At 62.2% G+C, this 56,795-nt stretch carries 53 protein-coding genes and 1 pseudogene (1 of these 54 running past the window's edge); 38 read left to right on the forward strand and 16 right to left on the reverse strand.

The window, feature by feature from the left end:
* From AB1286_RS19385 to AB1286_RS19430, 10 genes are all read left to right on the forward strand, one after another.
* Positions 1-615: the final stretch of a PfaD family polyunsaturated fatty acid/polyketide biosynthesis protein gene (locus tag AB1286_RS19385; RefSeq protein ID WP_430364785.1), read on the forward strand. The gene continues 855 nt to the left of window position 1, outside the view; the window shows 615 of its 1,470 coding nt (coding positions 856-1,470); the start codon falls outside the window, past its left edge; its stop codon occupies positions 613-615.
* A complete protein-coding gene (locus AB1286_RS19390; RefSeq protein ID WP_430364786.1) occupies positions 612-1,409 on the forward strand; it encodes an enoyl-CoA hydratase/isomerase in 798 nt (265 codons plus the stop codon). Before AB1286_RS19385 ends, AB1286_RS19390 begins: the two co-directional genes overlap by 4 nt.
* Position 1,410: 1 nt before the next feature.
* Positions 1,411-2,160: a polyketide synthase gene (locus tag AB1286_RS19395; protein WP_430364787.1), complete on the forward strand. Its 750-nt coding sequence runs from the start codon at positions 1,411-1,413 to the stop codon at positions 2,158-2,160.
* A gap of 72 nt (positions 2,161-2,232) precedes the next feature.
* A complete protein-coding gene (locus AB1286_RS19400; protein WP_430365126.1) occupies positions 2,233-2,487 on the forward strand; it encodes an acyl carrier protein in 255 nt (84 codons plus the stop codon).
* A 95-nt stretch (positions 2,488-2,582) separates the two neighbouring features.
* The gene (locus AB1286_RS19405; protein ID WP_430364788.1) at positions 2,583-3,404 is read left to right on the forward strand and encodes an SAM-dependent methyltransferase; all 822 of its coding nucleotides are present in this window, start codon (positions 2,583-2,585) and stop codon (positions 3,402-3,404) included.
* A 167-nt stretch (positions 3,405-3,571) separates the two neighbouring features.
* Positions 3,572-5,017, forward strand: a complete 1,446-nt coding sequence (locus AB1286_RS19410; protein WP_430364789.1) for an ATP-binding protein — start codon at positions 3,572-3,574, stop codon at positions 5,015-5,017.
* 35 nt (positions 5,018-5,052) lie between these two features.
* On the forward strand, positions 5,053-6,039 hold the full coding sequence (locus AB1286_RS19415) for a response regulator (protein WP_430364790.1): 987 nt from the start codon (positions 5,053-5,055) through the stop codon (positions 6,037-6,039).
* Between the two features lie 358 nt (positions 6,040-6,397).
* On the forward strand, positions 6,398-7,504 hold the full coding sequence (locus AB1286_RS19420; protein WP_430364791.1) for a sugar ABC transporter substrate-binding protein: 1,107 nt from the start codon (positions 6,398-6,400) through the stop codon (positions 7,502-7,504).
* Positions 7,501-8,499 (forward strand): ABC transporter permease, encoded by a 999-nt coding sequence (locus AB1286_RS19425; RefSeq protein ID WP_430364792.1) that lies wholly within the window; start codon positions 7,501-7,503, stop codon positions 8,497-8,499. The genes AB1286_RS19420 and AB1286_RS19425 overlap by 4 nt, the downstream gene beginning before the upstream one ends.
* Positions 8,499-9,287, forward strand: a complete 789-nt coding sequence (locus tag AB1286_RS19430) for an ATP-binding cassette domain-containing protein (protein ID WP_430364793.1) — start codon at positions 8,499-8,501, stop codon at positions 9,285-9,287. Before AB1286_RS19425 ends, AB1286_RS19430 begins: the two co-directional genes overlap by 1 nt.
* 51 nt (positions 9,288-9,338) lie before the next feature.
* Here the strand turns inward: AB1286_RS19430 and AB1286_RS19435 are convergent, their stop codons facing one another.
* Positions 9,339-10,625, reverse strand: coding sequence for an ABC transporter substrate-binding protein (locus AB1286_RS19435; RefSeq protein WP_430364794.1), 1,287 nt, complete (start codon positions 10,623-10,625; stop codon positions 9,339-9,341).
* A 163-nt stretch (positions 10,626-10,788) separates the two neighbouring features.
* On the opposite strand from AB1286_RS19435, the gene AB1286_RS19440 reads away from it, so the two are divergent.
* A complete protein-coding gene (locus AB1286_RS19440) occupies positions 10,789-11,859 on the forward strand; it encodes a LacI family DNA-binding transcriptional regulator (protein ID WP_430364795.1) in 1,071 nt (356 codons plus the stop codon).
* A 2-nt stretch (positions 11,860-11,861) separates the two neighbouring features.
* On the opposite strand, the gene AB1286_RS19445 is transcribed toward AB1286_RS19440, so the two are convergent.
* The gene (locus AB1286_RS19445) at positions 11,862-12,827 is read right to left on the reverse strand and encodes a LysR family transcriptional regulator (protein WP_430364796.1); all 966 of its coding nucleotides are present in this window, start codon (positions 12,825-12,827) and stop codon (positions 11,862-11,864) included.
* Between the two features lie 182 nt (positions 12,828-13,009).
* Between AB1286_RS19445 and AB1286_RS19450 the strand changes: the two genes are divergently transcribed.
* A complete protein-coding gene (locus AB1286_RS19450) occupies positions 13,010-13,669 on the forward strand; it encodes an NADPH-dependent F420 reductase (RefSeq protein ID WP_430364797.1) in 660 nt (219 codons plus the stop codon).
* 222 nt (positions 13,670-13,891) lie between these two features.
* The gene (locus AB1286_RS19455) at positions 13,892-14,617 is read left to right on the forward strand and encodes a ProQ/FinO family protein (protein ID WP_430364798.1); all 726 of its coding nucleotides are present in this window, start codon (positions 13,892-13,894) and stop codon (positions 14,615-14,617) included.
* Positions 14,618-14,730: 113 nt separating this feature from the next.
* Here AB1286_RS19455 and AB1286_RS19460 read toward each other — a convergent pair whose 3' ends face one another.
* From AB1286_RS19460 to AB1286_RS19475, 4 genes are all read right to left on the reverse strand, one after another.
* Positions 14,731-15,180: a YidB family protein gene (locus tag AB1286_RS19460; RefSeq protein WP_430364799.1), complete on the reverse strand. Its 450-nt coding sequence runs from the start codon at positions 15,178-15,180 to the stop codon at positions 14,731-14,733.
* An 85-nt stretch (positions 15,181-15,265) separates the two neighbouring features.
* On the reverse strand, positions 15,266-15,775 hold the full coding sequence (locus tag AB1286_RS19465; RefSeq protein ID WP_430364800.1) for a ComEA family DNA-binding protein: 510 nt from the start codon (positions 15,773-15,775) through the stop codon (positions 15,266-15,268).
* 283 nt (positions 15,776-16,058) lie between these two features.
* Positions 16,059-16,493: a helix-turn-helix domain-containing protein gene (locus AB1286_RS19470; RefSeq protein ID WP_430364801.1), complete on the reverse strand. Its 435-nt coding sequence runs from the start codon at positions 16,491-16,493 to the stop codon at positions 16,059-16,061.
* Positions 16,494-16,506: 13 nt separating this feature from the next.
* Positions 16,507-16,821, reverse strand: a complete 315-nt coding sequence (locus AB1286_RS19475; RefSeq protein ID WP_430364802.1) for a DUF4258 domain-containing protein — start codon at positions 16,819-16,821, stop codon at positions 16,507-16,509.
* 254 nt (positions 16,822-17,075) lie between these two features.
* On the opposite strand from AB1286_RS19475, the gene AB1286_RS19480 reads away from it, so the two are divergent.
* Positions 17,076-18,185: an aldose epimerase family protein gene (locus AB1286_RS19480; protein ID WP_430365127.1), complete on the forward strand. Its 1,110-nt coding sequence runs from the start codon at positions 17,076-17,078 to the stop codon at positions 18,183-18,185.
* A 17-nt stretch (positions 18,186-18,202) separates the two neighbouring features.
* On the opposite strand, the gene AB1286_RS19485 is transcribed toward AB1286_RS19480, so the two are convergent.
* Positions 18,203-18,448 (reverse strand): DUF3820 family protein, encoded by a 246-nt coding sequence (locus tag AB1286_RS19485; RefSeq protein WP_430364803.1) that lies wholly within the window; start codon positions 18,446-18,448, stop codon positions 18,203-18,205.
* 318 nt (positions 18,449-18,766) lie between these two features.
* Here AB1286_RS19485 and AB1286_RS19490 point away from each other — a divergent pair, with 318 nt between their 5' ends.
* A complete protein-coding gene (locus tag AB1286_RS19490) occupies positions 18,767-20,095 on the forward strand; it encodes a hypothetical protein (RefSeq protein ID WP_430364804.1) in 1,329 nt (442 codons plus the stop codon).
* 6 nt (positions 20,096-20,101) lie between these two features.
* Here AB1286_RS19490 and AB1286_RS19495 read toward each other — a convergent pair whose 3' ends face one another.
* The 3 genes from AB1286_RS19495 to AB1286_RS19505 are packed head-to-tail and all read right to left on the reverse strand — an operon-like array spanning position 20,102 to position 24,418.
* Positions 20,102-22,000, reverse strand: a complete 1,899-nt coding sequence (locus AB1286_RS19495; protein ID WP_430364805.1) for a putative bifunctional diguanylate cyclase/phosphodiesterase — start codon at positions 21,998-22,000, stop codon at positions 20,102-20,104.
* Complete coding sequence (locus AB1286_RS19500; protein ID WP_430364806.1) at positions 21,997-22,515, reverse strand: YfiR family protein; 519 nt, start codon at positions 22,513-22,515, stop codon at positions 21,997-21,999. The genes AB1286_RS19495 and AB1286_RS19500 overlap by 4 nt, the downstream gene beginning before the upstream one ends.
* 19 nt (positions 22,516-22,534) lie before the next feature.
* Positions 22,535-24,418 carry a TonB-dependent receptor plug domain-containing protein gene (locus tag AB1286_RS19505; RefSeq protein ID WP_430365128.1) on the reverse strand — a complete coding sequence of 628 codons (1,884 nt, stop codon included), beginning with the start codon at positions 24,416-24,418 and terminating at the stop codon, positions 22,535-22,537.
* A 433-nt stretch (positions 24,419-24,851) separates the two neighbouring features.
* Between AB1286_RS19505 and AB1286_RS19510 the strand changes: the two genes are divergently transcribed.
* Complete coding sequence (locus AB1286_RS19510) at positions 24,852-26,243, forward strand: alkaline phosphatase family protein (protein WP_430364807.1); 1,392 nt, start codon at positions 24,852-24,854, stop codon at positions 26,241-26,243.
* 44 nt (positions 26,244-26,287) lie between these two features.
* Here AB1286_RS19510 and AB1286_RS19515 read toward each other — a convergent pair whose 3' ends face one another.
* The gene (locus tag AB1286_RS19515; protein WP_430364808.1) at positions 26,288-27,607 is read right to left on the reverse strand and encodes an APC family permease; all 1,320 of its coding nucleotides are present in this window, start codon (positions 27,605-27,607) and stop codon (positions 26,288-26,290) included.
* A 314-nt stretch (positions 27,608-27,921) separates the two neighbouring features.
* Between AB1286_RS19515 and AB1286_RS19520 the strand changes: the two genes are divergently transcribed.
* The 11 genes from AB1286_RS19520 to AB1286_RS19570 all read left to right on the forward strand — a co-directional run bounded on the left by AB1286_RS19520 (position 27,922) and on the right by AB1286_RS19570 (position 37,911).
* Complete coding sequence (locus AB1286_RS19520; RefSeq protein WP_430364809.1) at positions 27,922-28,935, forward strand: ABC transporter substrate-binding protein; 1,014 nt, start codon at positions 27,922-27,924, stop codon at positions 28,933-28,935.
* 122 nt (positions 28,936-29,057) lie between these two features.
* Complete coding sequence (locus AB1286_RS19525; RefSeq protein ID WP_430364810.1) at positions 29,058-29,855, forward strand: ABC transporter ATP-binding protein; 798 nt, start codon at positions 29,058-29,060, stop codon at positions 29,853-29,855.
* 34 nt (positions 29,856-29,889) lie between these two features.
* Positions 29,890-30,753: an ABC transporter permease gene (locus AB1286_RS19530; RefSeq protein WP_430364811.1), complete on the forward strand. Its 864-nt coding sequence runs from the start codon at positions 29,890-29,892 to the stop codon at positions 30,751-30,753.
* 94 nt (positions 30,754-30,847) lie between these two features.
* Entirely contained in the window at positions 30,848-32,218 is a 1,371-nt protein-coding gene (locus AB1286_RS19535) for a sensor histidine kinase N-terminal domain-containing protein (RefSeq protein ID WP_430364812.1), read from the forward strand.
* Between the two features lie 4 nt (positions 32,219-32,222).
* A complete protein-coding gene (locus AB1286_RS19540; RefSeq protein ID WP_430364813.1) occupies positions 32,223-32,897 on the forward strand; it encodes a response regulator in 675 nt (224 codons plus the stop codon).
* Positions 32,898-33,093: 196 nt separating this feature from the next.
* A complete protein-coding gene (locus AB1286_RS19545; RefSeq protein ID WP_430364814.1) occupies positions 33,094-34,242 on the forward strand; it encodes a porin in 1,149 nt (382 codons plus the stop codon).
* A 97-nt stretch (positions 34,243-34,339) separates the two neighbouring features.
* On the forward strand, positions 34,340-35,965 hold the full coding sequence (locus AB1286_RS19550) for a methyl-accepting chemotaxis protein (protein ID WP_430364815.1): 1,626 nt from the start codon (positions 34,340-34,342) through the stop codon (positions 35,963-35,965).
* Entirely contained in the window at positions 35,962-36,273 is a 312-nt protein-coding gene (locus tag AB1286_RS19555; RefSeq protein WP_430364816.1) for a DUF3579 domain-containing protein, read from the forward strand. Before AB1286_RS19550 ends, AB1286_RS19555 begins: the two co-directional genes overlap by 4 nt.
* 138 nt (positions 36,274-36,411) lie before the next feature.
* Positions 36,412-36,993, forward strand: coding sequence for a glutathione S-transferase family protein (locus AB1286_RS19560; RefSeq protein WP_430364817.1), 582 nt, complete (start codon positions 36,412-36,414; stop codon positions 36,991-36,993).
* Positions 36,994-37,128: 135 nt separating this feature from the next.
* Entirely contained in the window at positions 37,129-37,329 is a 201-nt protein-coding gene (locus tag AB1286_RS19565; protein ID WP_430364818.1) for a hypothetical protein, read from the forward strand.
* 42 nt (positions 37,330-37,371) lie between these two features.
* Positions 37,372-37,911 (forward strand): metallophosphoesterase family protein, encoded by a 540-nt coding sequence (locus tag AB1286_RS19570; protein WP_430364819.1) that lies wholly within the window; start codon positions 37,372-37,374, stop codon positions 37,909-37,911.
* Positions 37,912-38,006: 95 nt separating this feature from the next.
* On the opposite strand, the gene AB1286_RS19575 is transcribed toward AB1286_RS19570, so the two are convergent.
* Together AB1286_RS19575 and argA are read right to left on the reverse strand one after the other, a co-directional pair.
* A complete protein-coding gene (locus tag AB1286_RS19575) occupies positions 38,007-38,282 on the reverse strand; it encodes an oxidative damage protection protein (protein ID WP_430364820.1) in 276 nt (91 codons plus the stop codon).
* 48 nt (positions 38,283-38,330) lie between these two features.
* The gene (gene argA, locus AB1286_RS19580) at positions 38,331-39,713 is read right to left on the reverse strand and encodes an amino-acid N-acetyltransferase (protein WP_430364821.1); all 1,383 of its coding nucleotides are present in this window, start codon (positions 39,711-39,713) and stop codon (positions 38,331-38,333) included.
* Between the two features lie 22 nt (positions 39,714-39,735).
* On the opposite strand from argA, the gene hrpA reads away from it, so the two are divergent.
* From hrpA to AB1286_RS19620, 8 genes are all read left to right on the forward strand, one after another.
* Positions 39,736-43,800, forward strand: a complete 4,065-nt coding sequence (hrpA, locus tag AB1286_RS19585; RefSeq protein ID WP_430364822.1) for an ATP-dependent RNA helicase HrpA — start codon at positions 39,736-39,738, stop codon at positions 43,798-43,800.
* A 132-nt stretch (positions 43,801-43,932) separates the two neighbouring features.
* Positions 43,933-44,964, forward strand: a complete 1,032-nt coding sequence (locus tag AB1286_RS19590; protein ID WP_430364823.1) for a beta-propeller fold lactonase family protein — start codon at positions 43,933-43,935, stop codon at positions 44,962-44,964.
* A 14-nt stretch (positions 44,965-44,978) separates the two neighbouring features.
* Positions 44,979-45,971, forward strand: coding sequence for a sterol desaturase family protein (locus AB1286_RS19595; protein WP_430364824.1), 993 nt, complete (start codon positions 44,979-44,981; stop codon positions 45,969-45,971).
* 12 nt (positions 45,972-45,983) lie between these two features.
* On the forward strand, positions 45,984-46,796 hold the full coding sequence (locus tag AB1286_RS19600; protein ID WP_430364825.1) for an EI24 domain-containing protein: 813 nt from the start codon (positions 45,984-45,986) through the stop codon (positions 46,794-46,796).
* 9 nt (positions 46,797-46,805) lie between these two features.
* A complete protein-coding gene (locus tag AB1286_RS19605) occupies positions 46,806-47,630 on the forward strand; it encodes a competence/damage-inducible protein A (RefSeq protein ID WP_430364826.1) in 825 nt (274 codons plus the stop codon).
* A gap of 359 nt (positions 47,631-47,989) precedes the next feature.
* Complete coding sequence (locus AB1286_RS19610; protein WP_430364827.1) at positions 47,990-48,481, forward strand: hypothetical protein; 492 nt, start codon at positions 47,990-47,992, stop codon at positions 48,479-48,481.
* 10 nt (positions 48,482-48,491) lie between these two features.
* Positions 48,492-49,166: a hypothetical protein gene (locus tag AB1286_RS19615; RefSeq protein WP_430364828.1), complete on the forward strand. Its 675-nt coding sequence runs from the start codon at positions 48,492-48,494 to the stop codon at positions 49,164-49,166.
* A 256-nt stretch (positions 49,167-49,422) separates the two neighbouring features.
* Positions 49,423-49,902, forward strand: coding sequence for a hypothetical protein (locus tag AB1286_RS19620; RefSeq protein WP_430364829.1), 480 nt, complete (start codon positions 49,423-49,425; stop codon positions 49,900-49,902).
* Positions 49,903-49,985: 83 nt separating this feature from the next.
* On the opposite strand, the gene AB1286_RS19625 is transcribed toward AB1286_RS19620, so the two are convergent.
* Positions 49,986-50,453, reverse strand: coding sequence for a rhodanese-like domain-containing protein (locus tag AB1286_RS19625; RefSeq protein WP_430364830.1), 468 nt, complete (start codon positions 50,451-50,453; stop codon positions 49,986-49,988).
* Between the two features lie 403 nt (positions 50,454-50,856).
* On the opposite strand from AB1286_RS19625, the gene glnA reads away from it, so the two are divergent.
* From glnA to ntrC, 3 genes are all read left to right on the forward strand, one after another.
* Entirely contained in the window at positions 50,857-52,272 is a 1,416-nt protein-coding gene (gene glnA, locus AB1286_RS19630) for a type I glutamate--ammonia ligase (RefSeq protein ID WP_430364831.1), read from the forward strand.
* Between the two features lie 111 nt (positions 52,273-52,383).
* Positions 52,384-53,526: a nitrogen regulation protein NR(II) gene (gene glnL, locus AB1286_RS19635; RefSeq protein WP_430364832.1), complete on the forward strand. Its 1,143-nt coding sequence runs from the start codon at positions 52,384-52,386 to the stop codon at positions 53,524-53,526.
* 13 nt (positions 53,527-53,539) lie between these two features.
* Complete coding sequence (ntrC, locus tag AB1286_RS19640) at positions 53,540-55,060, forward strand: nitrogen regulation protein NR(I) (RefSeq protein WP_430364833.1); 1,521 nt, start codon at positions 53,540-53,542, stop codon at positions 55,058-55,060.
* Positions 55,061-55,177: 117 nt separating this feature from the next.
* On the opposite strand, the gene xth is transcribed toward ntrC, so the two are convergent.
* Together xth and AB1286_RS19650 are read right to left on the reverse strand one after the other, a co-directional pair.
* The gene (xth, locus tag AB1286_RS19645; RefSeq protein WP_430364834.1) at positions 55,178-55,954 is read right to left on the reverse strand and encodes an exodeoxyribonuclease III; all 777 of its coding nucleotides are present in this window, start codon (positions 55,952-55,954) and stop codon (positions 55,178-55,180) included.
* Between the two features lie 219 nt (positions 55,955-56,173).
* Positions 56,174-56,508, reverse strand: a pseudogene (locus tag AB1286_RS19650) (DUF932 domain-containing protein); the annotation flags it as partial.
* Positions 56,509-56,795 lie beyond the last annotated feature (287 nt).

Genomic DNA, 56,795 nt, shown 5'->3' on the forward strand with positions numbered 1-56,795 from the left:
CAGGCCGGCATTCACGACATGGCTTACGCGCCGGCCGGCGATATGTTCGAGCTCGGCGCTCGCGTGCAAGTGTTGAAGAAGGGCGTGTTGTTTCCGATGCGCGCGAACAAGTTGCATGCGCTCTACACGCACTACGAGAGTTTGGAGGACCTGCCCGCCGCGGTGCGCTCGCAACTCGAGCAGACGTATTTCAAACGTAGCCTCGATTCGATCTGGGACGAGGCGGTGCGCTATCTAGAAGCGGGCGGGAGAACGAAGGCGATTGCATCGGCGCGGGCCAGCCCGAAGCTGCGGATGGCGCGTGTGTTTCGCTGGTATTTCGCCTATTCGAGCCGGCTTGCCTTAAGCGGTTCGACGCAAGACCAAGCCAATTTCCAGGTGCATACGGGGCCGGCGCTCGGCGCATTCAATCAATGGGTGAAGGGCACGCCGCTCGAGGATTGGAGGCAACGTCACGTCGATACGATCGCGCTCGCGCTGATGAATGCGACCGCTCGTTACTTGCGCGCCGGATACGAGCGTCTGTTTGGCGAGTCGACGGAGGGCGGCCCCGCATTCGAGCAGGCGATGCCCGTGGAATGGATGACTGACCGGATTGAGCGGAGGGTGGGTTGAACGATGTCGCTTATCAAACGTTGAGGGTGCGTCGGCACGATACGGTCTGCTTCGTGCAGCTGTATCGCCCCGAGGCGAACAATGCGATCGACGACACGATGGTCGTCGAACTGAACGAGGTGCTAAACGCCCTCGACGAATCGGTGACGGTGCTGGTGCTCGAGGGTCTGCCCGATGTGTTCTGCTTTGGGGCGGACTTCGCGGCGCTGCGCGATGCGAGTATTGCCGGCGCGCGTGCACCAGCGCGTGGGCCTAACGTCGCGCTCGATCCCGAGATGTTGTACGACCTCTGGACACGGCTCGCGACGGGTCCGTTCATCGTCGTCTCGCATGTGCGCGGGAAGGCGAATGCCGGCGGCGTTGGCTTCGTCGCGGCTAGCGACATCGTCATCGCCGACGAATCCGCGGTGTTCAGCTTATCGGAGTTGCTGTTCGGGTTGATGCCGGCCTGTGTGATGCCGTTCTTGATCCGACGCGTGGGTTTTCAGCGCGCGCACTACATGACGCTGACGACGCAACCCGTCGGCGTTGCGCAGGCCGCCGGATGGGGGCTCGTCGATGCCTATGAGGCGGACAGCGCTTCGCTGCTGCGCAAGCATTTGCTGCGGTTGCGGCGTGTCTCTCGTACGGGCGTCGCGCGCTATAAGCGCTTTTTTGCGGCGCTGGACGGGTCGATCGAAGCCGACCGCGATAAAGCGCTCGCGGCGAATCGGCAAGTGTTTTCCGATCCGGAGAATCTGGCGGGCATCGTCCGTTACGTCGAAACCGGAGCCTTTCCATGGGAGCGTGCCTGATATGAGCGGCGCTGTCGTGCATGCTAGAGAGATCGAGCCTGCCATCGTACAAATCACGATGGAGGATCGCGTCAATAAAAACGCCTTCTCCGAAGCGCTACTGTCGGGAATCATGGGCGCCTTTCGGGCGGTCGCAGGAAACCCGGCCTATAAGGCGGTGATTCTCACGGGCTACGACTCGTATTTCTGTACCGGTGGCACGCAAGAGATGCTGCTCAAGTTGTCGACGGGGCAGGGTCAATTCACCGATTTTCCGATCTACAACCTACCGCTCACATGCGACATCCCGGTTGTGTCGGCCATGCAAGGTCACGCGATAGGCGGAGGGCTTGCGTTCGGTTTGTTCTCCGATTTCGCCGTATTGGGGCGTGAATGCGTCTACACCGCGAATTTCATGAAGTACGGGTTCACGCCCGGATTCGGCTCGACGCTCGTGATGCAGGAGAAGCTCGGGCTTCCGCTCGCGCAGGAATTGCTGATGACGGCGGCGAGCTATCGCGGGGAGGAGCTGGCGAGTCGCGGCATCGGTTTTCCCGTCGTGCCACGCGTTAGGGTTCTCGAGCACGCGATCGAATTGGCAAGGCAGCTATCGGCCAAGCCGCGTCATTCGCTCGTGACGCTGAAGGCGCACATGACGGCGCGTCTGCGCGAGGCGCTGCCCGCCGTCACCGAACGCGAAGTGGCGATGCATGAACAGACGTTTCGTCATCCGGAGGTGCAAGAACGCATCAAAAACTTGTTCGATCATTGACCGTTGGCTGTCGGCGCGCGGTGCGCAATCGAACGTATCCGTAGGTTCAATTAAACGAAGAGAGGTGTTGTGATGACACGAGATGAGGTTTTCGCATTAATCGTCGAACGTGCGCGCGAGGTTCTGCCCGATCTAAAGAACCATGAATTCAAAGACGACGATCGACTGCGCGATCTCGGAGCGAATTCGCTCGATCGCGCCGAGATCGCCATGCTGGTGTTGGAATCGCTGTCGCTGTCGATTGCGCGCGTCGAACTGTTTGGGCCGTCCAACGTGGGCGGTTTAGCGGACCTGATTCACTCGAGACTCGAAGCGCGTGCCGCATGAGCGAGGGCGGCACGCAAATATCACGTCGTGAACGGCGAATCGAAGCGATTCGAGCGCAGCGATGACCTACAAGTCGATAGGAGAGGAGCAAGAAAATGGAAGCTGAAGCGAGGGCAGCCGAGGTTTACGATTCGCTGGACGGTCAGGTCGGGCCGATTCTGTTCGGTGGCCACATGCATTGGGGCTATTGGGATCCGGCCCACGCCGACGCGAGCTTTGCCGAAGCGGCGGAGCGGCTTGCGCAGATGATGATCGCGAAAGCCGAGATGGGGCCGGGCAAAACGTTCGTCGATCTCGGCTGCGGATTCGGGCGCTCGGGAATCTTGCTTGCGAAGGAGAAGGGCTGCAACGTCGACGGCATTACGATCAGCAAGGTTCAGCAAACCGAAGCGAGCCGCCTCGCACAGGCGGATGGGCTTCAAGACAAGGTTCGGTTCGTGCACGGCAGCGCGTTGGAGTTGCCGTTCGAGGATGCAAGCTACGACGGCGGCTGGTTCTTCGAGTCGATCTTTCACATGGGACACGAGCGGGCGCTGCGCGAGGCAAGCCGAGTATTGAAGCCGGGTGCGCTGTTGCTGCTGACGGATTTGCCGCTGCTCGACCATACCTCCGAGCAATTCGAGGAATACAGTCGCGAGCGATTCAAATGCAACTATGTGGCGAAGGATGTATGGCCCGCGCTCTTGCACGATGCGGGTATGGAGTTGGTCGAGATGACCGATATTACGGAAAACGTGATGCCTTGGATCGTGCCGAAACTGAAAGAAGCGTTCGAGACGCATAAGCATGAAGTGAGGGAGATCGTAGCGGATGCCGGCGACGTATTTATTGCGCGCTGGATCAAGCTGTTCCAGTACATGAGCGAAAACCTCGGTTACATCATGCTGACCGCGCGTAAGCGTGCGAACGAATCGTAAGCGGCCGCGTAAATGCAAGTGATCCCCGCGGGACCGTTTCCCGCAGGGATCGCCGAATGTTCGCTGATTGCGCATAGGGCCCGCGCTTAAGGATTAAATGTTCTATCCTTAAACGATTTTGATTCGGTCGATCCCTTTGAGGGGATTGAGGTCGCGGAACGCGCAACATGTACTCGATATTGCCCGCATTTGTCTCGGCGCTATTTCTGTGCTTTGGCGTCTATGTATTGGCCACGGAGGGAGTCACTCGCGTATCGATCCCATTCGTGGCGATCTGCGCTACGACGTTCGTATGGCAGGGCACATGGGCCTTGTTGTTCCAGACGACGAGCGCCGATATCGCCGGCGTGCTCGTTAAAACCGGCTATTTTTTTATCTTATTCCTGCCCACCACCTTTTATCACTTCGTTACAGAGGTCGTATCGGCACGCCGCGATCGCACGATATTGCGGGTCTCCTACGGCGTTTGCGCATTGCTGGCCGTCATGTTGGCGACGGGAAACGAGGTGGTAAGCGGAATGAGCGTGCATTCGTTCGGATACTATCCCAAGGCCGGTAGGTTGCATCCGATTCATGTGATACAGACCGTCCTACTTGCCGCTCGTAGCGTTTGGCTCCTGTTGCGGGCAAAACGTGCGACAGGTGCGTCGAGTTTTCGAAACCTGTTCAATCCGTGTTTGGCCAGTTTGGCTATGTACTGCATTTCGGCAACCGACTACGCGGTCAACTACGGTTATGACTTCTATCCGATAGGCGTGATTTTCATTGCAATCAGTCCCGGTATTCTCGCAGTAGCGATCGCTCGCTACGGGCTGATGCGTCCTCGGCTGACGCTCGCAACGATCGCACACGAGGTGGCGTCGCCGCTCGCGACGATAGGTTTGCACGCGGATGAATTGCGTCTCTTGATTCCGGAGCTACTAGGCGGCTACCGATTGGCCGTCGAACATCGATTGTATACCGACAAGTCTTTCATATTGGACGACCCGGATAGGGTTGCGACGCTAGCGTCCGCGATCAGGCATCAAGTCGACAGTACGTCGACAGTCATCGAGATGTCGCTCGCCTCGCTGACCCTCAGTCGCTTGGACAAACGGCACTTTGCTTCGCATCGGCTGGAGGCGTGCGTCGAATCCGCGCTTCGCCGGTTTCCGTTTAGAACGGGGGAGCGGAACTTAGTGCGGGTTGAGAGAATCGATCCGACGATTCATTTTTTCGGATCGGACTCGCTGCTCGTATTCGTATTGTTCAATCTATTGAAGAACGGTATAGAGGCCATTCGCTCGGTCGGGAACGGCGAGATAGAGATCCGTGCCGAGCGTCGCGATGGCTTTTGTGTGTTGAGTGTCACGGACGGCGGCCCTGGGATCGCCGCCGATGTATTGCCGAGAATTTTCGAACCGTTCTATTCCACCAAGACGCACGGGCGTGGCGCGGGCGTTGGGCTGACGTTTTGCCGGAACGTGTGCGAGGCATTCGGCGGCAGCATCTCGTGCGAATCGCAATCGGGCGTATATACGACCTTTACGCTATGTCTGCCCGAGCGCGAAACGCCGGATAGCGCCGATCGCCGTCGCCCGCCGCCGTCGACGCGATCCGTCCGCGCCGGGTAAAGGTGCGCCGGTATGCGTTCCTCGAGGAGATAGGTATGAGCCTTTTGATTAAGCAGCCGCTGTTCCATCCTCTGTCCGTGCTGTTCGTCGACGACAGCGCGGATTTTCTGAACGGCTTGCGAGGCCTCTTTCGCGACCGGGCCGTCAATCGTTTTTTCACGAACCCGAATGCCGCGCTCGCTCATATCGCGTCGTTTCGTCGCGATGCTGAAGGCGTTGAGCTATCGAGTGCCGATTGCTTGGCGATCGAAAGGGGGGCCGCCAACGCGTTGGGGAAGGATCCGTTCGGCGATAGCGGGCGATTCGACGAGATTGCAGCTGTCGTCGTGGATTACGAAATGCCGCAAATGGACGGCATCCGCTTTCTTTCGTCGATCCGCGATATTCCCTGTACGAAGATTTTACTGACGGGCGTCGCAGGCAACGAGGAAGCGGTGGAGGCGTTCAATGCCGACCTCATCGATTCTTACCTTCGCAAGACCGATTCCGATATGCCGGACAAGCTCGCGCAGCTCCTCGTGGATGCGCAAAAGCGCCATTGCAAACGCAGAGGGCAGGTGAGCATGCACGAGGTGGGCTCGGCCTATGCGGACCCAAGAGTCGCACGCTTGCTCGATGAACGCGTTGCCCGCGACGGGATCGTCGAGTACTACTGGCGGCCCGATCAAAATGCCGTGCTGATGTTCGATACGGAGGGTGAGGCCAGCGTCTTCTTCGCATGGGATGAAGACGAATGGGCGTTTCAGTGCGACACCGTCGCCGATGCGGAGGGCCCGCGCTGGTTGCATCGAGCGATGACGGAGCGCCGCGTCATGCCGCTTTTTTGGCCGGACGAGGCATATCGTCCCGGTCTATCCGACATCCGGACCACCGAGTTTCATCGTGTTCCCGAATGGCCCGGCGCGTTCTATAGCGTGACTCGCCTCGACGGTTCGGAACTCGAGCCGGGCGCGCTGACTTTTGCGCAATGGCGCCAAATCCGCCGAGCCGCGATGGGGATGTCCAACGAGAGGTCTATATAGTTTTACTATTTTGCGCTTCCATTCAACCGATGAAATCGCTGCGCATCGTCGCGGCGCCCATGCTTACGTTCGTCTTGCGATTCGGTACGTAGGAGGGACTTCGATCTTCCCCGCATGGTTTCGGCGAAACAGATGAGCCACCGATTCATTGCTATAAATAGTCCGACTAGTTAAGGGTATCTATGTATTAAGGTCGCTTGCTCGGTGAGCTAGCATGGCTGCGTTCATGCATTGGCCACCGCGCGGTTCGTCGTTTTTGTGCGCGTGGGGCGCGCCGGGGCGAAGGCCGGCGCTAGCCGGCAACGGTTTGCGCCGTATCGCGAACAACATTCAGCCAACGAAAACGATGGAGGATGGGATGACGAGCGAGCGAGACGATGCGCGGGAAACGTTGCAAGAGCCGGCCGGCGACGGTGTCGAGAGCCGAACGCGGCGAGGGTTGCTGCAAGGCGCCGGACTAGGCGCGGCGTTGGCGATGATGGGCGGCATGATCTCCCCGGCGCAAGCGGCCGAGGCGCCGTTTCCGTCGCATAAGCGCTGGAAGATCGTCTTCGTCAATCATGTGACGACCAATCCGTTTTTCGTTCCGACTCAATACGGCATTCAAGACGCCTGCGCCATGTTCGACATGGACTATCAGTGGACCGGCTCGGCCAATGCCGACGTCGGCGAGATGGTCAATGCGATGAACGCGGCGATCGCAGCCAAAGCCGACGCGATCGCGGTGCCTATCGTCGATCCGAAAGCATTCGACAAGCCGATCGAAAAGGCGCTCGACGCGGGCATTCCCGTGTTCTCCTATAACGCCGACGCGCCGCGCGGCAGCACCAACGCACGGCTCGCGTATATCGGCCAGGACCTGTACCTGTCCGGCTATCAAATGGGCGAGCGTATTGCGAGCATGATCGACAGCGGCCTCGTCGCGCTGTTCATCGCGACGCCGGGCCAGCTCAACATCCAGCCGCGCTTGGACGGCGCGATGGATGCGATCAAAAAGTCCGGCAAGAAAATCGATGCCCAGATGATCGCCACGGGCGCGACCGTGAACGAAGAGCTGTCGAAGATCAAATCGTTCTATCTGGGCCACCAGGACTTGAAGGGGATGTTCGCCGTCGATGCGGGAAGCACGCAAGGCGTCGCGCAAGTGATGAAAGAGTCGAAGCTGCCGGCGAAGGGCGTGCACGGCGGCGGGTTCGACTTGTTGCCGACCACGATCCAGTTGATTCAAGAGGGCTTCCTCGACTTCACGATCGATCAGCAGCCCTATGTGCAAGGGTTCTATACCGCGATGCAAGCGTTTATCTATTTGTCGTCGGGCGGCTTGGTCGGGCCCGCGAACATCAATACCGGGCTGAAGTTCGTGACGAAGTCGAGTGTCGATCCGTACCTCAAAACGTCCACGCGTTACGAAGGCAAGAGCACGAAGGCGCAAATCGTTCCGCGCTCGGGCCCGATCAAGTCATGAGCGATAGCGTGAAGCACGCGGGCATTGCCTCGCGCCCGCGCGCGAGGTTCGGCGGTTTCGCATGGTCGGCCGAGCTACGCATCTTGCTCGTCGCCGTGGCGGTGGGCGCGTACTTCGAAACCGCCAACCACGACTTTCTGCTGACCAGCGCGAGCCTGCAAAACTTGTCGCAGTTCGTCGCACCCGCCGCGATCATCGCCTTCGGCGAGATCATGTTGATGATCGGGGGCGAAATCGACTTGTCGGCAGGCATGGTGTTCGCGTTCGCGCCGTTCATGATGGCCTTCGCACACGACGCGGGTGCGCCGATGTGGCTCGCGGTGGTAGCCGGTCTCGTCGCAGCGGGCGTCGTCGGCTTCGTAAACGGCGCGGTAACCGTATTTCTGCGATTACCGTCTTTCGTTACGACGCTCGGCACGTTGTTCCTCATCAACGGGATCACGTTGACGATCTCGCGCGGCACGCCGGTATCGACGCCGGGCGGCCCGCTCTTTACGGCCGTCATGGGCGGCTGGGGCTATAGCGAGATTTGTTGGGCCGTCGCGATCGCGCTCCTGATGCATGTGATGCTCAGGCACACGCGCTGGGGCTTGCACACGGTGGCGAGCGGGGCGAATCCGCTCGGTGCGTCGGAGGCCGGCATTCATGTGAACCGGCTCAAGCTAGGCAATTTCATTTTGGCTGCGGTGTTGGCGGGCCTCACCGGCATCCTCGAAGGCGTGCGCATTACGTCGATCGATCCGCAGGCCGGCGGCAATCAAATCATGTTCTTGGCGGTGGCCGCCGCCGTTATCGGCGGCACGCCGCTCACGGGCGGATCGGGCACGATCGTCGGCGGGCTGATCGGCGCGGCGGTGCTCGGCATGCTGAACGACGGCTTCACGCTGATCGGCATCAACGCCTTTACGTTCAACATTATCCTGGGCGCGGCGATTCTCGCCGCGATGATCTTCAATATTCACGTGGCGCGGCTCGGCCGGCGCGGGAGATCCTGATGGCCGCGAACGAGGCGCCGCTCGCGCTGCGAGCGCAAAACATCGTCAAACGCTTCGGCGCCGTCACGGCGCTCGACGGCGTCTCGCTGCACCTCGCAGACGGCGAAATCCTCGGCATTCTCGGCGACAACGGCGCGGGCAAATCCACGTTGATGAAAATCCTCACGGGCTTTCATCAACAAACGAGCGGCGAATTGTCGATTCGCGGCGAGCATACGCTGCTGCGCTCGGTCGATCATGCACGCTCGCTCGGCATCGAATGCGTCTATCAAGACTTGGCGCTGGCCAATTCGCTGAGCATCTATCACAACATGTTTTTGAACCGGGAGATCGTCTACCCCGGGCCGATCCGCTTTCTCAATCATCGCGCGATGCGCGAGCGCGCGGCGCAATGTCTCGAGGATATCGGCGTGCACGTGCCGTCGGTGACGATGCCGGTCGAACGGCTCTCGGGCGGCCAGCGCCAAGCGATCGCGGTGGCCCGTGCGGTCAACTCGAATGCGCGCATCCTCTTGCTCGACGAACCGCTCGCGGCGATGGGCGCGCGTGAAGCGAGCCTCATCATCGATTTGATCTTGCGATTGAAAGAGAAGGGCGGGCTGTCTATCGTGATGATCATGCACAACTATGCGCAGACGCTCGATATCGCCGATCGCATCATGCTGATGCAGCGTGGGCGCGTGACGTACGAGCAGCGCAGCGCGAACACCTCGGTGCCCGAGCTCATGGACATCGTGCGCCGCGAATACCGCGCGATGCGCGAGGCCACGAACGGTCCTCGCGTTTGATCGTGCTGTTGATCGTAATCGCGCCGCGCATCGCGTGCGCGGCGTCCGCGATCACTTCGTTTTTGCGGCTGTGGCGAGCTTGTCCGCCGCTTGTTGGGCCGTCTCGTCCTTGCTGACCCAGTAGTTGCCGATGACGTCGTAAAACGCGCCTTCCACGGCCGGGCTAACCAACATATCGTGCGCCCACGACGGTACGAGCCCGCCCGATGCCGCCGCCGATTTGAAGTCGGCCGACGAGCGCTTCGCGCAATCGTCGAACTTGGCCAAGCTCAAGTCCTGGCGAACCGGAATCGATCCCTTGTTGAGGTTGAACGCTTCTTGGAAGGCGGGGCTCATGAGTAGGCCCGCCATATCTTTTTGGCCTTTCTCCACGCCGGGCGTTTTCACCTTGAAGAAGACGAAGCTATCGACATTGAACGTGAAGTCTTTTTGCGTGCCCGGCGCCGCTACGCACAAATAGTCTTTGCCGGGCACCTTGCCCGCGACCGTGAATTCGCCCTTGGCCCAGTCGCCCATGAATTGCATGGCCGCCCGGCCGTTGATGACCATGGCGGTTGCCATATTCCAGTCGCGGCCGACTTGTCCTTCGTCCGTGTAGGCCTTGATGCGTTTGAACGTCTCGAGTGCCTTGACCATCGTCGGTCCTTTCAACGTCGCTTGATCGAGATCGACGAACGCTTTCTTATAGAAATCGGCGCCGCCCACGCCGAGTGCGACCGTCTCGAACGTCTCCGCTTCCTGCCAAGGCTGTCCGCCGATCGCGACCGGCGTGATGCCGGCCTTCTTCAGCGCATCGCCTACCTTGAAGAAATCGTCCCACGTCGCGGGCGGCTGCGCGCCCACTTTGTTCAATGCGGCGGCATTGATCCAAAGCCAGTTGACGCGGTGCACGTTGACGGGCGCGCCCACATACTGGCCTTTGTATTTCATGATGCTGGCGATTTCCGGCGGTAGCAGATGGTCCCAGTTGCCCGCCTTTGCGACGTCGTCGATCGAGAGCAACACGTCCTGGTCCGCCCACTCCTTGATGGCGGGGCCTTTGATTTGAGCCGCGGCGGGAGGGTTGCCCGCGACCACGCGCGTCTTGAGCGCCGTCATTGCATTGCCGCCTCCACCGCCCGCCACCGCGAAATCCACCCACGTATCGCCTTTTTGCTCGAGCATCTGTTTGAGCAGCTGGGCCGATTTGGCCTCGCCGCCCGAGGTCCAGTAATGGAGCACCTCGACCGATGCGGCGTGTGTTTGGGTGGTCGCAAGTGTCGCCGCGGCGGCCGCGCAGGCGGTCAAGACGGCGACGAGGCGCGGCGTGCGGGTGCGCAAATGACGAGTCGAACGCATGGAGGGTGCTCCCATCGCCGGCTGGCGGCGGATATGGTTGATCTGATCGATGGTTTTTCCGGCCAATGATGGTAGCGCTAACATTCCGGGGCCCACACTAGGAGGAACCCTGCATGGGCGGCGCGAGGTTTTGGCCCGCGTGCAAACCGGCGATACTCTCGTCATGACGACGATCAAACGCACTCAGCCGGCCGATGTGCCCGGCGATAAAAGGCCGACTGCCGGCGGCAGCCGCCGCAGGCCCAGCGGCCGCGCGACGCTCGATGACGTCGCGCGTGACGCGCAGGTCAGCACCATGACCGTGTCGCGGGCGTTGCGCGACCCGTCGCTGGTTTCGCCGGCTGCTCGCGAACGGATCGAGGCGGCTGTGCGCCAGCTCGGCTACATCCCGAATTTGGCCGCGCGCACGCTTGCTTCGGCGCGCTCGAAGCTGATCGGCGTCTTGGTGCCTTCGTTATCGAACGCCGTCTTCGTCGAAACGCTCGCGGGCGTGCAAGACTGCGTGGGTGCCGCCGGCTATCAGTTGCTGATCGGCAATACAGGCTACTCGCCGGCCCGGCAAGCGCAATTGCTGTCGGCCTATCTCGCGCACGCACCCGACGGTTTTCTCGTGGCGGGCATCGACGATTCGAAGACCGTTCGCGAGCACTTGAAGGCATCGGGGGTGCCGCTCGTGCACATGTACGACTTGGCGCCGCAGGGGGAGTGGTCGGTCGGTTTTTCTCAGCGCAAGGCCGGACATGTGATCGGAGCGCACGTGGCGAGCCGCGGCGCGAAGCGGCCCGGATTCATCGCCGCGCAGCTCGATCCACGCACGATGCAGCGGCGAGCAGGCTACCGGCGCGCATTGCGCGAGGCCGGGCTCGACGCCGGCCTCGAGGTCCTGACGAAGGCGCCATCGAGCGTCGATTTGGGCTGTACGTTGCTGCGCTCGCTGCTGACCGAGGCGCCTGATTGCGACGCCGTCTTTTGCTGCAACGACGACCTCGCGCTCGGGGCGTTGTTCGAATGCCAGCGTTTGGGGATCGAGGTGCCGCACGATTTGGCGATCGTCGGATTCAACGATTTGCCTTTCGCCGCGGTCGCTTCACCGACGATCACGACCGTCGCGACGCCGCGTTACGCAGTTGGGTTTGAAGCGGCGCGGATGCTGCTGCGAATCATAGACGGCGATACGCCCGAACAACGCCGCATGGATATGGGCTTCCAACTCGTCGTGCGCGAGAGCGCTTGATCTTAGCGTGTCGCGCGCCGCGGCGAGAGCGCTTTGCTTGCTTTGACGAGCGGGCCGTGACGGACTTCGTCCACTACGTATTCGACGAACGCGGCCACGCGCGGCGGCAAGTGTTTTCTAGCCGCGTAGTAGATGCAAATGGGACTGCGTTGCGCGGTGTATTGCGGCAGCACCACACGCAACTTTCCGGCGGCGACGAGGGGCGCGGCGTGATGCACGCCGAGCAGCGCAATGCCGCAGCCGCCAACCGCGAGTTCGGTGACCGCCTCGGAGTCGGTGACCGCCAGCCGCGTGCTTGCCTCGAAGACGATTTCCTTGCTTCGCGCACGCAATTTCCAACTGGCTACACGCCCCGTACGCGGCGATCGAAAGACAATGTGTCGATGGTTCGCGAGTGCTTCGATGGACTCGGGTTCTCCCGCGCGCTCGAGGTACGCCGGCGCCGCGCACAGCACTAGCGTAAGCGGCAACAGCGTTCGTGCGACGAGGCCCGAGTCGGCATCGTGCATCTGCCCGATGGCGCAATCGTATCCTTCCGCGATCAAGTCGACCGCGCGGTTTTCGAAACGTAAATCGAGCGCGATGTCGGGGTAGCGTTCTTGGAATCCCCGCAACAAAGGCAGGATGCCGTTCCGGCTGAATGCCATCGGCAGCGACACTTTGACCGTACCCGCCAGCTGTGTTTCGTCGGAACTCAGTGAGGCGATCGCGTCGTCGATTTGCCGCGCAGGTTCACGCACCATCGCATAGAGCCGACGGCCTTCGTCGGTCACTGACAGCCTACGCGTCGTTCGCTGAAAAAGCCGGCGGCCGAGGAACGATTCGAGCATGCCGATTTGCTTGCTGACGGCACCTGGCGTCACGCCCAATTCGCGGCCGGCCGTGGAGAAGTTCGTCGATTCGACCGTGGCCGCGAACGTGCGCAGGGCTTTGAGCAAATCGATGGAAGCGTTGCCTTCCGGTTTCATTTGATACCTATGCTCATAACTGTTTTTCTACCGTCGATTATAGACCTGGGCTCTTCCGATACCCAGAATGGGTCATCTCGCATGCTAGGTGAGTAGGCCTGCGCGATGCGTATTCGATCGTCGAGCATCGAGGCGGCCGTACGGGTTTGCGCGGCACTCGATCACAATCAATAGGAGGGGGCATGAGAATCGGAATCATTGGGGCGGGAAACGTGGGAATCGGCGTGGCGAGGCGGCTCATCGCCAAAGGGCATGCCGTGATGCTGAGCTTTTGTTTGGACATGGACAGGTTGGCCTCTACGGCGGCGGGTTTGCGCGCTCGCGTCGGCACGGTGTCGGAGGCCGTGGAGTTTGCCGATGTGGTTGTATTGGCGGTCCCCTGGGGCGTTGTGCCGGAAGCGCTTTCACAGGTCGGCACGGAGCCGCCTCAGCGCATTCTCTGGGATTGCACGAATGCGCTCAAACCCGATTTGAGCGGCTTGGCGATCGGGACCGAGACGTCCGGCGGCGAAGAGGTCGCGAAGCTCGCGCCGTGGGCGAGCGTGGTGAAAGCGATTCCGCCGTTCGCGCAAATGCTGCATTCGCCGAATATGCTGATCGGCGATAAGCGTACCGACGTATTCGTCTGCGGCGACGACGAAAATGCGCGGACGGTCGTCTCGCGCTTGGTGCGTGAGATCGACGCGCAACCGATCGATGCCGGACCGCTTTCGCTCGCTCGATACGCGGAACCGGCCGCGATGTTGCTCGTTACGCTTGCGTATGCGCGCAATTGGGGACCGCGAATCGGCATGTCGGTTTTGCGCGGCGATCCGGCGCAAGGCCCGCTGCACGGCGTTTGACAGGGTCTACGGGACGCTTGCGCTGCGCGGCTCGAGTGCGTACGGGACGCGATACGGGATGCGTTGCGCGCAACGTTCGGCGCCGCGAGCGATGCGAGATGGGTTCGCCGTTGCGCCCGTTTGCTCGAAATCTTCGTATGCAAATGTCCGGACGTGCGGCAACTAGGCGTCGACGCTGATACTATTGTCGTCCGATTCAGGTTTGCGGTGACAGGACAGAGCATGGGTTTCGAGCAACTGGCGGCGCTCAAGGCGCAGCTGACGAAGGAAGCGAAGTTGAAAAAGCAGCAGGAACGCACGGCCGACAAGCCGGCGCCCGCTGCGAAGCAGGCGCAGAAGCCGGGCGGTAGGCCCGCCGGAAAGCCCGCTGGGAAAATGGAACGCCCGGCACGGCCGGCTCGTTCCGGCGCTCAGCCGCGCGCGAACGAGAAGACGACCCCGGTCGATCCCGTCGTTCGTGTCATCGGAAAGCTGCAAAAGCGTTTCCCCGCGGCTTTCCCGAAGAATCCGGCCCCGAAAGTGCCGTTGAAGGTCGGCATCCTCGCGGATCTGATCGCGCAGGGGGGCGATTTGCAATTGAGCGAGGCCGAGATTCGCGAGGCGGTGAGCACGTGGTGTCGAGGAAGCCGATACTGGGCTTGCTTGACCGATGGCGCGGCGCGTGTCGATTTGGCGGGTGAACCGGCAGGCACGGTGACCGCGCGCGATGCTGCATTCGCACGCAACCAGGCCAAGGGCGGCCCGGGCGGGCGCCGTAAGCCGCAGGCAAAGCCGAATGCCGCTCAAGCCGACGCAAGCCAAGCCGACGCGAGCGAAGCGCAAGCAAGCCAAGTTGAAGCAAGCGAAGCTCAGCTGACGACGGATAGTAGCGAAGCTGCGGAGCACCAAGAGGCGAAGCCCGTCGAATCCGGCGTTGGGCAACCGGGCGCCGACGGCTCCCCGGATTGAGCATCGCGTACTTTCCGCATTCGCGTAGTAAAGCGCAGACCGATGCAAAGCGGAGCCGGGCAGACGCGCTGCCCGGCTGATCCCGCCCGCGGCTGAGCGGTACGCGCCGCCGCTTATCCTTCCTGTTTGCCTAGCCACCCCTCGACGAGCGAACCGAGGCCGCCGGCGTTCCCGATCGATTCGAGTACGCTCGCCGTATTGATCTGCCCCGTTTGCGGCACTTCGCCGTTCGGCGTCGCATGATCGACGACGTGCGGCAGCACCTTCGCAAGCAGACTCGACGCTTGTTCCTGCGACATTCCTAGCTTGCCCGCCAATTCCCCGAGTGCACCGGAGCCGACGGCGTTTTGGACCGTGTCCGCCGAGACCGGCTGGTTCGCGCCTTGGCTGATCCATGACTGGATGACGTCGCCGGCGCCTTGCGTTTCGAATTGTCGAATGAGCCCTTGTAATCCGTCCGGCTGATTGTTGATGAACTCGGTGACGGCGGCGAGCACGTTTTGTTGCTGTCCACCGGCGTTTTGATTGCCAAGCAGAGAACCGACTACATCGAATAGACCCATGATGACGCTCCTGCTGAATCCGGCGTAGCCCGAGAGCGGGACGCCAGGGAGATGCGCCGTGCGGCGCGAAGTGGGCGGGCGGACGTCACATACCTGATGCGGCGGATGCGGCGGAAGCTGCCCGGGATTTACCTTTCTTTTTCTTATTCGCTTTGGACGTTTGCGGTGACGCGCTTGAGGCTGCGGCTGCGGCTGCCGGTGCCGACGATTGCATCGCGGCGGCCTGCGGTGCCGGTTGCGTGTGCTTGGCCGGTGGTTGACTCGTCGCCGGAGTCGCCGAGGCCGACGCTTTTTCGTGCTTAGCGCCTGCGTTAGCCGGCGGCGCGGAGCTACCGCCGATCGTTAGGCCTTCGCCTTGGAGCGTCGCAACCGATTTCGTCCCCAGGCCTTTTACGCGTCGAGCCAAGTCGCCGGCGTCCTTGAACGGGCCGTTCTTGGTGCGTTCGTCGACAATGGCCTTCGATTTCACCGGGCCGATACCCTTTAACGTTTCGAGGGTCGCCTGATCTGCGGTGTTGACTTCGACGGACGCGGCGAACGCGACCGACATCGTTAAGACGAATGCGGCGAGTAGCAAAACAAGCTTTTTCAGCATGGCTGTAACTCCCGATCGAAAGAGAAGACGGCAACTGGAAAGACCGGTGCACTCAATTGCGTGCACGGGGTCTGCCTCTTAATGCAATCAAGAACTTACGCCGTTAATCTGCAACTTGTCCACAGCATTGCCAACAGAAAGTGGGGATAACTCACGCAGCGCGCATGAGCGACTGGGCGGGGCGGGGAGGCTGACCACTATTTAACAACCATCCGATGAAGCAAGCTCGTTCGCACGCGCAGCAAGCGATGGGGTAAAGCGGTCGGCTGCGACGATGCGAAACTTAGGCGGCGGCAGGCAGCCAGCCTTGTGCCGTATCTTCGAAGATCATTTTCGTGTCGGTCTTGCGGTCAAGATCGGCGATGCGCTCGATCAACTCCTTGAGTTTCACGTTGCCGTCGATCGTCTCAAGGTAGATCGCACGGAACATTCGATCGGCGGTCTTAGGGATCTTGCCGCGCTTTTCCCACAGTGCGACCGTTTGTTCGGACGTGCCCAACATGTCGGCGACGCGGTGTTGTGAAAGATCGAGTTCCTTTCGAAGGAAGCGAAATTCGGCGCCCGTGAGATAACTTTTGCGCGCGAGTGCTCTTCCAATGGCGCGATGCAGTCCATCGGCATCTTCGAACGACACCGATTTTCCGTAGGACGTCTTGCGCACGTGATAGCCGTTCGCCAGCCACACGTTTTGTAGCCCGACTTCTGTGTAGTGGTACATGGCGTGCCTCAGTTCAATAAACCGTGATGACCGCTATCCAATGGCCGTTTTCGTCGCGTTCGACGGCAGCGGCCACGGTGACTTCATCGCCTGCCTGCCGGCGAGTCAACGTACATTGCCAGTGGCCGTGAATGTTGACATGGGCCGACTCGCAAATGGTGCCGCTACGCAGACAATCGTAGACTTGTGTCGGCGTGATCTTGCGCTGCTTCATGCGTTTTCTGGCATGCGGCGTAAAGAAGACGCGTGCGGAATCGGCCACGGCCTCGCGGATCATGCGTTTCAGATTTTCGTCGTTCAGCTTGAGCGCAAGAGTTCGTACCGACATACCCATAATTATTATGGTATTAACTGGCAAACGCAAGACCGTGGCGTCTTCGTCAGAAAATTCTCAGTCCCGATCGTTCGAGCTGATCTCTCGACGGCATGGTCCGTGCTGCCCGCTTGCTCAACTTCAACGATCGTTTCGGCTGCCTTGCAGCGAAGAAGGGCGGCAAGACGAGCAACTGGCATCGAATAATGAAAAAGACGTCTCACGGATCTCGCTTGCTTCGCCGTACTGCCGTCGCGCTGGCCGCTTCAATGACCTCGCTCGTCTGCGCGCATGCGTGGGCAGCGCGGGTGTCCATCGCGGAGTCGAGCTACGGCACCACCAAGGCGGGGCAGGCGGTACGCCAGTACACGCTCGCCACCACACACGGGGTGACGCTGAAGATCATCACCTATGGTGGGATCGTCGCCGAACTCGATGCGCCCGATCGGGAGGGCCGTGAGGCCGATATCGTTCTGGGCTTCGCCTCGCTGGCCGACTACGAACGCTATAACGGCAATATCCATTTCGGTGCGCTAATCGGCCGCTACGCGAACCGCATCGCGAATGGGCGGTTCAAGCTCGACGGCAACGTCTATCGGCTCCCTACCAACGACGGTCCGAACACGTTGCACTCGGGGCCTGACAGTTTCGATTCGAAGGTATGGACGCCGGTGCGCACATTCAGCGAGGCGACGAATGCCGGCGTGCAATTGCGCTATGTCAGCCCCGACGGCGAAAACGGCTTTCCGGGAAAGCTGACGGTGGATGTGACTTATACGCTCACGGACGACGATGCCATCCGCATCGACTATCGCGCGACGACCGATAAAGACACCGTCGCAAATCTAACGAATCACAGCTACTTCAATCTGGCGGGCGAATCGAGCGGCAGCGTCGAGCGGCAATTGATCGAAATCGCGGCGTCGCGTTATACGCCGACGAATAAGGCATCGATTCCAACCGGCGCGGTGAGCGACGTTTCAGGTACCCCGATGGATTTGCGCGCACTCACGCCGATGGGAGCTCATTTGCGCGACGGATTCGAGCAGTTACTGTGGGCGCACGGCTACGATCAGAACTGGGTGTTGGACAACGGCGGACAGGTTGCGCCGGCGTTCGCGGCCCGCGCGTACGATCCCGCGTCGGGCCGCGTGCTCGATGTCTATACGACCCAGCCCGGCTTGCAGTTTTATACCGCGAACGGCCTAGACGGCAGCGTGACCGGCATCTCGGGACACGCTTATCGCCAGGGCGATGCATTTGCGCTTGAGGCCGAGCATTTTCCCGACTCGCCGAACGAGCCGTCGTTTCCCACCACCGAGCTCAAGCCCGGGCAAACGCTGCACGAAGTGACGATATGGAGGCTCGGCGTGCGTTGATCGCCGAGCGTCGGCGCCTACGGCTTCGACTTCATTGCATCGCGGGCATCCGCGCGTCCTCTGAGCGGATCGAGTAGCGGCCGCAACCCGTTGTGATCGAGTTCTTGCATGAGCGCGAGCAGACGACCGATCTCGCCGGGCGGAAAACCCTCTCTAGCGAACCAATTGAGGTAGTGGCCGGGCAAATCGGCAACGAGCCTGCCCTTGTATTTGCCGAACGGCATGGCAAGGGTCACGAGGCGTTCGAGATCGCGCGCATTCATATAAACGTGAAAAGCGAAGTAGGCCGTCGACGGACCTCATGCCGATATGCCGATATGTCGATGGGCGAATGGGCAGAGAAGCACGACGAGCGATGCATCATACGCGTTCGGCGCACCACGATACAAAACGTAGGGACGTATCAGCGTTTCACGATGCGCAGAGCGTGAGCACGCGCGCGCGGCGAGCGCGATGAAAATAGCGATTTGCCGAGGAAATAGACGTACCGTGCCGAACTCTTTGGGGCACTTCATGGTCAGAGTGGCCGACCCCGCAAGGGTCATACCTACTCATTCGCTACTCGATCATGGAGGCATTACGTGAAGACGAAGAGACGTCGATTCCTGGGCCAGGTGTCCGCCTTAGCCGGCGGTCACGCATTAGTTGCATTAGGTGCCTTGGAAGCAGGCGCAATTATCGCCGCGAGCAATGTTATCGGCGCAACCCCGGTAAAGGCTGCCGTGCCGACGACTTCCGTCGACGGTACGGTCATTCCTTCCGCACAAGCGATCGTCGATCGGCTCTTAAACGTGTGGACCGTCAACAACGGCTTCATTTACAAGAACGGCGTAAAAGATAAAGACTCGTACAACGTCGACTTGTTGCTTTGGTACGGCGGCATGATCTATCAGCGCGGCACCGGCGGTCAGTTCTACGTGATGACGTGGGCCAACCGTTGGCTGCCGTGCTCCGATCCGCGCACGCCGATGACCGTACCGTCGGGTGCGTTCTACGGTATCAACGGACACTTTGACTATCCCTTTACGCCGCAGCAAATTATCGCGGCGTTGCAAGCGCTCGGCTGCACGAGCTATCGCGTCGGCTGCGACGGTTCGGCAAAGCAAGTGAATGCATTGATCGGATTGGCCAACGCATTCCGCTCCGTAGGCTTTACGTTGCTGCCGCTGTTGAATTTCGGTTTGCGCGACGGCAACGGCAATTTGTATCCCAGCGAGGCGGCCGCTTATTTCGCGAATCGGTCGGGTGCCGCCAATGTCGCGCGCGCCCTCGGGCCGCTCGGCATCACGATGTACGAATGCGGGAACGAACTCACGCGCGACAGGGCGATCATCCTCAATTCGACTAGCGCGGGCACGGGGCCCCACGATTTCAACAACGCGAATTGGCCAATCTTGCGCGGTGCGATTCAAGGCATGATCGACGGCGTGAAGTCCGTGCAGCCCAACGCGAAATGCGGTGTCAATTTCACGGTTGCAGACATCGGCGCTTCCGATTTGCTTTGGGACGGCGAGCAACCGGACGGCTCGGGCGGCTATCGAAAGATGCGCTGGGACATCACGACTTGGCACAATTACCAGCCCTACGGCGACATCTTCGAGATCGGCATCGACGGCGCAGGTCCCGGATTCAATCTGCCCGCGTACTGCAAGGCCCGCTACGGCGTACCGTTCATGATTACCGAGTGGAACGCGGCGCCCGAGGCGACCGAGCAATTCCGGGCAACGTATGTACAACAAAAAATGCAGCGCTTTTACGCGGCGCGCAAAACGGAAGGTATCCAGGCGGTGATGTACTACGACTTGATCAGCGGCGACCAAACGTTCGGGATCGCCATGAACGATCTCGCGCCGATCGAGCCGACCCATACGGCGTTTAGCGCGTTTACCGCGTCGAACGCCGATTTGTAGCCGCCGTTAGGCCAAAGGCTCGGAGTCCTCGCATTCGGTGCGCAGCAGTTCGGCAATATGCTCGAACGGCATCGGTCGGCCCGTTAGATAGCCCTGAACGATGTCGCAGCCCGCGTCGGTCAGCCAAGCGAGTTGTGCCGCCTCTTCCACGCCCTCGGCGACGACGGCGATACCGAAGCTGTGCGCCATCGAGATGATGGCCGTGACGATCGGCTGCCCCGCCTGCGGCAACGGCTTCACGAAGGCGCGATCGATCTTGAGATTGTTCACCGGGAACGACTGCAAATACGACAGCGAGGAGTAGCCCGTGCCGAAATCGTCGAGCGACAAGCGGATACCGGCCGCGCGCAATTGGCGCATCGCCTCGACCCCGGCGGTCATGTTCGCCATCAGTTGGCTCTCCGTCAGCTCGAGTTCGAGCAAGTGCGGAGAAAGGCCACTTTCGGCGAGCACCGCCTTCACATCTTCACTGTATTGCGCCTGACGCAATTGACGTGCCGATACGTTGACGGCCACGTAAATCTGGACCTCCGAATCCGCATTCCAGCGCGCCGCATCCCGGCACGCGCGGCGCAGGACCCATTGTCCCAGTGCGACGATCAGTTCGCTGTCCTCGGCCACCGGTACGAATTCGATGGGCGAGATTTCGCCGTCCACGGGATGGATCCAGCGAGCCAGTGCTTCCACGCCGATCATGCGCCCCGTGCGGCAATCGAATTGAGGCTGGTAGGCGAGCGTCAGCGCATCCGTCTCGATCGCTTTGCGCAGTTCCGTTTCGAGCCGCGCGCGGCGCCGGGCCTCGACCGTCATGCTCGGATGAAACTCGACGGCCGCATTCTTGCCCGTGCTTTTGGCGGCATAGAGCGCGATGTCGGCGCTGCTCACGAGCGCAGCGACATCGGCCGCATCGTCGGGAAACACGCTCACGCCCACGCTCGCGCTCGCCACGATGCTTGCGCGCGGAAGATCGAATGGGCGTGCCAAGGCGCGAGCGATGCGCTCGGCCGTGCGAATGCCTTCCGCCTTTTCTTTCGCGATCGCGACGAGCACCGCGAATTCGTCGCCGCCGATGCGGCTGACGAGATCGGCCACGCGCACGCTTTGACGCAGCGCCGCCGCGACGTGCTTGAGCAATTCATCGCCCGCGCCATGCCCAAGCGTGTCGTTGACGTTCTTGAAGTCGTCTAGATCCACGAGAATCAATGCGGCGCGCGTGCATCCTTGCGTGCCACGCTCCAATCGTTCGTTCAGCGCTTCGTAAAATGCGCGCCGATTCGGCAGACCGGTCAGCGGATCGGTGGAGGCCAGGTACTCGAGCTTTTTTTCGGCCTGCGCGATACGCGCGCTCATGCGCGACGTAATCACGAACGCGATCCACAGCGCGCACAGCGAGGCGGCAAGGATGAATACGGCGAAGTGCGCCAGTTCGGCCGTGATCTGCTCGGTGCTCGCGACGACGACGACGGAACCGAGCGTCTTACCGTTTTGCGTAATGCTCGAGGCGACGAAGACATCGTCGAACAAAAAGCGCCGGTTGGCGTTTTCGACGTTTTTCGGCTGCGCCTCGATGAGCTCGCGTGCAGGCACTCCCGGGCGGATATAGGAAGCGAAATGCTTGCCGGCGGCGGTATAAATGCTCGCGCTTTCGACGTAGGGTACTTTGCGCAGCGAGTGCAGCGTTTCCTGCGCCGAACGCACGTCGTCGAACAAGACGGACGCCGATACGTTGTCGGCGATCATGTCCGCTTGCACGTTCGCGTCGGCCGTCAACGCGGAGCGCAACGAAAACGCTTGATAGGCGAGCAGGACGAAGCCCGAGATCAATAGGGCGACGCCGAACCCGGCGAGCTTCACGCGCGCCATTTCCTTGATCGGGCTGGGCGTGTGGTCCGGGCTTTCCTTCATGTCACATTCCTTGCCAAACGGAGCAGCTTCGAGCTCAATACGAGGTGGCGGCGCGCTGCCTCCGTGTTGTCGATGTCGAATCGAAGGCGGTCGCCGTCGCGAAACAGCGTGACGACGTTGCGCGCATCACCCGCGTCGACATCGGCGGGGCGTACGACGAGAATCGGCAGATCGCGGGCGGATGCGCTTTTCGCGACATTGCCCGCCGGCGCATCCTCGACGATGAGCACGTTGCATGTCGCGATCGTCGCATCGTCCGGTATCGGCTTGACGGCCCATGTCTTGCCCGATACGGCGCGTCCGCTCAGCTTCGCCAGTGTCGCGCCGAGCGCGGTGCGGGGGTTGACGCATACGTTGAGTGACGCGCCGTCCGTATGCGCGCTCGGCCACTCCGTGAACTCGGTGAAGTTGTAGATGTAGGCGGCTTCCAACGAATAGATATCGACCTGCGCGTGCGCCGTTATTCGCGCGCAGGCGGATGCCGCCAGCACGAGGACCACGCATCGACTCAGCACTGATCTCGCGGCTCGCATATCAGAAACCGTACACGAGCTTGAGCAGGAACGTTCTGCTCTGCTGGGGGATCACGCTCTGCGTGAAGTTCGGGCCCGCGGGATCGGCGTAACGCTTGTCCGTTACGTTGTAGATCGAAAACGACACGTCGGCGTGCGGGACGAGACGCTGACTGCCGATCGTCAAGTTGCCGAGGCAATACCCCGCGGCGGAGCCCGATTCGGCCAATCGGGCAGATTCGCACCGCAATTCGGCACCGGCACGCGCCGCCTCGTGAAACAAGGGCACGGTGACATTGAGCTTGCCTAAGTGGCGGGGCGAGTTTTGCAAGACGCCGCCGGTTGCGCTGTCGCGCGCGAGCTGCCACGAATAGCTCGCCCGGATTCGCGCGATCGACGCGATGTTCTGCTCGTAGGCGAGCTCGATGCCGTGCGCGGTGGCGTGATCGACGTTCTCGAAGATGAACACGCCGGATGGGTCGGGCGTTTCCGTGATCAGGTCGCGCACGTCGTAGCGAAACAGGGAGACGGTCGCACGAGCGTTGTCACCGAGGGCGTGCTCGTAGACGAACTCGGTCGTTGCGATTCGTTCCGGTTTCAGGGACGTATTGCCGAGCTGACCGCCGGGGCCCGGATCCGAATAGTACAGCTCGTACGCGTTCGGCGCGCGATATGCGCGCCCGTATAACAGCTTGAAGGTATCGGTGTCAGTCGGCTTGTAATTGAGCGCCAAGCGCGGGCTTACGTTCGTGCCCGCATTCGAATCGTGATCGAAGCGCACGCCGGCGTTCAACGTGAAGTGCCACGGCAACCGAATTTCGTCTTCGGCATACAGGCCGACGGAATTGCTGCTGCGCCGGTCGTCCAGCACGAGCTGATACGGATCGGTGTTGTAGTTGTACTGATCGCGGGCCGCATCGCGCATCAAGCTCGCGCCGATGACGAGCTTGTTGCGCGGCACGGACGAAATCGTGGCATGCACGTCGGCGCCGTACCAAATGGCCTTGTCGCCGTCGACGTTCGTTGCGGGAGGATCGCCATATAGGCCGACGCTCTTATAGTCGTACCGCTCCCAATACACTTCTGATGCGATCTCTAGCCCGTTCGTCAAGACGTGGCTATAAGTAGCATCGATGAAGCTATGCGTATCGGCCGTGCTTTGCGCCGTATCGAAAATAGCTTGATACGGTGCGGTGGGCACACCCTTCGTGCGGGTGCCGTAGCCCGCGCTGATCTTAAAGCCTCGATAGGCGAATTTTGCAAACAACTGTTGCGCGCGATCGTAGTCGAGACCCTGCGCGACGCCATGGTTTTGGTCCGGCGTATCGAACTCGGGGTAGTAAAGGTCTTGTCCGCTACGATCGTACCCGGTCGCCGATAAAACGAGGTCGGCGCCGCTCTCGCCATGCCAGCCGTAGCTCGCGCGCGCGCGTTTTTCGCCGAAGCTGCCGATCGCGCCGGCCACCTGGGCGCCGTTGATGTCGCTGCCTTTTTTCGTCACGACGTTGATCACGCCGAATAGAGCGTTCGGTCCGTACACCGCGGAGCCGGGACCCGGCACGTACTCGATGCGTTCGACGAGATCCATGTCCACCGGGAAATCGTCGCCGATCGGCGCCTGGTCGTAGACGGCATCGTTGACGCGCATACCGTCGATCAGCAGCAAAAAGCGGCTGTTGTAGTCGCCGGGCCGCTGAAAACCGCGTCCGCCCAAATACGTATAGGTGCGGTCGTACGAGGTGTAGAGCCCCGGTAGCGACGCGAGCGCATCGGCCAGCGTGCGCCATCCGAAGGCTTGGATGTCCTTGGCGGTCAGCACGACGACCGCCGCCGGTGCGTCGGCGACGGACTGACTCAACAAAGTAGCAGTCCTAACTTTGACCTGCATGAGCGCCTCGAGCGGCATCGAGGCGAGATCGGGCGTGGAGCCTCCCCCGGGGGCGTCGGGCTGTGCTGCGCCGACGCGGCCGGCGGCGAATAAGATCGACAGCACGAGCGCAAGGCGGCACAGCGGGTGCGGGTTGTGCCCGCGAGGGAAGTGTTCCGAAAACATGGAGCAAAGAACGACAGCGTTCGATTATCTAATGTGTGCCTGCTTCTTTAACGGCCGGCGAATGCAAAGCTTGAGGGGCGCACGCCCCAGCTTGACGAACGACGACCCGTGCACTAGGTTGCGACGGTAGGACGGCGGGGCGGCTAGCGCGTCGGCGGTCACCGTGCGCCGAGGATGCAGCGCCTACTAGATATGTTGAATAAATGGGGTGCAAGCGCGTCCCGGGTCCGAGGCAATGAGGAGCGATCGAGCCGAACGACTGCGCGGATGCTGACGGAGAGACGAAATGTCGGCAGTCCTAAATGTCAAAAAGATGTTTGTTTTGATGTTGGAGAACCGCTCGTACGACAATGTGTTCGGTTGGTCCGACCTGCGTGGCTGGACACCGAACGGCGAGCCCACGCAAGCCGACGGCTTAGTCGGCAAACCGGCTTATACGAATTCGGGCGCGAACGGCACGCTCTATCCGGTGGGGCAAGGGGCACCGTTCAGGCTAGCCTTCGATCCCGGTCACGAGTTCACCGATACGCTGGTGCAGCTGGCGGCGCCTAGCGAAAGCCGGGGATTTGCCACTTGCGCGCCCGACGATTCGGCGGGACTGACGGGCGGCGCCTATCCGCTTTGCGCGACGAGCGCGAACGATCTCGGTTTCGCGCGCGATCTGGAGGCGCATGGCTTCGACGTCGCCTCCGCGCTGCGCTGCTTCACGCCCGATCAACTACCGGTGCTGAACTTCCTCGCCCAGCAGTTCGCGATTTGCGACCGCTGGTTCTCGTCGGTTCCGGGGCCGACCTGGCCGAACCGCTTTTTTGCATTGGCCGCCACCTCTTGGGGGCTCGATCATTCGCCGAGCGATTTGGCGTCGATCGAGGCGAGCCTACTCGACGTGGCGAAGTACGGCAGCGGCAACGACTCGGTTTTCACGCGGCTCGCGCCGAACCAATGGATGATCGCTCACGGTGATATGCCGCAAGCTTGGGCGATCAAGGGTGTCGATGCGCATGCGGCGCGCTTGGTCACGCACGAGGACTTTTTCTCCGCGCTGGCGAGCGGCAACCTCGACGCCAGTTTCGTTTTCATCGAGCCGCACTACGATCCGGTGGGCAACTTCGAGAACGGCGAATCGATGCATCCGTGCGGCGACGTTCGCGCGGCCGAAGCCCTGGTGGAGCGCGTCTATAACGCGCTCGTGGCATCGCCGTATTGGGAGCAGAGCCTGCTGCTCATCGTATTCGACGAGCATGGCGGATTCTTCGACCATGTCATTCCCGACGCCGCGCACGTCGGCGGCATGCCGACCCTCGCGCCGTGCCCGCCTACGTCGCTGACCAAACGCGGGTTCCGGTTCGATCGGTTCGGCTGCCGAGTGCCCGCGCTCGTGATCTCCCCCTACGTCAAGCAGGCGACGATCGATCACACCTTCTACGAACATGCGTCGATTCCGAAGACGCTCGCCCGGATCGTCGCGCAAGACGGCGCGCCGCTGCTCGACACGCCGCGCTTTGCGCAAGCCGCTGACTTCACCTCGGTGCTGACGCTATCGACGCCGCGCAAGGCTGCCGATATCCATCCTTGTCCGCACGCGCTGCCGGTCTCGAACGTACAGGCGCCGGCCAACAAGGGGCGCGCCGCGGCGGCGTTTCGCACGCTCGGCTGGTCGATGACCGGCACCGCTTAGGCGCGCAGTGTAGACGCGGCCGGCCGAGCCTACATGATCGATCGTTAAGAAACGTCGCAGTGAACGGCTGCCTGACGCGCGCGGTCACGGTTCAAGCGCAGATAGAGCAGGGCACAGCCGCTCATGACGAGCGGCCAGAGCAAGAACCATCCCGTTGCCGCGCAAAGGGCGACGACGCACACCAGCGCAACCTGTGCGCAACGATGGGCTGCCGTGCCGCGCGGTAGCAAGCGCAGCGCGGCTGCGCAGCCCAAGGCATAAACGGTGACGAACGATCCCGTCGTGAGCAGCACGAGCGGCTTCGGCCCCACGCCGGCCGCGGTCACGGCGATCATGCCGAGCGCGGCCAAGACGGAAATGACCGCGAGGCTGCGGCGCGGAACGTCTCCGGCCAACGAGCCCGCCGCGAACCATGACGGCAGCGCGCCGTCGCGGCCCAGCGCCGCGCCGAGCTTGGCCGCGCCGGCGAAGTAGGCGTTCATCGTGCCGAGCGTCAGCAGCAGGGCCGCGCCGGCGGCCAAGACGCGGACGTTGCCGCCGATCCCGAGTACGAGCAGTTCGGCGAGCGGGGCGCTGGAGCGGCCGGCCCCGGGGCCGAGTACGAGCACGCTGACGAGCGCGACGGCCAGATAAAGCGCGCCGACGACAATCACGGCGATAGCCGACGCGCGCGGCAAGTCGCGCGACGGGTGCTTGAATTCGCCGGCCAGATGCGTGATGGCTTCCCATCCCGCGAAGCTCCAAACGAGCAGGGCGGCCGCGGGTACCACGGCCAGCCAACCGTGCGGCGCAAACGGATGCAAGTTGCTCGCATGCGCATGAGGCGCCGATGCGGCCACCGCCGTCACGAGCAGCGCCACGAGTACGGTCGAAAGGCCGAGCTGCATGCGGCCGGAGATCGTCACGCCGAATGCGTTGGCGGCCGTGACGATGGCGAGCAGCGCGACGCCTGTGAGCAGCACCGTTTGCTCGCCGCCCCCGATCGCCTCGGCGACGTATGCGCCCGCGAAGATCGCGGCGGCCGGCGCACCGGCAGGCACGGCGAAATAAAAGCACCAGCCGACGATGGCGGATGCGCGCGCGCCGAAGGCGCGGCGGACGTAGGTGGCGACGCCGCCGGCGTCGGGATAGCGTGCTCCGAGTGCGGCAAACGTCGCCGCGAGCGGCGCCGAGAGTACGACCAGCCCGAGCCAAGCCAGCAGCGAAGCCGGTCCGGCGACGTTGGCGGCGAGTGCGGGCAGGGCGATGACACCGGTCCCGAGCACGGCGCCGACGTAAAGTGCCGCGCCCTGAAGCACGGTCAGGGTCCCGTGCGGAGAATGCGAAGCGTTCGCGACGCTGCGATTGCTGCTGCGATTTGACATGCTTATCTCGTCGATTAATTCTCGAATTGGACCGCTCGCCTCTCGGCGCCGCAGCCTTGTCTCGTCCGAATACCGCGCAAGCGACGCTTGCGAAGCGGCGCTCCGATCGTTATAGCCCTGAAAAGGTGACAAAGGATGGCATGATTTACGCCGATGGGCTCGGCAACTGCGTGCCGCCATTGAGATTCGTCATGGTAATCCCGGATGTGTCGACCGTTCCGGTGAAAGGCTCGGGAAGGATTGTTGCTCCTAGAATCGCTCCATCGATTCAACCCGGTGCGCCTAAAGCGCCGATATAAAGAGGAGACACTCGCATGCACCCGAGTTCGCGGAAAATCCGTAACTTTGCCCTCGCTCAAGCTTTGCTCGTCGGTCTGGCGTCGCACGGCGCGATGGCCGCCGATAACGGCAAGATCACGATCATGGTCGGCGGCATCACCAAGCTCATCTATTTGCCGGCGAAACTGACCGAGCAGTTGGGCTACTTCAAGGACGAAGGCCTCGACGTCGAGTTGCTCTCGCAGCCTGCGGGCGTCGACGCGGAAAACGAGTTGCTCGCGGGTGCCGTGCAGGGCGTCGTCGGCTTTTACGATCACACGATCGATTTGCAGACGAAGGGCAAGGACGTGAAGGCCATCGCCGTGTTCGGACAGGTGCCCGGCGAAGTCGAGATGGTGTCGACGAAGGCGGCCGATACGGTCAAGTCGATGGCCGACGTCAAAGGCAAGACGCTTGGCGTGACGGGCCTTGGTTCGTCGACGAGCTTCCTCACGCAATATCTAGCCGGTCAGCACGGCATCACGTCGTCGCAGTACACGATGCTGCCGGTGGGCGCCGATGCGAGCTTCATCGCGGCGATCAAGCAGGCCCGCATCGATGCGGGGATGACGACCGAGCCGACCGTCTCGAAGCTGCTCGCCACGGGCGATGCGAAGGTGCTCGTCGACATGCGCTCGGTGGAAGGCACCAAAGCCGCGCTGGGCGGCACGTATCCCGCCTCGAGCTTGTACGTGCAGTCCGCGTGGGCCGATGCGCACAAGGATCAAGCCGCCAAGCTCGCGCATGCGTTCGTGCGGACGATGCAGTTCATCCATACGCATAGCGCCGAGGACATCGCGGCGAAGATGCCGGCCGACTACCAGAAGGACAAGGCGCTTTACGTCGCCGCGTTGAAGGCGTCGCTGCCGATGTATACGGCGGACGGCAAGATGCCGGCGGACGGCCCGGCGACGGTGCTCAAGGTGCTCTCGGGCTTTAACCCGGCGATCAAGGGCAAGCATGTCGATCTCGCCAGGACGTACACCAACGAATTCGTTGCCGCGAAGTAAAGCGGCGCCGGACCCGGGCCGCGCTTGCGCGGCGCGGGCAACCTCGACCGGTTTCAGTTTCTCCTGCCGTGCCCCGGGCGCCGTGGTTTAGGCGCCCACCCCCAATCGCTTGGATTGCTCTGATGAACCACGCTGCCTCCCATGACGTACCCGTCATCGAGTTCGACTCGGTGTCATGCCGCTTCATTTCCCCAGACGGCAAAGCGACGATCGCCTTGCGCGATTTCAGCATGTCTGTGGCCAAGGGCGAATTCATCGCCGTCGTCGGCCCGACGGGTTGCGGAAAATCGACGACGCTAAGCATGATCACCGGTCTGCTGAAGCCGACGACGGGCACCGTGCGAGTGATGGGCAATCCCGTCTCGGGCATCGATCCGCGTATCGGCTTCGTGTTCCAGGCCGATGCGGTTTTCCCATGGCGTTCGGTGCTCGACAACGTCGCAGCCGGCCCGCTGTTTCGAGGCCGCTCGAAAGCCGTCGCCTATGAAGAAGCGAAAGATTGGCTGCGCCGCGTCGGCCTCGAAAAATTCGGCAGCCATTACCCGCATCAACTCTCGGGCGGCATGCGCAAGCGCGTGGCGCTCGCGCAGACGTTCATCAACAAGCCCGAAATCTTGCTGATGGACGAACCGTTTTCGGCGCTCGACATGCAAACGCGTACGCTGATGCAAGACGAGTTGCTGCAACTTTGGTCGGCGAACAAGGGATCGGTCGTGTTCGTTACCCACGATCTCGAAGAGGCCATCGCCCTGGCCGACCGCGTGTTCGTGCTGAGCGCGCGTCCCGCCACGCTGAAGAAGGTCTATGAGATCGACCTGCCGCGTCCCCGTATCACCTCCGAGATTCGCTACGAACCGCGTTTCATCGAACTGTCGCGCGACATTTGGCACGACTTGCGCGAAGAAGTACGGATTGCTTGACTCTGAACACCGGAAAGACTAAAGAATGGCTACCATGGCTACCACCTTCGAACCCCCCAAAGCGAGCATTGCCGAGGCGGCGTCGCTCGCCGAAGTCGAAAAAGCGGCACAGCGCCGCCTGCGCCAGCGCCGCGCGTTGATCATCGGTTTGCGCTTGCTCGTGCTCGTCGTATGGCTCGGGGGCTGGGAATTGTCGGGACGGATGAAATGGATCGATCCGTTTTTCTTCTCGATGCCCTCGTTGATCTTCGCTCAGATTGCCGACTGGTTCGTGAACGGCACCTCGCAAGGGCCGCTGCTCGTGCAGGTCTGGGTCACCCTCGAGGAAACGATGATCGGGTTCGCGATCGGCTCGGTGGCCGGCGTGATTTGCGGCGTCATTTTGGGGCGCAACAAGCTGCTGTCCGACGTGTTCAGCATTTATATCCAGATCGCCAATTCGATTCCGCGCGTGGTGCTCGGCTCCGTGTTCGTGATCGCACTCGGTCTCGGCATGGCATCGAAGGTGGCGCTCGCCGTCGTCATGGTCTTTTTCGTCGTGTTCGGCAACGCGTTCCAGGGCGTGCGCGAAGCCGATCGGTATATGATCGCCAATGCGCAGATTCTGGGCGCGTCTAAGCGGCAATTGACGACAGCCGTCGTGATCCCGTCGGCGCTGTCGTGGATCTTGGCCAGCTTGCACGTGAGCTTCGGCTTCGCGCTGGTCGGCGCGGTCGTCGGCGAATTCCTCGGCTCGAAGCAGGGCATCGGGCTCTTGATCTCGACGGCGCAAGGCGCCTTCAACTCGAGCGGCGTGTTCGCCGCCATGATCGTGCTCGCGGTGGTGGCGTTGACCACCGACTATCTGCTCACGACCTTGGAAAAACGCTTGTTGAAATGGAGGCCCGCCGCATTCTGAGCGTCGATGCGCACGATGCGGCCGGCTCGCGCCGTACCGATGCCCGGGGCATCGGTACGGCGCGAGCTTCATTACATCTACAGGGCGACGATCGATGATGCATAGTTTGCGCGCCCGCTTGCTTTGGTGGGTGTTATTGCCGCTGGCGGCATTCATGTTGGTGGCCGGCGTCATGGCCTTCGACGCCGCGCGCCAAACGGCGGATCTGCTACAGGACAACGCGCTGCTCGCGTCGGCGCGGACGATCGGCGAAGACGTCGAATGGAGCAACGGCGAGTTGCGCGCGGACATTCCGCCGGCCGCGTTGGAAATATTCGAGTCGCCTTACCACGACCATGTGTTCTACAAGGTGGTGGCGGGCGACGATCGGCTCTTGGGCGGCACGCCCGAGCTCGCGCTGCCGCAGCGTCGGGCGCCATATCCCATCTTCTACGACACCGCGCTCGATGGGCAAACGATCCGCGCGGTAGCCTACCGCCGGCAGCTATATAACGCGGGTGTCGCGCTGCCCGTCGTCGTCATCGTGGGCAAGACGCAGGCTTCGCGTGAAGGCATGCTCGCGCAGTTGTGGCATCCGCAATTGGTCCGGCAGGGGTTGATGCTCGTACTGGCGGTATTGCTCGTGCTGATCGGTCTGACGAGCGAGTTGCGGCCGCTCATGAAGTTGAAGGACGACGTGGCCGATCGCGATCCGATGCAGCTCGAACCCGTGCGGGTCGATCACTTGCCGACGGAGTTGCGGCCGATAGTCGATGCGATCAATCAGTGCATCGCGCGGCTCAAGCTGCATACGAATACGCAGCGCCAGTTCATTGCCGATGCGGCCCATCAACTGCGCACGCCGCTCACGCTGCTCGACACGCAGGTGCAGTGCGCGCGCCAGTGCGGGGACGATCCGCCTGCATTGGCCGACGCGCTCGGCGCCATTCATCGCACGAGCCGCAAGATGACCGAAATGACGAATCAACTGCTGCTGCTCGCACGGGCCGAATCGGCGCCTTTGCCGCAGCCGAGCGTGCCCGTCGATTTGGGACAAGTTGTGTCCTCGGTGCTGGAGGAGTTGATTTTGGCCGCGCAGCGGCGCGAGATCGATCTAGGCGCTGAACTGGGCGAAGACTTGCGCGTGGCGGGTAGCGAGCAACTGTTGACGGCGCTCGTCGCCAACCTCGTGGACAATGCGATCCGCTATACCCGCGAGGGCGGGTGCGTGACCGCCCGTTGCCGGCGCATCGGCGACGAGGTCGTGCTCGACGTGATCGACGACGGGCCCGGTATTCCCGCCGAAATTCGGGCTCATGTTTTCGAGCGCTTTTATCGCGGCAAGACGGATGTCGAAGGAACGGGCCTCGGCTTATCGATCGTGCAGCGCATTGCGCAATCGCACGGCGGAACGGTTGGGGTCGCGCCGGGCGAGGGACGCGTGGGGCTCGTGGCCACCGTGCACCTGCCGGCTTGGAAGGAATGAAGCAATGAAGCTGCTGCTCGTGGAAGACAACGCCGATCTGTCGCACTGGATCGTCAATTTGCTGCAAGGCGAGAATTTCGCCGTCGACTGCGTGCCTGACGGCGAGACGGCGGATGCCGTTTTGCGTACGGGCCGCTACGACGTCATCTTGCTCGATATGCGATTGCCGCGCATGAGCGGCAAGGACGTGCTCGCCCGGCTCCGCCGGCGCGGCGACAACGCACCGGTGTTGATGCTCACCGCGCACGGCTCGATCGAGGACAAGGTCGATTGCTTCAGCGCGGGCGCGGACGACTATGTCGTCAAGCCGTTCGATGCACGCGAGCTGATTGCGCGGATCAAGGCGCTGATCCGGCGCCAAGCGGGAGGCAAGTCGGTCTCCTTGGTATGCGGCGATCTGCACTACAACACGAACACGCGCGAGTTCAGCCACAACGAAACGCCGCTCGCGCTGCGCCGCCGCGAGCATGCCATCCTCGAAGCGCTGATGCTCAAGCAAGGCAAGACGGTATCGAAGACGGCGTTGATGGACAGCGTCTATAGCCTCGAGGACGAACCGAGCGCCGATGCCATCGACATCTACATTCATCGTCTGCGCAAACACCTAACGAACTCGACGGCGCAAATCATGACGCTGCGCGGGCTCGGCTACGTGTTGCGCGCGAAGGACGGCTCGTAGCTCGGCGTTAGTCATAAATACCTCATACATTGCGGTGTTTACGTGAAACTACTTAGTAATCCTAAGTAATTGCGAAAGGAGCGTGAAGGATACAGACCGATACGATTGTCTCCATTGCGACGTTGTTCAAGTGAAGCGCGCCAGTGCCGCGTGCTTCGCGCATACAAAACACAATTTCAACGCAGTGAGTGAGGAGATGATCTTGAAGAAAACCTATCGGACATTGGCGCTGACGGCCGGCGCTTTGGTGGCAACGGGCGCGCATGCGCAATCGAGCGTGCAGCTTTATGGCCTGATCGATTTGTCGGCGGTTGCCTATACGACGAACGCGAACGCAGCCGGCAATCACTTGATCTCGATGGGCCACCCGGGCGACGTCGGTGGCGAACCCTGGTTCAGCGGCAGCCGTTGGGGCTTGCGCGGTGCCGAAGACATCGGCGGCGGCAACAAGATCATCTTCACGTTGGAGAGCGAGTTCGTGCCGACGAGCGGCAATGCCGAAGACGGCAGCCAACTCTTCGATCGCGATTCGTGGGTGGGGCTCGTGAATCCCACGCTCGGCCAAGTGACGGTCGGCTTCCAGGATACGGTCGCCAAGGACTTCTCGGGCCTGTACGGCGATCCGTACGTGAGCTCGACGTTCTCCACCAAGGAAGGCGCTTACACGAATTCGAACAACTTCAAGCAGCTCGTCTTCTACGCGGCAGGGCCGACGGGCACGCGTTCGGAAAACAGCATCGCGTGGAAGAAGCTATTTAGCAACGGCATCTACGCGGCGGCCGACTATCAATTCAGCAACTCGACGCAGTTCGCCACGGGCTCAGGCTATCAAGCCGCGCTCGGCTACAACGGGCCGAACTTCTCCGTCGGCGGCTTCTACAACCACGTGAACAACGGCGGATTCGTCGATCAGACGATGTCGCTCGGGGGCGACTTCCGCTTCGGCATCGGCCGTATCAACGCGGGCTATTTCCATTACACGGGCAAGCAAGGCTCGCTGCCGGATCGCGAAGACAACGCGTGGACGGTGTCGATGAAGATCGCGCCGCATGGCCCGCTCGACTATGAAGTCGGCTATCAGCAAATGCACGTGAAGAACGCTGCCTACAACACCGACGGCAACATTCCGAATGCGAACTCGGGATTGTTCGATCCGGCGGCGACGATCGTGCACAACGGATACAAGGAAACGCTCTACGCCTCGACGTTCTACCACTTGTCCAAACGCACCGAGCTGTACCTGGCCGCCGACTATATGAAGCTGCACGGCGGCTATACGGTCGGCACGACGTTCGGCCACAGCAACCAGCTCGAAGTGGCGACGGGTATCCGTACGCGCTTCTGATTTTCCTGACCTCCTCCAAGACGTTGCCGCCTGCGCGCGGCAATTCGAAGGCGGCGGCGAGTCCATTCGCTGCCGCCTTTTTTTCGGGAAGACGGCAATGGTAAGGATTACGAACGTTCGAGGTGCGTTGACCGCCACGCTCGTCGGCTATACGGGGGCGCTGGTATTCGTGATTGCGGCGTCGGTGGCCGGGCTGAAATCCGCCAACGTCGCCCTCGAAAGAATGTATAGCGGTGAAACCGCCGCGCTGACGGCATTGGCCGATAGTCGCGAAAACCTCATGCAGGCGCGCGTCGATCTCGGCGGTTACGAAACGCTCGTCGCGCAAGGCAAGCCGACGGGCCCGACGCTCGAGCGCGTGCATGCGGCGCTGCGCGCGAGCGATCGCGCACTGGCGATCTACGATGCCTTGCCGGTGGCGGACGACACGGAGGCCTCGCTCGCCGGCGCGCTACGGGCGGCGCGCACCGTGCTGATCAAGGAAGTGATCTTCCCGGAAGTGGCGGCCCTCGATCAGGACGACTTTTCGTCGTTTCGAACGATCGAGCGGCAGGCACCGGAGACACGCTTCACCGACTATCAGCGCGCCGCGCTGGGTCTCATGAATTTTCAAGTGCAGGCTCAGAAGCAGCATTTCGAGGCGGCCCGCGAGCGCTTTCACGCCTTGCTGTGGCTTTTTGCCGTGGTCGGCTGCGGCTCGTTGGCCTGCGCGATGCTCGCGCGCGGCGTGTTGCACGGCGCTATCGTCAAACCGATCGGCGCGGCCGTCGATCACTTCGAGCGCATTGCCTCGGGCGATCTGACCTCGACGATCGATACAGCCCAGGGCGGCGAGATGGGCAGGTTGATGACGGGGCTCGCGCGCATGCAATCGAGCTTGAGCGCCGCCGTGACGCGCGTGCGCGAGGGGACGGCCGAAATACGGCACGGCGTGCACGATATGGCGAGCGGTAACGCCGATTTGTCGGAGCGCACCGAGCGTCAAGCGGCTGCGCTGGAGCAGGCGGCCGCGAGCCTCCAGACACTCGCCGGCACCGTTGAGCAAAACGCTCGCCAAGCGGACGACGCGCGCGCGTTGGCCGAAACGGCTTCGGGCACGGCGCGCGGCGGTGGCGACGTCGTCGCCGAAATCGTGACGGCGATCGCGGATATGTCGGCCGATTCGACGCACATTGTCGACATCATCGGCGCCATCGAGGGCATTGCGTTTCAAACCAACATTCTTGCCCTCAATGCCGCCGTGGAGGCCGCGCGTGCAGGCGAGCAGGGGCGGGGATTTGCCGTCGTTGCCGGCGAGGTGCGCGCGCTGGCGCAGCGTGCCGCCACCGCGGCTAAGGAGATTCGCGCGCTCATGACGGCGTCCGTATCCAAGGTGCAAGGCGCGACGCAGTTGGCCGAGCGCGCCCGGCATACGATGGCCAATGTCGTCGATGCCGCGCGCGAAGTGACGCGGATCGTCGGCGAGATCAGCGCGGCTTCGGCGCGCCAATCGACAGGCATCGTCGAAATCAGCCGCACCGTTTCGCATATGGACAGCGCGACACAGCAAAACGCGGCGCTCGTCGAGCAGGCAGCCGGCGCGGCCGCCTCGCTCGAGGCGCAGGCCCGCTTGCTCGACGAGACGGTAGCCGCTTTCCGATTGCGGGCGAACGAGGAACTCGCTGTCGCTCGTTCGCCAGTGCCGGATGCACGGCCGCGCGTACCTTCGCTCAACCACGCATGACGACACTCGATCATCTGCCGAACAAAAATCGAATCGATACGCACCGCATCGTCGGCGTTACGCACGGCGGAAAGGTATTTCGACCGGGCGACTGGGCCGAGCGCCTCGCCGGCGTCATCGTCCTGTTCGTCAAGGAGCGGCGGCCGGGCAGCGCCGTCGCATCGACTTGGCTTGCCGTCCCGCTCGTCGAAGCGGGGGTGAGATGCCTAAGCGTATCGGGGGAATTGGCCGAAATCTGTCCCGAGGCGTTCGAGTTCGTCATGCGATTCGCGAGCGATAACGAATTACCGGTTCGGTCCGGCGACTAAGCGCGGCTTACGTCGATTTTTTTGGCTTCATTTTCTGCAAACGAACGATCACTCCCTTGCGAAGTGGGCGCGCTGCGCGGCAAACTGGCGTCTGCTCAAGTGCGGTATCCCAATCACGCAATAGCAAGAGAGGCATCGATGCAATTGATCGGCATGATGGATTCCCCGTTCGTACGTCGCGTCGCGGTATCGATGGCTGTGCTCGGCATCCCGTTCGAGCATCGGCCTGTCTCGGTCTTCAGGCACTTCGACGAATTCCGCGAGATCAATCCCGTCGTGAAAGCGCCTACTTTCATCGACGACGACGGCACGCAACTGATCGATTCGACGCTGATCCTCGACTACCTCGAGCAGCGCGCGGCGCCGCCAGCGCGCTTGATGCCGCAAGAGCCGGCGGCGCGCCGCAATGCGCTGCATCTAATCGGTTTCGCGCTCGCGGCTTGCGAGAAAACCGTGCAAATCGCCTACGAGCAGAGCGTGCGGCCGCAGGACAAGCGGCACGCGCCGTGGCTCGAACGCGGCGTGGCCGATGCCGTCCGCGCGGGTACTTGGCTGTGCGGCGATCGTCTCATGCAACCCGACATCACGGCGGCTGTCGCGTGGCGATTCACGCAGCACATCTCGCCGGGCGAGTTCGGATCGAGCCGTTATCCGGCGCTCGCGGCACTCTCCGAGCGCGCGGAGGCGTTGCCTGCATTTGTCGGTGCGCCCCTCGAGTGATGACTACGCCGATTGTTCGTTTCTCGCGACTTCTGACTTTCGATTTATTGCATTTATCGGCGTTGCGTGCGTCCTTACAATGGCACTCATATTGCATGACGGGGCATAGGCTGCTCCGCTCGCAGGAGAGTCGCCATGAAAAAGCTTATCGAACAACGGCTGTACAACCCGACCATCGTCTTGCCGATGGTGGAGCTCATGGAATTGATGGTGTCGCTCGATTTCAATCTCGGGCAGGTCGGCGCGGTCATGGCGACGCGCGGTGCGCGTGCGGCGCTGCATCGTTCGCGCGGGCTGCTCGGCCATCGTCAAGGCTGCGCATCGGCCAGCATCTGATCCCAAGGGGGCGCGCGAGCCGCGCTTCATCGCTCATCGGCTATGCCTGAGTCGTCCGTCGCCGTTTGCATCGGCTTGATTTCCGATACGCACGATCTCGTGCGCCCGCAGGCGCTGACGTGGCTCGCCGGCGTCGATGCGATCGTCCACGCGGGCGATATCTGCTCGCCCAGCGTGCTCGATGCGTTGGCCCAAATCGCGCCGGTCACGGCCGTGCGCGGCAACAACGACCGGGGTGCATGGGCCGAGACGTTGCAGAGCGCAACGACATTGACGTTCGCCGGCATTTCGATCTACGTGGTGCACGACATTGCCGATTTACGCATCGACCCGCGCACGCACGGGGTGGACGTGGTCGTGACGGGCCATTCGCATAAGCCGTCGGTGCTAACGCGCGACGGCGTGCTTTTCGTCAACCCCGGCAGCGCCGGGCCGCGCCGCTTTACCCTGCCGGTATCGGTCGGCCGGCTTTTCATCGAGCCAGACGGCGTTCGCGTCGAGCTCCATACGCTCGATTTGCAAGCGGACGGCCATCCGGCAGCCGCTCGACGGCGTGGCGGGAAGCAAGGGGGAAAGCACTAACCGGAGGGAAGCCGGCTCGCGCGATCGTGCGAGCCGGTTGCCGAGAAGGCGGGAGGAAGCGGGAGGAAGCGGGTAGACGCGAAAAGGCCTGTCGATCAGCCTTGCGTGGGCGGCACGTAGCCAGCCGCTTGGTCGGCGCCTTCGCCGAAGAAGAACTTCTCGGTTTGCTTCATCAGGTACTGGCGAGCGCGCGGATCGGCCATGTTCAAGCGGTTTTCGTTGATCAGCATCGTTTGCTGCTTGAGCCAGGTTTGCCAGGCTTCCTTCGAAACGCCTTCATAAATGCGCTTGCCAAGTTCGCCGGGCAGCGGCGGAAAATCGAGTCCTTCGGCTTCCTTGCCGAGTTTGACGCACTGAACCATGCGGGCCATCGTGAATTTCTCCTGTAGTCGATAGGGTAAGCGGCGCGGCGGATACGCTCAGAGATGCTTCATCAGCACGAGCGATTTGCGCTGCCAGTTATAGAGGCGGCGGCGGTCTTCGGGTAGATCGTCGACGGTAGCCTTGACGAAGCCGCGCTTGAGGAACCAGTGTTCGGTGCGGGTCGTCAGCACGAAAATCCGCGTGAGTCCGCGCGCACGCGCGCGCTGCTCGATCCGTTTGAGCAGCCGCTCGCCGTCGCCTGCGCCTTGTGCGTCGGGGGCAACCGTGAGGCACGCCATTTCGCCGATGCGCTCTTGCGGGTAAGCGTAGAGCGCCGCGCAGCCGAACAGAACGCCATCGTGCTCGATGACGGAGAAGTGATCGATATCGCGCTCGATCTGGTGACGGCCGCGCTTGACGAGCGTGCCGTCGGATTCGAGCGGCTCGATCAGCGTGAGAATGCCGCCGACGTCGTCGGGCGTGGCCTCGCGCAAGCTCTCGAGGTTCTCGTACGAGATCATCGTGCCGACGCCGTCGTGCAGGAACAATTCGAGCAGCAAGCTGCCGTCGAGCGAGTAGGGGATGATGTGCGCACGCGGCACGCCGCCGCGGCAGGCGCGCACGGCATGCTTCAAATAGAACGCCGGATCGCCCTTGAGCTCGCCGCTGTCGAGCAGCCGGTAGGCATCATCCAACGACAGTTCTTGCGTGAGCTCGCCGGCATCGCTCATGAGGCCCGGCGTTTCGGTCAGGAAGATGATCTTGTCGGCGCGCAGCGCGATCGCCGCCGCCGAGGCCACGTCTTCCATCGATAGATTGAACGCCTCGCCCGTGGGCGAAAAGCCGAGCGGCGAGAGCAGCACGAGCTTGCGGCTCGCGAGCGAGTGCTTGATCGATTCGGCGTCGACCTTACGGACGATGCCCGTGTGCTGGAAATCCACGCCGTCGAGGATGCCGACCGGCCGCGCGGTGACGAAGTTGCCTGAAACGACGCTGATGTGCGCGTGCGCCATCGGCGTGTTCGGCAGACCTTGGCTGATCGCCGCTTCGATATCGAGCCGCACTTCGCCGGCCGCTTCCTTGGCCGATTCGAGCGCGCGTGCATCGGTAATGCGCATGCCGTGCGAGAACTCCGATTGCACGCCATGCAAATTCATCTGTTCTTCGACCTGCGGGCGCGATCCGTGCACGAGCACGATCTGGATCCCCATGGCTTGCAACAGCGCGATGTCGGAGACAAGCGCGCTCAGCAGCCCCTCGTGGACCACTTCGCCCCCGAACCCGACGACGAACGTCTTGTTTCGGAACGCGTGGATATAAGGCGCGACCGATCGCATCCAGTCGACGAACTGGGCGTGCGAGACGGCGTCGGATTCGGGCGCCGCGGAACGGGCCGGGGCGCTTTCTGTCGTGGGGGCGAGGTCGGTTCGAGAATTCATCCCGGGATTATAATGCGCCCCCATGTCGAACGTATCCAAAAGTCCGGCCGCCAGTGAGGTCCGAGGGCCGCGCGCGGCGCGCAGCGAAAATGCGCGTCCCGCCGCCGCTCCGCGCAAGGCCGACGGTGACCGCCGTCCCGCTGTCCAGCCCAATCCCGTCCCACCGATCGAATTTCCGCCCGCGCTGCCCGTTTCGGGCCGGCGCGAGGAGATCGCACGCGCGATTCGCGACAACCAGGTCGTGATCGTGTCGGGCGAGACGGGCTCGGGCAAGACCACTCAGCTCCCGAAAATCTGCCTGTCGCTCGGCCGCGGCCTAGGCGCCGGCGGCACGGGCCTCATCGGCCATACGCAGCCGCGCCGGATCGCCGCGTCCGCGACGGGGCGGCGGATCGCCGAGGAACTGGGTACGCCGTTCGGCGAGGTCGTCGGCTATAAGGTGCGGTTCACGGACAATCTCGCTCCCGGCGCGTCGGTGAAGCTCATGACGGACGGGATTTTGCTGGCGGAGACGCAAACCGACCCGCTGCTGCGCGCCTATGACACGCTCATCATCGACGAGGCGCACGAGCGCAGCCTGAACATCGATTTTCTGCTCGGCTATTTGAAGCAGATCTTGCCCAAGCGGCCCGATCTGAAACTCATCGTCACCTCGGCGACGATCGACGCTGAGCGTTTCGCACGCCATTTCGGCACCGAAACGCGGCCGGCCCCGGTGATCGAGGTCAGTGGACGGCTCTATCCCGTCGAGATTCGGTATCGGCCCGTCGAGGAGCTCAGCGCGGCCATCAAATCCGCGCAGGGGACGACGGGACGCGAGCGCGCCGATCGTCCCGATCGGCCGAAAAGCGCCCGCGACGCGGATCGCGATCTCATGGACGCGATCGTCGACGCCGTCGACGAGCTGTGCCGGGAGGGGCCGGGCGATGTGCTCGTGTTCCTGCCGGGCGAGCGCGAGATCCGGGAGGCGGCCGAAGCGCTGCGCAAGCACCACCCGCCGCACACGGAGATCTTGCCGCTGTTCGCGCGCCTTTCGGCCGAAGAGCAGGCACGCGTGTTCAAGGCCTCGAACGCCCGGCGGCTCGTGCTGGCGACCAACGTCGCCGAGACTTCGCTGACGGTGCCCGGGATTCGCTACGTCGTCGATACGGGGCTCGCGCGCGTGAAGCGATACTCGTACCGCAATAAGGTCGAGCAGTTGCAAGTCGAGCCGATCTCGCAGGCCGCGGCGAATCAGCGGGCGGGGCGTTGCGGCCGGGTGGCCGACGGCGTCTGCATTCGCTTGTTCGACGAAACCGATTTTCAGGTTCGGTCGCGTTTTACCGATCCCGAGATCCTGCGTTCGTCGCTCGCGGCGGTCATTCTGCGGATGAAGTCGCTCCATCTGACGGAAATCGAATCGTTTCCGTTCATCGAGCCGCCGCCGGGCCGCGCGATCGCCGACGGCTATCAGCTCCTGGCCGAGCTCGGCGCCGTCGATGAGGACAATACGCTGACGCCGCTCGGTCGAGAGTTGGCCCGCTTGCCGCTCGATCCGCGCGTGGGCCGCATGATTTTGGCCGCACGCGATCAGCAAGCGCTGACCGAAGTGCTGGTCATTGCGAGTGCGTTATCGGTGCAAGATCCGCGCGAGCGGCCGGCCGACGCGCAGGAACAAGCCGACGAGGCGCACCGGCGTTTTGCCGACGAGCGCTCCGAGTTCCTACAATGGCTGCGCATCTGGAAGTGGTTCGGCGAAGCCGTGGCTCACAAGAAGTCGAACCGGCAGCTCGTCGACGCTTGCCGCGCACAATTTCTGTCGCATTTGCGGCTGCGCGAGTGGCGCGACGTCCATTCGCAACTGCTGACCGTTGTGCGCGAGCACGGCTGGCGCTTGAACGAGAGCGAGGCGACGTTCGAGCAGTTGCATTTGGCGCTGTTGACGGGATTGCTCGGCAACGTGGGTCTAAAGGCCGACGACGAGCCGCATTATCTCGGTGCGCGCGGCATCAAATTTTTCCTTTGGCCCGGCTCTACGCTCGTGAAAAAGGCGGGACGCTGGGTCATGGCCGGGGAGCTCGTCGAAACGAGCCGCCTGTACGCACGCAGTCTCGCGAAAATCGAACCGGAATGGATCGAAAAGGTCGCGGGCCATTTGCTGAAGAAGCAACTGTCGGAGCCGCACTGGGAGAAACGGGCCGCGCAGGTGACGGCGTTCGAGCGAGCCACACTGTACGGATTGCCCGTCTATCATCGCCGCCGCGTGGCGTTCGGCAAGCAGGACCCGGCGCGCGCGAGGGAACTGTTCATCCGCGGTGCGCTTGTGGAAGGGGAGTTCGAGACCAAGCTCGCCTTTTTTGCGCACAACCGAAAACTGCTGGTCGACATCGAACAGCTCGAGCATAAGTCGCGCAGGCAAGACGTGCTCGTCGACGACGAGTTGATTCACGCTTTTTACGACCAGGCGATCCCCGAGGGGATTCATACCGGCACGGCGTTCGAGCGCTGGTATCGCGACGAAGTCAAAAAGAGCGGACAGCCCGAAGACAAGCTGCGCTTGCTCTATTTGTCGCGCGACGACCTCATGCGCCACGAGGCGGCCGGCGTTACGACCGATCTGTTCCCGAAGCGCATGGCGATGGCCGGCAGCGAGATGGGGCTCGGGTACCACTTCGAGCCCGGCTCGCCGCGCGACGGCGTCACGCTGACGGTGCCGCTTTATGCGCTCAACCAGGTCGATCCGCGCCGCGCGGAATGGCTCGTGCCGGGCATGCTCAAGGAAAAAGTGCAGCTTCTGCTCAAGTCGTTGCCGCAGAAGCTGCGCCGCCACTGCGTGCCGCTGCCGGACTATGCGGCCGGGTTCGCTGCGCGCCACGAGTCGCGCGTCGGCGTGGGCGGGCTCGTCGAGACCCTGATCGCCGACGTGCGCGAGCAAACGCAAGTCGCGCTCAAGTCGACCGACTTCAAGCTCGAAACGCTGCCGGCGCACTTGTTCATGAACTTCAAGATCGTCGACGAGCATGGCCGTCAGCTCGCGATGGGCCGCAACCTCGCGCAGTTGCGCTCCGAACTCGGTGCAGATGCTCAGCGGCATTTTCAGAAGCTGGCGGCCGGGGTCACGCTCACCGGCGCGGGCGAGGCGCGGCCGCAAAAGGGCAGTGGCGGCGCGCCCGGTCCCGCGCGCGCCTCGACCGCGAGCCGCCCCGATACGGGCGGCGAGGCGAATGCCGCACCGGGCACGCCCGCCGCGACGGCGCTGTATGACAATCTGACGACTTGGAACTTCGGCAAATTGCCCGAGTTGCTCGAGATCCGGCGGGGCGGGCAGACGTTGTTCGGCTATCCCGCGCTCGTCGATCGCACGACGCACTGCGACGTGGAAGTGTTCGATTCGCCCGAGCAAGCCGCGCTTATCCACCGGGCCGGGCTGCGGCGCTTGTTTGCGTTGCAACTGCGCGAGCCGATCAAGTATTTGGAGAAGAACCTGCCCGGCTTGCGCGAGATGGCGATGCAGTTTATGCCGCTCGGCACGCAGGAGGCGCTGCGGGACCAGTTGATCGAGATGGCGCTGGAGCGCGCGTGCCTCCAAGAGCCGCTACCCACCGACGATGCGAGCTTCCACGCGCGTCGAGATGAGGGCAAGGGGCGGCTTTCGCTGCTCGCGCAGGAAATCGCCCGGTTGGTGGGACAGGTCCTCGCCGAGTACGCCGCCGTCACGAAAAAGCTCGCACAGGCGAAGCCGTTCGCACAGGCTTACGCGGACATGCAGCAGCAACTCCAGGCGTTGATCGGCAAGCGTTTCATCGTCGATACGCCTTACCCGCAGCTCGCGCATTTCCCGCGCTATTTGAAAGCGATCGGGCAGCGTATCGACAAGCTCAAAGCCGATCCCGCGCGAGATACGCGCTCGTTCGCCGAGATGCAGCCGCTCTTGGTTCAATATCAGCGCGCGCAGTCGGCGCGCGGCGGCGTGCCCGATGCGCGGCTCACGGAATTCCGGTGGCTGCTGGAAGAATTGCGCGTTTCGCTGTTCGCTCAGGAACTGCGTACGCCAATGCCTGTCTCCGTCAAGCGCCTACACAAAGTGTGGGAGTCGATGCAGCGATGAGCGGGGCGGCGCGATGCCGCCCCACATCTTGCGATGCGCCCCGGTTCATCGGCCGATGTTTTTTGGACCTTGGTCAACCGTGCCGTCTCGCAAACGTTTTATGATGGCAGCGGTTTTTTCGAACGAGTTCTCATGCTTACCTCATTCTTTTCTCGCGCAGGGCGCGCCACTCGCGTGGCCGGCGCGTTCGCGGCGGCCTGCTTTGCGGCGGCGGCGATGTCCCCCGCGGCTCACGCAAGCGACGTCGTCGTCCTCAATTCGGGCGAGGCGACCCTTTCTCTGATCGACCAAGCGACCCAGCAAATGGTCCCCGGCAAGATTCCGACGGGCAAGGAGCCGCATCATTTGATGCTGGCGCCCGGCGGGCACTCGCTGATCGTGGCCGATTCGGTGTCGAACGATCTCATGTTCGTCGACCCGAAGACGGGTAAGGTGCAAAAACGCCTGGAAAACATCGAAGATCCGTATCAGCTCGGCTTTTCGCCGGACGGAAAGTGGTTCGTGACGACGGGGTTGCGTCTCGATCGTCTCGATATTTACTCGTACGATTCGAAGACGGAAACGCCGACGCTCGTCAAGCGGCTGCCGCTCGCGACGATGCCGAGCCACATGGCGTTCACGAAGGACAGCAAGACGGTGTTCGTCACGCTCCAGGTCTCGGGGCAGGTGGCGGCCGTCGATCTGGCGACGCAAACCGTCAAGTGGAAGATGAACGTCGGCGATACGCCGGCGGGCCTGTGGCTGACGCCGGGCGACAACTACTTGCTCGTCGGCATGACCGGCGAGGACGACGTCGCGGTCGTCGATTGGCGCAAGCAAAGCGTCGTCAAACGGATCCAGACCGGCAAGGGCGCGCATAACTTCCGCTCGCTCGACGACGGCGTGCACGTCGCCGTGTCCAATCGCGTGGCCAGCACGATCAGCATCATCGACGAAAACACGCTGACTAACGTCGGCGACATTACGGGTCTGATGCCGGGACCGGACGATATGGAACTGACGGCCGACAAGCGTTATATGTGGGTGACGTTCCGCTTCGCCAAGCATGTCGGCATCATCGACATGGCTTCGCGCAAGTTGATCAAGACGATCGCGGTCGGCCGCTCGCCGCACGGCATTTTCTTCTACGACCGCGCGCCGGTGACGGCACCGAACGGCGCTTAAGCGGGCGCCGCGCCATGCTGCATTGGATCGTTTTGTCGCTCGATGGGCTCGTCTCGTCGCTGCAAACGTGGCTCTTCATGGACGTCATCCAGCCGCTGCTGTTCAAGTTCGGCTGGATGGATTACGACGAGGACACCTACGACGCGCTGTATCCCGTTATCGTCGGGTTCTTGACCATCGTTTCGATGTACGTGCTGCTCCGCCCGCTCGAGGCGTTGCGGCCCGTGGAACGCTGGAACGACAGGAAAGCGGTGCGGGTAGACGTGTTCTATACCTGGATCGCAAAGCTCGGGCTGTTCAACCTGTTCTTTTTCGTCGCTTTCCAGCCGATTTTCGATAGGAGCCAGGTCTGGCTGCGCTATCACGGCATCGCGAACATCAATCTCGATACGCTTTGGCCCGGCGTGACGTCGCAGCCGCTCGTCGCATTCGCGATTTATCTCGTCGTGCTCGACTTCGCCGGCTATTGGTATCACCGCTGGCAGCATCGATTCGGCGTCTGGTGGGAGTTGCACGCCGTTCATCACAGCCAGCGTCAGATGTCGCTATGGTGCGACGATCGCAATCACCTGCTCGACGATGTGGTCCAGGCGGGTTTTTTCGCCGCGATCGCGCTGGCGATCGGCATCGCCCCGACGCAATTCGTCGTTCTCACAGCGGTCACGAACTTCGCGCAGAGCGTGCAGCATGCCAACGCTCGGCTGCCGTTCGGCCCCCTGCTCGAGCGATTGATCGTCAGCCCCACGTTCCACCGCCGGCACCATGCGGTCGGTTACGGCCATGAGGGAACGGCGTACGGGTGCAACTTCGGCGTGCTCTTCCCTTGGTGGGATATGCTGTTTCGGACGGCATCGTGGAGTCGGGCACTCGAGCCCACCGGCATCCGTCAGCAACTTGAGGGTGAATCGTATGGAGAAGGGTTCGTCGCGCAACACTGGCTCGCGCTCGTGCGTATCGCGCGCCGGGTGCGCCCGCGTCGCGGCGGCGGGGGAGCGGCCGCGGTCTGACGAGGCGCGCGCATGAGCGGTTTTTTGCGGTCTCTCGGAAAAGCGACGGCAAGCGTGCTGCACCCGCGCATGCTTTGGCTCACCTTCATGCCGTTCGTGGTGGCGGCCGTGGGGTGGGGCGCATTCTTCTGGTTCATGTGGCAGCCGCTCGTGGGCGCCGCGCGCGCGTGGCTGGCCGACTCTTGGTTCGGCTCGGCGCTCGATCATGCCTTCGACTGGGTCGGATTGAGTTCGCTGCACGCCGCGCTCGCGCCGTTTCTCGTCGTTGCGCTATCTATTCCGCTGATCGTCACGACGGTGTTGCTTCTGATCGCGACGATTTCGATGCCGCTCGTGGTGCGACATCTGTCCTTGCGCCGCTTCGCCGATCTCGAGCAGCGCCGGGGCGGTTCATGGTACGGCTCGCTTGCGCACTCGCTCGTGACGGCCGTCGTCTGCATCGTCCTGTTCTTGGTGACGCTGCCGCTGTGGCTGTTTCCGCCGCTGTTCGCGGTGATTCCACCGCTGCTTTGGGGCTGGCTGACCTACCGCGTGATGACTTACGATGCGCTGGCCTTGCACGCGAGCCGCGACGAACGCCGCGCGCTGATTCGACGCCACCGCGGGCCGCTGTTCGCGATCGGCATCGCGACCGGCTTGATGGGCACCGTGCCGACGCTGATCTGGGCGTGGTCCGTTTGGCTCGTCGTGCTGTTCCCGGTGATCACCGCCGCCACGATTTGGATCTATGCGTTTATCCTCGTGTTTTCGGCGCTGTGGTTCGGCCACTACTGTCTCGACGCGTTGCAGCGTCTGCGTGCCGACGAGGCGCTTCCATCCATGTGAGGGCGGTCTATGGCATTCGGTGTGATCATTATCGGGGATGAAATTCTTTCGGGCCGGCGCGTCGACAAGCACCTGCCGAAAGTCATCGAGTTGCTGAGCGCGCGAGGTCTGGCACTGGCTTGGGCCGAGTACGTCGGCGACGATCCCGAGCGCATCAAGGCCACGCTTGCGCGCACGTTCGCATCCGGCGACATCGTTTTTTCGACGGGAGGCATCGGCGCCACGCCCGATGATCACACGCGGCAATGCGCGGCCGACGCGCTCGGCGTGTCGCTGGAGCTGCATCCCGAAGCGGCCGAGCTCATTCGGACGCGCATTCGCGAGATGCACGCGGCGTCCAATGCCGCAGCCGCGTCGCAGCCGATCGACTTCGATGCGCCCGAGAATCTTCACCGCCTGAACATGGGCGTGTTTCCGCGCGGCGCGACGATCATCCCGAACGGCTACAACAAGATTCCCGGCTTTTCGATGGGCGACCATCACTTCGTGCCGGGGTTTCCCGTGATGGCTTGGCCGATGATCGAATGGGTGCTCGATACGAAGTACGCGCATCTGCATCATGCCGTGGCGCACGCCGAGCGCTCGCTGTACGTCTTCGAGCTCATGGAGTCGACGCTCACGCCGTTGATGGAAAAAATCGAAGCCGATTTCCCGGGTGTGCGCGTATTTAGTTTGCCGAGCGTCGGCGATGCCGAACGCGGCGGCGTATTCGTACGCCGGCATATCGATTTGGGCGTCAAAGGCGAGCCCGAGGCGGTGGCTGCGGCGTTCGTCAAACTTCGAGAAGGCGTACATCTGCTCGGCGGCGATATCGTCGAGCCCGAAGCGAGCTGATCGCGCCCGGGCTGCACACAAGCCCCTACTGTCCCGCACTGTCTGGCCGGCGAAGCGCCGGCCGTTTTCCCCGCACCTCCTTCCGCCAGGCTAGGCCGATCGGCCACCTTCGTGCGTAACCGGTCCGAGACCGGTGCACGCTCACGCCTTTTGCCGCCAGCGGCTTTACGCTGCCGGCGGCGTTCGATTGATTCCTTAACGCTTGGACTATCGCGCACGGTCGGACTGCGTGGCGCGCCATCGACGAGCAACTGGCTGATGAATTGGGAAAATCGGGAAAAGTGGGAAAAACGGGAAAATCTATGTACAATATCTACGTTGTCGTGCCTCTACCGTACAGGGACCTTATGTCGATCCGAATGCATGAGATCAGGCTGTCGAGCGCCGAGCTCAAGCGTCTGACCGAGCTGTCGATCGCGGGGGTGCGTCAACTTGTCGGTCGCCTGTCCCGCACCGCTCCAACGTCCGATCGGCTCAACACCGGCAGTGCGGACCGCAGTGTCGTTCTCGAGCGTTTTCGCCGTCAGCAGCTAGCGGCCGAGCAGCTCAAGCGCAACCGAATCGGTCGTCTGTTGCAGCGTTTCTACTCTCGCTCGTCCGACGATTCGCTGATCAGGCGCTGCGGTGGAATTCTGAGCTTCGAGCTTGGCCTGGACGGCTACGAAGCAGGATGGGGAGTCTCAGTCGCTAAGTACTTTCAGTCGCTCGTCTTGCGCTGGGATGCGAATCGTCGTGCAGCGCTTTTGAAGGCGGGGCGAGGGCGTGCCTGCGTGCGTACCCGTACGCGCAGCCTTGCTTCTCGGTCGCGGTTGATTGCGCCGGTCGGCGCGCCGCCCCTGTTCGTTCACTGAAGGAGTCGTAATGGAACCTGCAACGAAGGAAAGTGGTTTGGTTACAAAGGCGAACTTGCGAGCTGTCGTCAACGGCCAGTATCCGAGCGATCCGCATCAACTGATCACCCGGTTGGCGGATGACTTGCTCAAGGACGTTTTCGACGAATTGCGTAAGCAACCCGCGACCGCAAATAGCCGCCTAAGGGTCAGTGAGCCGCTCAAGCATGCGCTTGAAACCCGGCTAGCCGACCTACTGATACCCGAGGGCGCGGTGTCGAGGCCCGCCGCATTCCTATCGTTGCCGATTACGAAGCTGAGCCCTGAAGAGGTGATGGCACGAACGGGTATGTCGAAAACCACGCTCTACCGAGGCGATCACGTCAAGTTTTATAGCGCGATTCCGGTGGGTATGAAAAATGGGCGTGCTTATCCGGCTTGGCAGTTTGTCGGGAATATCCCGTCGCTGCTGCCCGAGGTGCTAGCGATCCTCGGCAGGAAATCGAGGATACAGGTCAACACCTTCTTCGTGACGGAGCTCGATGCGCTTAATGAGTTGTCGCCCGCCGAAGTGCTGGCCGGGCTCGCATTCGAGGATCGAGGGGCGCTTGCGCCCGAGCAAGCTCGAATCTTGGCGCGGCCCGAAAGCGCGCGGTTCGACAAGGTTATGGCGCTTGCTGCGATGGAGGTTGCTGACCCGGACTAGGTAAGCGGGTATGTCCATCAGCAATCAAGTTGAAAGAAATGTGCCGAAGGAATTTGAAGAATCGATACCTTCCGTCGAACAGATAGTCCGGGCGCTAGGGCGACGTACTTATCAATATAAGCTCGATACCGAATTCGTCCGTGCGTCGCACAGTGCGAAGTACGTCAGAACGGCATCCCCTTTCCAGGCGCACCGATTCGGGCCGCCCATCGAGTTCGGCCGCCCGGATGGGGCGCTCGAGTTCACCTGGCTATATATGGCGACTAGCGACTTGGTCGCCGTATGGGAAAGCAAACTGGTCGTGAACAATCGCGGCGCGGGAAACGGCTACCACGTGACTCGTACAGCGGCGCAATCGGGCGTGCTGGCGCGCATACGATTCAATCGCGTCCTGTCGCTATGGAGCTTGGGCGAAGACAACAGCAGCCGCCTCGGCATTCACGACATGATTTCCTCCGTCGCTCATGATTCTTGCCAGTGGCTCGGCTACCGCATCCGTCAAGCGATGCTGTCGATAGAGGAAAGCAGCCGGCCCGACGGATTCGTGTATCCGTCCCGTCGGATCAAGGGGCTCCCTGCGCTCGCTATTGCCGATTGGGCCGTGGTCGAGCTCTTTGAGCATGCCGAGGTTGCGATCGAGGCTTTCGCCCAGTCGGATACATACGCCTATTTGCAAGCGGATCCGATGTTGACGAGCCCTCCCGAGCTTGACGCCCCGCGCTTGGTTACTCGCTAGCAAAGCGCTGACAAAGCGGGTTTGCCGGATGGCGGCAAACCCGCTTTGTCATGCACGGCCATTGCCGTGCTCGCCGATGCGTTTCAAGCCCCGATCCACGGTAACCCGCGGAAGCACCATCCGGTGACGGTCTTGCGGTGTCCGTTGCCGTCCTTATCGCCCTCGAACCCTTCCAATAGATCGTAGGCGCTACCGAAACCCGCTTGCGCGGCTGCCACGGCCGCGAGTTTCGAGCGGGCCGCGCTGCGGCAAAGAAAGAGGACGGGCGTGTCGGCCGAAGGCACCGCCTGCTTCAATTGCTCAATGAATTCGGCATTGGGTACGCCGCCCGGATAGCGGCTCCATTCGATATGGAGGTACTGTCCGTCCCCAACGAGCGGACGACCGACCCAATCGAGTTCCGCGCGCGTGCGCACATCGACGAGACGCGCGCGAGGATCGAGCTGCAACCATTCGAAGGCTTCGTTCGGCGACACGGCGCCCGCATACGGCAATTGGTGTTCGGTGCGGCGCGCGCCGGCTTGCGTGAGGATTTGGTCCAGTGAACTCATGACCCGACGTCTCCAAAATTCGTAAACGACCATTCTAGCCCCGCCATGCACGCGCAAGCCGTCGATAGGCGCACTTCGATGTGCGCTGGCGTGCGCCAAAAAAGTGCGCTTTCTCGTCATATGCACCACAATGGGAGTGTCGGTCCGCCCGCTACGCCGATTTGGCACTCAAATGGTGCGTATTGCGCTTGCGCCGTCGCTCGCACAGTTCAATGCGGTGCGTCGCCGGTTCCGGCGCGGGGCGCGGCCCGACAAGGCAGCCCCGGACATGCGGAACAATCCGTACTTCACTTGGCACGGAAGCTGCTTTTAACCGCGGCGATCGCTTGCAAGACCAGCTTCGGCGTACGAACCGGAGTGAAGAAAGCGAAGAACCGCCGAACCTATCAATGGAGAAGAGGATATGAGTAAATCCGTGGCCGACGTCATGCAGCTCGTGAAGGACGAGGACGTCAAGTTTGTCGACTTTCGCTTCACCGATACGCGCGGCAAGGAGCAGCACGTTTCGGTGCCGCTGTCGGCGTTCGACGAAGACAAGTTCGAAAGCGGCCATGCGTTCGACGGTTCCTCGATTGCCGGCTGGAAGGGCATCGAAGCGTCGGACATGCTGCTCATGCCCGATGCCAACACGGCCTTCATCGATCCGTTCTACGAAGAGCCGACGCTCGTTTTGAGCTGCGACGTGGTCGAGCCGGCGGACGGCAAGGGCTACGAGCGCGATCCGCGCTCGCTGGCCAAGCGCGCCGAAGCGTACCTGAAGAGCACGGGTCTGGGCGACACCGCCTTCTTCGGTCCGGAACCCGAGTTTTTCATTTTCGACTCGGTGACGTGGAACACGGATATGTCGGGCTGCTTCGTGAAGATCGGCTCGGAAGAAGCGCCGTGGTCGTCGGCGAAGGAATTCGAAAACGGCAACACGGGTCACCGTCCGGGTACGAAGGGCGGCTACTTCCCGGTTGCGCCGGTCGATACGTTCCAAGACATGCGCTCGGAAATGTGTCTGCTGCTTGAACAAATCGGCATTCCGGTCGAAGTGCACCACCACGAAGTGGCGGGCCAAGGCCAAAACGAAATCGGCACGAAGTTCTCGACGCTGGTGCAACGCGCCGACTGGACGCAGCAACTGAAGTACATCGTCCATAACGTCGCGCACACGTACGGCAAGACGGCAACGTTCATGCCGAAGCCCGTCGTCGGCGACAACGGCTCGGGCATGCACGTGCACCAGTCGATTTGGAAGGACGGACAAAACCTGTTCGCGGGCAACGGCTACGCCGGTCTGTCGGAATTCGCGCTGTTCTACATCGGCGGCATCATCAAGCACGCTCGCGCGCTGAACGCCATCACGAACCCGACGACGAACTCGTACAAGCGTCTCGTGCCGCACTTCGAAGCACCGGTCAAGCTCGCTTACTCGGCGCGCAACCGCTCGGCATCGATCCGTATTCCGCACGTGAGCAATCCGAAGGGCCGCCGTATCGAAACGCGCTTCCCGGATCCGATGGCCAACCCGTACCTGTGCTTCTCGGCGCTGATGATGGCCGGTTTGGACGGCGTGCAGAACAAGATCCACCCGGGCGAAGCCGCCGATAAGAACCTGTACGATCTGCCGCCCGAAGAGGACGCAAAGATCCCGACGGTTTGCGCGGGCCTCGACCAAGCACTCGAAGCGCTCGACAAGGATCGTGAGTTCCTGACGCGCGGCGGCGTGTTCACGGACGGTATGCTCGACGCCTACCTCGAACTGAAGGAAGGCGAACTGCAACGCCTGCGTATGACCACGCACCCGATCGAGTTCGAAATGTACTACTCGCTGTAAGCGACGCGATGGCTTCGTCTTTGTCGTCGGCGAAGCCTCGCGGTCGGTCTCGAAGGGACGGCGGCGCCGTCCCTTTTTCGTTCGTTGCGCACTCGCGCTCATGAGTCGACGATGGTGCTCAGGAACTTGATGAAAGCGAAAACAGGTGGGGCCGAGCCGCTTTCAGGCGATGCGGTTCTAACGCAGTCGGGACTGCTACCCGGCCTCGAGGCGCTGCCCACGGTTACGCTCGTGCTCGAAAAGCGCACGCTGCGCGTCGCGTTCGCGAATCCGTCGGCCGAATCGATGCTGGATCTGTCGCGCCGGCAGCTCATGCAGATGTCGTGGCCCGAGTTGTTCGCGAACGGCGACGAGCTCGTGGCGACGATCTCCGCGATCGCCGAACACCGCTTTCATGCGACGCATCTGGATGCCGTGCTCGAGCGTCCGGGCCGCGAACCGCTTCATGTTCACGTGGTGGTCGGCTTTTTGGAGAGCGCACCCGATTATGTGCTGCTCGAGTTGTTCGAGAACGAACGTCATTTGCGGACCGATCGGGAAGAGCGCATTCACGATTTGTCGATCGCCAATAAGCAACTGATCCGCAATCTCGCGCACGAAATCAAAAACCCGCTCGGCGGCATTCGCGGCGCCGCGCAATTGCTCGAGTTCGAACTCGGTGCGCGCGAACGGCAAGAGCTGCGCGAGTACACGCAAGTGATCGTCAAGGAATCCGATCGCTTGCAGACGCTCGTCGATCGCCTGCTCGAGCCGCATCGGCATCCGCACGTCGTGGGTGACGTCAATATCCATGAAGTGTGCGAGCGCGTGCGTGCCGTGATCCTCGCGGAGTTTCCGCGCGGCCTCACGATCGAGCGCGACTACGACGTGAGCGTCCCCGATTTGCGCGGCGATAAAGAGCAGCTCATTCAAGCGTTGCTGAACATCGTGCGCAATGCCGCTCAGGCGCTGCGCGAACGAATCGGGCAGGGCGATGCGCGCATTGCCTTGCGCACGCGCGTCGCGCGCAAAGTGACGATTTCCAAGCGCCTATTCAAATTGGCATTGGACTTGCGAGTCATCGACAACGGGCCCGGGATTCCCGAAGAAATCCGCGATCGTATTTTTTATCCACTCGTGTCCGGCCGCGAAGACGGCAGCGGCCTCGGTTTGACGCTTGCTCAGACGTTCGTGCAACAGCACGATGGCTTGATCGAGGTCGAGAGCCGCCCCGGACACACCGAGTTTCAGATTTTGTTGCCGCTCGTCAATTGATAAGACCCACTCCATGAAGCCGATCTGGATAGTAGACGACGACCAATCGATCCGCTGGGTGCTCGAGAAAGCGCTGGCCCGCGAGAATTTTCCGACGCGCAGCTTCGCCAATGTGCGCGAAGCGCTTGCCGCGCTCGAACATGAAAGCCCGCAAGTGCTCGTGTCCGACATCCGGATGCCGGGTGCCTCGGGCCTCGAGTTGTTGCAAGCGGTGCGCGAGAGGCTGCCCGAGCTGCCCGTCATCATCATGACGGCCTATTCCGATCTCGATAGCGCCGTGGCCGCGTTTCAGGGCGGCGCATTCGAATACCTCGCCAAGCCGTTCGACGTCGATAAGGCCGTCGAATTGATACACCGCGCCGTCGACGAAAGTCTGCGCGGCTCGCAAGCGGGCGAGACGGTGCTGGCCGATGCCCCCGAAATGCTGGGGCAAGCGCCGGCAATGCAGGACATGTTCCGCGCGATCGGACGGCTCTCTCATTCGGCGGCGACCGTGTTGATCACGGGCGAATCCGGTACCGGGAAAGAATTGGTCGCGCGTGCGCTGCATCGGCACAGTCCGCGTGCAAACGGTCCGTTTATCGCGCTCAATACCGCCGCGATTCCGAAGGATCTTTTGGAGTCCGAACTGTTCGGTCACGAGCGCGGTGCATTCACCGGCGCGCAGGCGATGCGGCAAGGCCGGTTCGAACAAGCCGAAAGCGGCACGCTGTTTCTCGACGAAATCGGCGACATGCCGTTCGATCTGCAAACGCGCTTGCTGCGGGTCTTGTCGGACGGGCAGTTCTATCGCGTAGGCGGTCACAGTCCCTTGCGGGCGAACGTGCGCGTGATCGCGGCCACTCACCAGAATCTGGAGTCGCGTGTACGCCAGGGGTTGTTCCGGGAGGACTTGTATCACCGCCTGAACGTCATCCGCTTGCGTTTGCCGCCGCTGCGCGAGCGACGCGAGGACATCCCCTTGCTCACGCGGCACTTTCTCCAGAAGAGCGCGCGCGACCTCGGCGTCGAACCCAAGCGCGTATCGGATGCGGCGCTCGCCTATCTCGCGACGCTGGCGTTTCCCGGCAACGTGCGTCAGCTCGAGAATCTGGCGAATTGGTTGACCGTCATGGCGCCTGCTCAGACGATCGAGATCAAGGATCTACCGCCCGATCTCGTCTCGGGCAGTACGCCCGAAGCCAGCACCGAGATCGTCGCGGGCCCCGCGGCAACGCAAGTCTCGGCGAGCGCATCGCCCATGCCGGAAACCGAGCGCAACGGCTCGGCGGCAATCGTGCCGGCGGCGTTGGCAGGCGTGGCAACGGGTTTGCCCGTGAGCGTATGGGAGAGCGGTTTGCGTGCGGAAGTGGCGCGCATGCTGCGCGATAACACCGTGGACGTCATGGACGAACTCGCGCGTCGCTTCGAGGCGGCCGTGATTCGAGAGGCGCTCGATTTCACGCGCGGACGCAAGGTCGAAGCCGCCGAGCGGCTCGGCATCGGACGGAACACCATCACGCGCAAGATTCAGGAACTGCATCTCGAGTCGTGATCGGCGTTAAGCGGTAGCGGCGTGCAGGCCGGCGGCTCGATGCGAGCGCCGGCCCTTTTTCATTGTGCCGCTGCTTTAGGCTATTGCCGATCGTTTGGGCGGCGGCACCGTGCGCAATTAAGACAATTGGGCGATCACGGGAGCGTGGTCGGACGGCTGGTCCCATTTGCGCGGCGTCTTATCGACTTCACAAAGCGTGCACGATTGCGCGAGCGCGGGCGAGAGCAGGATGTGGTCGATGCGCAAGCCCGCATTGCGGCGGAAAGCCAACATGCGATAGTCCCACCAGGTAAAGGTCTTTTCCGGTTGTTCGAATTGCCGGAACGCATCGACGAAGCCCAATTCGATCAGCCTGACGAACGCTGCGCGTTCCTCGGGGGAGACGAGATTTTGGCCTTCCCATGCCTTGGGATCATGCACGTCGCGATCCTCGGGGGCGATGTTGTAATCGCCCAGCAACGCAAGCTTCGGATGGCGGTGCATTTCGTCTTTCAGCCATTGGTCGAGCGCGTCTAGCCAGCGCAGCTTGTAGGCGAATTTGTCGGTGCCCGGCGCCTGTCCGTTCGGAAAGTAGGCCGATACGATGCGCGAGCCGCCCACGGTCAACGCGATCACGCGTTGTTGTTCGTCGTCGAAACCGGGGATGTTGCGCACGACGTCGCCTTCGTCGACCTCAAGGCCGTCGCGTACGAGGATGGCGACGCCGTTGTAGGTCTTTTGTCCGGCAAACCAGCTTCGATAGCCCTTTTCGGCCAATTCGGCGCGCGGAAACTTCTCGTCGGGCATCTTCAATTCCTGAAGGCAGAGCACGTCGACATGGCTCAACTCGAGCCAGTCGATGACGTGCTGCTGGCGAACCTTCAGCGAATTGACGTTCCAGGTGGCAATCTTCATGAGATGTCCAGGGTGTTGAAGCGTAAGCGATACGGCATTTTACCTAGATGGTGATATACGCATTGATTGTCGGTTTTGCAGGCAATGCCTCTTGTTCGGCGTTTGCATCGTATATAGCCCCCCTCTCGGGGTCACGCTGATTCCAACAAGGCTTGGTAGCTATTGCGAATGAGGCTGAGTGCAAGTGTGGATCGAGCGAAGATCCCGGCTTTGCCGCTAGCTGCTGGTGCCATCGTGGCTGTTCAACAGGATGATTTCGTTGGCTTCGCCGCCGTCGATCTGGCTCGCGTGGCGCATGCGGATCATGTGCTTGGTGAATTCGCGGCGGTCGTCGTGACGCACGCGCATCTGGCACACCATGAACGGCTGGAACCCTTCGCCGCGCAATTCATCTAGCACGGCCGAGGTTGGGATATAGCGGTACCGTTGCGAGAGGCTGTCGTGGGCCGCGTCCGCGAAGATCGAGGGGCCACGGTGCGGATCTGGTCATCCGTGAGAGGGCCGCGCGAGCGCAGCACGGGCGAACCCGAGGCGAAACGACTGGCGAGTTGCATGGTCTTGCTCCTGATAAAAATGGCTTTTCAAAAGCGCAACCGGATTCCAAGATTCGAGCCCGCTTTTCTGGGTTCGGGTTGTCCGGTTACGTTGGCGCAGGGAGCTGGGCTGTCCCGTTACCTCCGTCTTTCCTGAGTTCATCGCCCGCGACGCTCGGGAGCGCGCGGGCCGGGGCTGTCAAGGAAAGAGGCGTCCGGGGTGGGGCGGCCCGCAGCGCTGCGAGGACACGGCCGGACGCACCTTGACGGCCCTGGCCCGCGGGCTACAGTCGCGCGAGAGGTGATGA

This window comes from Trinickia sp. NRRL B-1857 (genome assembly GCF_050470685.1).
Classification (GTDB): Bacteria; Pseudomonadota; Gammaproteobacteria; order Burkholderiales; family Burkholderiaceae; genus Trinickia.

Excerpts from the sequence above, each read along its gene's own strand:
- AB1286_RS19540 (WP_430364813.1), top strand. The coding sequence starts at position 32,223 with ATGAAGCTGCTGCTCGTGGAAGACAACGCCGATCTGTCGCACTGGATC.
- AB1286_RS19505 (WP_430365128.1), bottom strand. The coding sequence starts at position 24,418 with ATGCCGCTCGAGGCGCTCATGCAGGTCAAAGTTAGGACTGCTACTTTG.
- AB1286_RS19620 (WP_430364829.1), top strand. The coding sequence starts at position 49,423 with ATGGCGACTAGCGACTTGGTCGCCGTATGGGAAAGCAAACTGGTCGTG.
- AB1286_RS19395 (WP_430364787.1), top strand. The coding sequence starts at position 1,411 with ATGAGCGGCGCTGTCGTGCATGCTAGAGAGATCGAGCCTGCCATCGTA.
- AB1286_RS19410 (WP_430364789.1), top strand. The coding sequence starts at position 3,572 with ATGTACTCGATATTGCCCGCATTTGTCTCGGCGCTATTTCTGTGCTTT.
- AB1286_RS19515 (WP_430364808.1), bottom strand. The coding sequence starts at position 27,607 with ATGTCAAATCGCAGCAGCAATCGCAGCGTCGCGAACGCTTCGCATTCT.
- AB1286_RS19530 (WP_430364811.1), top strand. The coding sequence starts at position 29,890 with ATGGCTACCACCTTCGAACCCCCCAAAGCGAGCATTGCCGAGGCGGCG.
- AB1286_RS19595 (WP_430364824.1), top strand. The coding sequence starts at position 44,979 with ATGCTGCATTGGATCGTTTTGTCGCTCGATGGGCTCGTCTCGTCGCTG.
- AB1286_RS19560 (WP_430364817.1), top strand. The coding sequence starts at position 36,412 with ATGCAATTGATCGGCATGATGGATTCCCCGTTCGTACGTCGCGTCGCG.
- AB1286_RS19495 (WP_430364805.1), bottom strand. The coding sequence starts at position 22,000 with ATGAAGGAAAGCCCGGACCACACGCCCAGCCCGATCAAGGAAATGGCG.
- AB1286_RS19445 (WP_430364796.1), bottom strand. The coding sequence starts at position 12,827 with ATGAAACCGGAAGGCAACGCTTCCATCGATTTGCTCAAAGCCCTGCGC.
- AB1286_RS19480 (WP_430365127.1), top strand. The coding sequence starts at position 17,076 with ATGACCTCGCTCGTCTGCGCGCATGCGTGGGCAGCGCGGGTGTCCATC.
- AB1286_RS19450 (WP_430364797.1), top strand. The coding sequence starts at position 13,010 with ATGAGAATCGGAATCATTGGGGCGGGAAACGTGGGAATCGGCGTGGCG.
- AB1286_RS19550 (WP_430364815.1), top strand. The coding sequence starts at position 34,340 with ATGGTAAGGATTACGAACGTTCGAGGTGCGTTGACCGCCACGCTCGTC.
- AB1286_RS19615 (WP_430364828.1), top strand. The coding sequence starts at position 48,492 with ATGGAACCTGCAACGAAGGAAAGTGGTTTGGTTACAAAGGCGAACTTG.
- AB1286_RS19590 (WP_430364823.1), top strand. The coding sequence starts at position 43,933 with ATGCTTACCTCATTCTTTTCTCGCGCAGGGCGCGCCACTCGCGTGGCC.
- argA (WP_430364821.1), bottom strand. The coding sequence starts at position 39,713 with ATGAATTCTCGAACCGACCTCGCCCCCACGACAGAAAGCGCCCCGGCC.
- AB1286_RS19435 (WP_430364794.1), bottom strand. The coding sequence starts at position 10,625 with ATGCGTTCGACTCGTCATTTGCGCACCCGCACGCCGCGCCTCGTCGCC.
- glnA (WP_430364831.1), top strand. The coding sequence starts at position 50,857 with ATGAGTAAATCCGTGGCCGACGTCATGCAGCTCGTGAAGGACGAGGAC.
- AB1286_RS19610 (WP_430364827.1), top strand. The coding sequence starts at position 47,990 with ATGCATGAGATCAGGCTGTCGAGCGCCGAGCTCAAGCGTCTGACCGAG.
- AB1286_RS19485 (WP_430364803.1), bottom strand. The coding sequence starts at position 18,448 with ATGAATGCGCGCGATCTCGAACGCCTCGTGACCCTTGCCATGCCGTTC.
- AB1286_RS19555 (WP_430364816.1), top strand. The coding sequence starts at position 35,962 with ATGACGACACTCGATCATCTGCCGAACAAAAATCGAATCGATACGCAC.
- AB1286_RS19605 (WP_430364826.1), top strand. The coding sequence starts at position 46,806 with ATGGCATTCGGTGTGATCATTATCGGGGATGAAATTCTTTCGGGCCGG.
- AB1286_RS19575 (WP_430364820.1), bottom strand. The coding sequence starts at position 38,282 with ATGGCCCGCATGGTTCAGTGCGTCAAACTCGGCAAGGAAGCCGAAGGA.
- AB1286_RS19600 (WP_430364825.1), top strand. The coding sequence starts at position 45,984 with ATGAGCGGTTTTTTGCGGTCTCTCGGAAAAGCGACGGCAAGCGTGCTG.
- ntrC (WP_430364833.1), top strand. The coding sequence starts at position 53,540 with ATGAAGCCGATCTGGATAGTAGACGACGACCAATCGATCCGCTGGGTG.
- AB1286_RS19525 (WP_430364810.1), top strand. The coding sequence starts at position 29,058 with ATGAACCACGCTGCCTCCCATGACGTACCCGTCATCGAGTTCGACTCG.
- AB1286_RS19425 (WP_430364792.1), top strand. The coding sequence starts at position 7,501 with ATGAGCGATAGCGTGAAGCACGCGGGCATTGCCTCGCGCCCGCGCGCG.
- AB1286_RS19465 (WP_430364800.1), bottom strand. The coding sequence starts at position 15,775 with ATGCTGAAAAAGCTTGTTTTGCTACTCGCCGCATTCGTCTTAACGATG.
- AB1286_RS19420 (WP_430364791.1), top strand. The coding sequence starts at position 6,398 with ATGACGAGCGAGCGAGACGATGCGCGGGAAACGTTGCAAGAGCCGGCC.
- AB1286_RS19430 (WP_430364793.1), top strand. The coding sequence starts at position 8,499 with ATGGCCGCGAACGAGGCGCCGCTCGCGCTGCGAGCGCAAAACATCGTC.
- AB1286_RS19470 (WP_430364801.1), bottom strand. The coding sequence starts at position 16,493 with ATGTACCACTACACAGAAGTCGGGCTACAAAACGTGTGGCTGGCGAAC.
- AB1286_RS19545 (WP_430364814.1), top strand. The coding sequence starts at position 33,094 with ATGATCTTGAAGAAAACCTATCGGACATTGGCGCTGACGGCCGGCGCT.
- AB1286_RS19520 (WP_430364809.1), top strand. The coding sequence starts at position 27,922 with ATGCACCCGAGTTCGCGGAAAATCCGTAACTTTGCCCTCGCTCAAGCT.
- glnL (WP_430364832.1), top strand. The coding sequence starts at position 52,384 with ATGGTGCTCAGGAACTTGATGAAAGCGAAAACAGGTGGGGCCGAGCCG.
- AB1286_RS19535 (WP_430364812.1), top strand. The coding sequence starts at position 30,848 with ATGATGCATAGTTTGCGCGCCCGCTTGCTTTGGTGGGTGTTATTGCCG.
- AB1286_RS19440 (WP_430364795.1), top strand. The coding sequence starts at position 10,789 with ATGACGACGATCAAACGCACTCAGCCGGCCGATGTGCCCGGCGATAAA.
- hrpA (WP_430364822.1), top strand. The coding sequence starts at position 39,736 with ATGTCGAACGTATCCAAAAGTCCGGCCGCCAGTGAGGTCCGAGGGCCG.
- xth (WP_430364834.1), bottom strand. The coding sequence starts at position 55,954 with ATGAAGATTGCCACCTGGAACGTCAATTCGCTGAAGGTTCGCCAGCAG.
- AB1286_RS19405 (WP_430364788.1), top strand. The coding sequence starts at position 2,583 with ATGGAAGCTGAAGCGAGGGCAGCCGAGGTTTACGATTCGCTGGACGGT.
- AB1286_RS19455 (WP_430364798.1), top strand. The coding sequence starts at position 13,892 with ATGGGTTTCGAGCAACTGGCGGCGCTCAAGGCGCAGCTGACGAAGGAA.
- AB1286_RS19460 (WP_430364799.1), bottom strand. The coding sequence starts at position 15,180 with ATGGGTCTATTCGATGTAGTCGGTTCTCTGCTTGGCAATCAAAACGCC.
- AB1286_RS19415 (WP_430364790.1), top strand. The coding sequence starts at position 5,053 with ATGAGCCTTTTGATTAAGCAGCCGCTGTTCCATCCTCTGTCCGTGCTG.
- AB1286_RS19625 (WP_430364830.1), bottom strand. The coding sequence starts at position 50,453 with ATGAGTTCACTGGACCAAATCCTCACGCAAGCCGGCGCGCGCCGCACC.
- AB1286_RS19565 (WP_430364818.1), top strand. The coding sequence starts at position 37,129 with ATGAAAAAGCTTATCGAACAACGGCTGTACAACCCGACCATCGTCTTG.
- AB1286_RS19570 (WP_430364819.1), top strand. The coding sequence starts at position 37,372 with ATGCCTGAGTCGTCCGTCGCCGTTTGCATCGGCTTGATTTCCGATACG.
- AB1286_RS19400 (WP_430365126.1), top strand. The coding sequence starts at position 2,233 with ATGACACGAGATGAGGTTTTCGCATTAATCGTCGAACGTGCGCGCGAG.
- AB1286_RS19510 (WP_430364807.1), top strand. The coding sequence starts at position 24,852 with ATGTCGGCAGTCCTAAATGTCAAAAAGATGTTTGTTTTGATGTTGGAG.
- AB1286_RS19475 (WP_430364802.1), bottom strand. The coding sequence starts at position 16,821 with ATGTCGGTACGAACTCTTGCGCTCAAGCTGAACGACGAAAATCTGAAA.